General features: G+C 72.8%; 43 protein-coding genes and 1 riboswitch (1 of these 44 running past the window's edge). Of the genes, 18 read left to right on the forward strand and 25 right to left on the reverse strand.

Going from position 1 to position 57,671, the window contains the following annotated elements; all coding sequences use genetic code 11:
* From ABZ495_RS13180 to ABZ495_RS13195, 4 genes are all read left to right on the forward strand, one after another.
* Positions 1-963 carry the 3' portion of a tetratricopeptide repeat protein gene (locus ABZ495_RS13180; RefSeq protein WP_329489650.1) on the forward strand. The gene continues 33 nt to the left of window position 1, outside the view, so 963 of the gene's 996 nt are visible here — the last part of the coding sequence; its start codon lies off the left edge, out of view; the stop codon is at positions 961-963.
* A gap of 698 nt (positions 964-1,661) precedes the next feature.
* The gene (locus tag ABZ495_RS13185) at positions 1,662-2,327 is read left to right on the forward strand and encodes a DUF6230 family protein (RefSeq protein WP_329489651.1); all 666 of its coding nucleotides are present in this window, start codon (positions 1,662-1,664) and stop codon (positions 2,325-2,327) included.
* Between the two features lie 131 nt (positions 2,328-2,458).
* A complete protein-coding gene (locus ABZ495_RS13190; protein WP_329489652.1) occupies positions 2,459-3,085 on the forward strand; it encodes a DUF6114 domain-containing protein in 627 nt (208 codons plus the stop codon).
* Positions 3,082-4,476, forward strand: a complete 1,395-nt coding sequence (locus tag ABZ495_RS13195; RefSeq protein WP_359835725.1) for a hypothetical protein — start codon at positions 3,082-3,084, stop codon at positions 4,474-4,476. Before ABZ495_RS13190 ends, ABZ495_RS13195 begins: the two co-directional genes overlap by 4 nt.
* Before the next feature lie 75 nt (positions 4,477-4,551).
* On the opposite strand, the gene pyk is transcribed toward ABZ495_RS13195, so the two are convergent.
* The 7 genes from pyk to ABZ495_RS13230 all read right to left on the reverse strand — a co-directional run bounded on the left by pyk (position 4,552) and on the right by ABZ495_RS13230 (position 17,736).
* Complete coding sequence (gene pyk / locus ABZ495_RS13200; RefSeq protein WP_329489654.1) at positions 4,552-5,979, reverse strand: pyruvate kinase; 1,428 nt, start codon at positions 5,977-5,979, stop codon at positions 4,552-4,554.
* Between the two features lie 94 nt (positions 5,980-6,073).
* Positions 6,074-7,288 carry an acetate kinase gene (locus ABZ495_RS13205; RefSeq protein WP_359803100.1) on the reverse strand — a complete coding sequence of 405 codons (1,215 nt, stop codon included), beginning with the start codon at positions 7,286-7,288 and terminating at the stop codon, positions 6,074-6,076.
* A complete protein-coding gene (gene pta, locus ABZ495_RS13210; RefSeq protein WP_359803098.1) occupies positions 7,285-9,456 on the reverse strand; it encodes a phosphate acetyltransferase in 2,172 nt (723 codons plus the stop codon). The genes ABZ495_RS13205 and pta overlap by 4 nt, the downstream gene beginning before the upstream one ends.
* A 232-nt stretch (positions 9,457-9,688) precedes the next feature.
* Entirely contained in the window at positions 9,689-12,238 is a 2,550-nt protein-coding gene (glgB, locus tag ABZ495_RS13215) for a 1,4-alpha-glucan branching protein GlgB (protein ID WP_359835726.1), read from the reverse strand.
* 94 nt (positions 12,239-12,332) lie between these two features.
* Positions 12,333-13,820: a phosphotransferase gene (locus ABZ495_RS13220; RefSeq protein WP_359835727.1), complete on the reverse strand. Its 1,488-nt coding sequence runs from the start codon at positions 13,818-13,820 to the stop codon at positions 12,333-12,335.
* Between the two features lie 239 nt (positions 13,821-14,059).
* On the reverse strand, positions 14,060-15,784 hold the full coding sequence (gene treS, locus ABZ495_RS13225) for a maltose alpha-D-glucosyltransferase (protein ID WP_329489659.1): 1,725 nt from the start codon (positions 15,782-15,784) through the stop codon (positions 14,060-14,062).
* Positions 15,781-17,736: an alpha-1,4-glucan--maltose-1-phosphate maltosyltransferase gene (locus tag ABZ495_RS13230; RefSeq protein WP_359803312.1), complete on the reverse strand. Its 1,956-nt coding sequence runs from the start codon at positions 17,734-17,736 to the stop codon at positions 15,781-15,783. Before ABZ495_RS13230 ends, treS begins: the two co-directional genes overlap by 4 nt.
* Before the next feature lie 1,098 nt (positions 17,737-18,834).
* Between ABZ495_RS13230 and glgP the strand changes: the two genes are divergently transcribed.
* A complete protein-coding gene (glgP, locus tag ABZ495_RS13235; protein WP_359803090.1) occupies positions 18,835-21,546 on the forward strand; it encodes an alpha-glucan family phosphorylase in 2,712 nt (903 codons plus the stop codon).
* 58 nt (positions 21,547-21,604) lie between these two features.
* On the opposite strand, the gene ABZ495_RS13240 is transcribed toward glgP, so the two are convergent.
* The 4 genes from ABZ495_RS13240 to glgX form a co-directional block, all read right to left on the reverse strand.
* A complete protein-coding gene (locus ABZ495_RS13240; RefSeq protein ID WP_359803088.1) occupies positions 21,605-22,357 on the reverse strand; it encodes a class I SAM-dependent methyltransferase in 753 nt (250 codons plus the stop codon).
* A 128-nt stretch (positions 22,358-22,485) separates the two neighbouring features.
* Entirely contained in the window at positions 22,486-24,363 is a 1,878-nt protein-coding gene (locus ABZ495_RS13245; RefSeq protein ID WP_359835729.1) for an ABC transporter ATP-binding protein, read from the reverse strand.
* Positions 24,360-26,195, reverse strand: coding sequence for an ABC transporter ATP-binding protein (locus ABZ495_RS13250; RefSeq protein ID WP_359803084.1), 1,836 nt, complete (start codon positions 26,193-26,195; stop codon positions 24,360-24,362). Before ABZ495_RS13250 ends, ABZ495_RS13245 begins: the two co-directional genes overlap by 4 nt.
* 101 nt (positions 26,196-26,296) lie before the next feature.
* Positions 26,297-28,501: a glycogen debranching protein GlgX gene (gene glgX / locus ABZ495_RS13255; RefSeq protein ID WP_359803082.1), complete on the reverse strand. Its 2,205-nt coding sequence runs from the start codon at positions 28,499-28,501 to the stop codon at positions 26,297-26,299.
* A 289-nt stretch (positions 28,502-28,790) separates the two neighbouring features.
* On the opposite strand from glgX, the gene ABZ495_RS13260 reads away from it, so the two are divergent.
* From ABZ495_RS13260 to ABZ495_RS13275, 4 genes are all read left to right on the forward strand, one after another.
* Positions 28,791-30,026 (forward strand): Ig-like domain-containing protein, encoded by a 1,236-nt coding sequence (locus tag ABZ495_RS13260; RefSeq protein ID WP_359803080.1) that lies wholly within the window; start codon positions 28,791-28,793, stop codon positions 30,024-30,026.
* 217 nt (positions 30,027-30,243) lie between these two features.
* The gene (locus ABZ495_RS13265; protein ID WP_329489666.1) at positions 30,244-31,518 is read left to right on the forward strand and encodes an Ig-like domain-containing protein; all 1,275 of its coding nucleotides are present in this window, start codon (positions 30,244-30,246) and stop codon (positions 31,516-31,518) included.
* A gap of 202 nt (positions 31,519-31,720) precedes the next feature.
* Positions 31,721-33,016, forward strand: coding sequence for an Ig-like domain-containing protein (locus ABZ495_RS13270; protein WP_359835731.1), 1,296 nt, complete (start codon positions 31,721-31,723; stop codon positions 33,014-33,016).
* Between the two features lie 198 nt (positions 33,017-33,214).
* On the forward strand, positions 33,215-33,691 hold the full coding sequence (locus ABZ495_RS13275) for an ATP-binding protein (RefSeq protein ID WP_359835733.1): 477 nt from the start codon (positions 33,215-33,217) through the stop codon (positions 33,689-33,691).
* Positions 33,692-34,128: 437 nt separating this feature from the next.
* On the opposite strand, the gene ABZ495_RS13280 is transcribed toward ABZ495_RS13275, so the two are convergent.
* The 6 genes from ABZ495_RS13280 to ABZ495_RS13305 all read right to left on the reverse strand — a co-directional run bounded on the left by ABZ495_RS13280 (position 34,129) and on the right by ABZ495_RS13305 (position 37,562).
* On the reverse strand, positions 34,129-34,572 hold the full coding sequence (locus tag ABZ495_RS13280; protein ID WP_359835734.1) for a hypothetical protein: 444 nt from the start codon (positions 34,570-34,572) through the stop codon (positions 34,129-34,131).
* Positions 34,572-34,982, reverse strand: coding sequence for a helix-turn-helix transcriptional regulator (locus tag ABZ495_RS13285; RefSeq protein WP_359803075.1), 411 nt, complete (start codon positions 34,980-34,982; stop codon positions 34,572-34,574). The genes ABZ495_RS13280 and ABZ495_RS13285 overlap by 1 nt, the downstream gene beginning before the upstream one ends.
* 62 nt (positions 34,983-35,044) lie before the next feature.
* Entirely contained in the window at positions 35,045-35,404 is a 360-nt protein-coding gene (locus ABZ495_RS13290; RefSeq protein WP_359803073.1) for a type II toxin-antitoxin system RelE/ParE family toxin, read from the reverse strand.
* A 61-nt stretch (positions 35,405-35,465) separates the two neighbouring features.
* On the reverse strand, positions 35,466-36,326 hold the full coding sequence (locus ABZ495_RS13295) for a hypothetical protein (protein ID WP_359835736.1): 861 nt from the start codon (positions 36,324-36,326) through the stop codon (positions 35,466-35,468).
* A 232-nt stretch (positions 36,327-36,558) separates the two neighbouring features.
* Positions 36,559-36,759 carry a DUF397 domain-containing protein gene (locus ABZ495_RS13300; protein WP_359835738.1) on the reverse strand — a complete coding sequence of 67 codons (201 nt, stop codon included), beginning with the start codon at positions 36,757-36,759 and terminating at the stop codon, positions 36,559-36,561.
* The gene (locus ABZ495_RS13305) at positions 36,756-37,562 is read right to left on the reverse strand and encodes a helix-turn-helix transcriptional regulator (RefSeq protein ID WP_359835740.1); all 807 of its coding nucleotides are present in this window, start codon (positions 37,560-37,562) and stop codon (positions 36,756-36,758) included. The genes ABZ495_RS13300 and ABZ495_RS13305 overlap by 4 nt, the downstream gene beginning before the upstream one ends.
* Positions 37,563-37,722: 160 nt before the next feature.
* Here ABZ495_RS13305 and ABZ495_RS13310 point away from each other — a divergent pair, with 160 nt between their 5' ends.
* Together ABZ495_RS13310 and ABZ495_RS13315 are read left to right on the forward strand one after the other, a co-directional pair.
* A complete protein-coding gene (locus tag ABZ495_RS13310; protein ID WP_359835742.1) occupies positions 37,723-38,133 on the forward strand; it encodes an ATP-binding protein in 411 nt (136 codons plus the stop codon).
* Positions 38,134-38,328: 195 nt separating this feature from the next.
* Entirely contained in the window at positions 38,329-39,633 is a 1,305-nt protein-coding gene (locus tag ABZ495_RS13315; protein ID WP_359835744.1) for a glycosyltransferase 87 family protein, read from the forward strand.
* A 53-nt stretch (positions 39,634-39,686) separates the two neighbouring features.
* Here ABZ495_RS13315 and ABZ495_RS13320 read toward each other — a convergent pair whose 3' ends face one another.
* Positions 39,687-40,412: a TetR/AcrR family transcriptional regulator C-terminal domain-containing protein gene (locus ABZ495_RS13320; protein ID WP_359835746.1), complete on the reverse strand. Its 726-nt coding sequence runs from the start codon at positions 40,410-40,412 to the stop codon at positions 39,687-39,689.
* A gap of 136 nt (positions 40,413-40,548) precedes the next feature.
* Here ABZ495_RS13320 and ABZ495_RS13325 point away from each other — a divergent pair, with 136 nt between their 5' ends.
* Positions 40,549-42,048 (forward strand): MFS transporter, encoded by a 1,500-nt coding sequence (locus ABZ495_RS13325; protein ID WP_359835748.1) that lies wholly within the window; start codon positions 40,549-40,551, stop codon positions 42,046-42,048.
* 79 nt (positions 42,049-42,127) lie between these two features.
* Here ABZ495_RS13325 and ABZ495_RS13330 read toward each other — a convergent pair whose 3' ends face one another.
* Positions 42,128-43,438 (reverse strand): helix-turn-helix transcriptional regulator, encoded by a 1,311-nt coding sequence (locus ABZ495_RS13330; RefSeq protein ID WP_359835750.1) that lies wholly within the window; start codon positions 43,436-43,438, stop codon positions 42,128-42,130.
* A gap of 778 nt (positions 43,439-44,216) precedes the next feature.
* Here ABZ495_RS13330 and ABZ495_RS13335 point away from each other — a divergent pair.
* Positions 44,217-44,972: a trypsin-like serine protease gene (locus tag ABZ495_RS13335; protein ID WP_359835752.1), complete on the forward strand. Its 756-nt coding sequence runs from the start codon at positions 44,217-44,219 to the stop codon at positions 44,970-44,972.
* A 58-nt stretch (positions 44,973-45,030) separates the two neighbouring features.
* Here ABZ495_RS13335 and ABZ495_RS13340 read toward each other — a convergent pair whose 3' ends face one another.
* Complete coding sequence (locus tag ABZ495_RS13340; protein ID WP_359835754.1) at positions 45,031-45,438, reverse strand: DUF3291 domain-containing protein; 408 nt, start codon at positions 45,436-45,438, stop codon at positions 45,031-45,033.
* 85 nt (positions 45,439-45,523) lie between these two features.
* Here ABZ495_RS13340 and ABZ495_RS13345 point away from each other — a divergent pair, with 85 nt between their 5' ends.
* Positions 45,524-46,144 carry a MerR family transcriptional regulator gene (locus ABZ495_RS13345; RefSeq protein ID WP_359835756.1) on the forward strand — a complete coding sequence of 207 codons (621 nt, stop codon included), beginning with the start codon at positions 45,524-45,526 and terminating at the stop codon, positions 46,142-46,144.
* A 214-nt stretch (positions 46,145-46,358) separates the two neighbouring features.
* On the opposite strand, the gene ABZ495_RS13350 is transcribed toward ABZ495_RS13345, so the two are convergent.
* On the reverse strand, positions 46,359-47,636 hold the full coding sequence (locus ABZ495_RS13350) for an MFS transporter (RefSeq protein WP_359835758.1): 1,278 nt from the start codon (positions 47,634-47,636) through the stop codon (positions 46,359-46,361).
* Positions 47,637-47,862: 226 nt separating this feature from the next.
* On the opposite strand from ABZ495_RS13350, the gene ABZ495_RS13355 reads away from it, so the two are divergent.
* The 3 genes from ABZ495_RS13355 to ABZ495_RS13365 all read left to right on the forward strand — a co-directional run bounded on the left by ABZ495_RS13355 (position 47,863) and on the right by ABZ495_RS13365 (position 51,389).
* Positions 47,863-49,803, forward strand: coding sequence for a prolyl oligopeptidase family serine peptidase (locus tag ABZ495_RS13355; protein ID WP_359835760.1), 1,941 nt, complete (start codon positions 47,863-47,865; stop codon positions 49,801-49,803).
* The gene (locus ABZ495_RS13360) at positions 49,800-49,970 is read left to right on the forward strand and encodes a hypothetical protein (RefSeq protein WP_329489686.1); all 171 of its coding nucleotides are present in this window, start codon (positions 49,800-49,802) and stop codon (positions 49,968-49,970) included. The genes ABZ495_RS13355 and ABZ495_RS13360 overlap by 4 nt, the downstream gene beginning before the upstream one ends.
* 96 nt (positions 49,971-50,066) lie before the next feature.
* Complete coding sequence (locus ABZ495_RS13365; protein ID WP_359835762.1) at positions 50,067-51,389, forward strand: cytochrome P450; 1,323 nt, start codon at positions 50,067-50,069, stop codon at positions 51,387-51,389.
* Positions 51,390-51,636: 247 nt separating this feature from the next.
* Here the strand turns inward: ABZ495_RS13365 and ABZ495_RS13370 are convergent, their stop codons facing one another.
* The 4 genes from ABZ495_RS13370 to gcvT all read right to left on the reverse strand — a co-directional run bounded on the left by ABZ495_RS13370 (position 51,637) and on the right by gcvT (position 56,192).
* Complete coding sequence (locus ABZ495_RS13370) at positions 51,637-53,004, reverse strand: L-serine ammonia-lyase (RefSeq protein WP_329489688.1); 1,368 nt, start codon at positions 53,002-53,004, stop codon at positions 51,637-51,639.
* 145 nt (positions 53,005-53,149) lie between these two features.
* Positions 53,150-54,418, reverse strand: coding sequence for a serine hydroxymethyltransferase (gene glyA, locus ABZ495_RS13375; protein WP_329489689.1), 1,269 nt, complete (start codon positions 54,416-54,418; stop codon positions 53,150-53,152).
* 140 nt (positions 54,419-54,558) lie between these two features.
* Complete coding sequence (gcvH, locus tag ABZ495_RS13380) at positions 54,559-54,936, reverse strand: glycine cleavage system protein GcvH (protein ID WP_329489690.1); 378 nt, start codon at positions 54,934-54,936, stop codon at positions 54,559-54,561.
* Positions 54,937-55,070: 134 nt separating this feature from the next.
* On the reverse strand, positions 55,071-56,192 hold the full coding sequence (gene gcvT / locus ABZ495_RS13385) for a glycine cleavage system aminomethyltransferase GcvT (protein ID WP_329489691.1): 1,122 nt from the start codon (positions 56,190-56,192) through the stop codon (positions 55,071-55,073).
* Between the two features lie 229 nt (positions 56,193-56,421).
* Positions 56,422-56,528: riboswitch (glycine riboswitch) on the reverse strand.
* Between the two features lie 264 nt (positions 56,529-56,792).
* Here gcvT and ABZ495_RS13390 point away from each other — a divergent pair.
* Entirely contained in the window at positions 56,793-57,575 is a 783-nt protein-coding gene (locus ABZ495_RS13390; protein WP_359835764.1) for an enhanced serine sensitivity protein SseB C-terminal domain-containing protein, read from the forward strand.
* Positions 57,576-57,671: the final 96 nt, after the last annotated feature.

The raw sequence follows: 57,671 nt of genomic DNA on the forward strand, positions 1-57,671 counted from the left end.
GCCCTGCGCGGTGCGGTCGACCTCGCCGCAGTGAAGGCAGCCGGCGAGGCCGCCCAGAAGGCCGAGCAGGCCAGGGCCGAGCGGGCCCGCCAGGCGGCGGCCGCCGAGGCGGCCGGGGTCGCCCCGGCCCAGCCCGCGTACCCGCTCGTCATCGATGTCACCGAGGACACCTTCGAGACCGAGGTCGTCCAGCGCTCCACCGAAGTGCCGGTGGTCATCGACTTCTGGGCCGAGTGGTGCGGTCCGTGCAAGCAGCTCAGCCCGATGCTGGAGCGGCTGGCCGAGGAGTACGCCGGCCGGATCGTGCTCGCCAAGATCGACGTCGAGGCCAACCAGCTGCTCACCCAGCAGTTCGGCATCCAGGGCGTCCCGGCCGTGATGGCCGTGGTGGCCGGCCAGCTGGTGCCGCTGTTCCAGGGCGCCGAGAGCGAGGCCAACGTCCGCAAGGTGCTGGACCAGCTGATCCTGGTGGCCGAGCAGCGCTTCGGCGTGGTCGGCGGGGCCGGGGCACCGGCCGAGGCGTCGGGCGAGGCCGAGACGTACCTGCCGGAGGACCCGGCCCTGGCGGCCGCGCACGAGGCGCTGGACCGGGGGGACCTCGGCGGCGCCGTCCAGGCGTACCGGAACGTGCTGGCCGACGAGCCGGGCAACACCGAGGCCCGGCTCGGCCTGGCACAGGCGGAGCTGCTGCGCCGGGTGGAGGGCCTGGACCTGGCGGGCGTCCGCGCGGCGGCCGCGGCCGACCCGAAGGACGTCGCGGCCCAGCTGGACGCGGCCGACCTGGACCTGGTGGGCGGTCACGTCGAGGACGCCTTCGGGCGCCTGGTGGCCACCGTCGGGCGGACCTTCGGCGAGGACCGGGACACCGTCCGGCTCCGGCTGCTGGAGCTGTTCGAGGTGATCGGCACCGACGACCCGAGAGTGACGGCGGCGCGCGGCGCGCTGGCCCGCGTGCTGTTCTGAGGACCGTCCAACGGCCGGTTCTGGCACGGCGGATGACCTGCGGTGTCGCTGACGATTTGGCGACAATCCGGTCATCGGTCCAGAGGTTTACCAAATCTTGACAACACCCGTGGGCGGTCACTTCAGGTGACCGCCCACGGGTGTTTCGCTGGTGTTTCCGGCGGATTTCGTCCTCACCGTTCCTTCAATTCATCACTCTGGGTGTGCGGGCGGCCATTTCCATGATCGCCGCCGTCCGATGTTGGATTACCCGTCAGTAATGAACCCCTTGTGCTTCGCCCGGGATTCAAGCAGCATCGGCGACGCCCGGTCCCAGCGTTCAGCCCCCCGACAGCCGGTCGGTGGGCGGAGCCAGGGATCCCCACCGGGTGAGCCGCCGGCCGAGGCCGGCGGTGGGAGGGCAGGGGGGTATCCGCGGTCCCACGGCGGTTCCTGTCCTTCGAACCGGCCGCGCGGCCCGCGCGGTCGCTGGTTGTCGCTCGGGGGTGATCGCCGATGTCGTCGGTCCTGCCCGCCGCCCCGCAAGGGCGGTCGGTGAAGGGACGGGAGTGCCGCTGTGTGCCGGCCGCTCCCGCGTCCGACGACGCCAACGGCGCTCTCCGCTACCGAGGACGTAGCTCTCTCCCATCCCAGGCCCCCACCGGTGCGCGACGCACCGCCGGGGAGCCGGAGATGTACGTCCTAGAAGGAGGACTCGCATGTCCCAGACCTACGGCAAGACCCGCTGGAAGCGCTTCGCCCTGGTGATGGTGCCCAGCCTCGCGGCCACCGCCGCGGTGGGCGTCGCACTGGCGAACAACGCGCTTGCGGCTTCGTTCAGCGTCTCCGGCCAGAGCTTCAAGGTCACCACGGCCGAGCTGCACGGCTCCAACTTCGCGCAGTTCGGCTCGATCGACGCGGAGACCAACGGCACGCCGCACCCGGTGGCCATCTCGGCGTTCGACTCGGCCACCATCAAGAGCCTCTGCCAGTCCGTGGTGACCGACCCCAACGTCATCCCCGGCCTGCCGTGGAAGCTGCCGAAGATCACCCTGCGCCTGGAGGCCGGCCAGAGTGACGACCCGGCGAAGCAGGTCACTGCCAAGAACCTGCTGATCGACCTGGAGCAGCTGAACGCGGACGCCGAGTTCACCAACATCAACATCGGCCAGGACGCGTCCACCCTGAAGGGCACCGCCACCCAGGGCTGGAAGTCCAAGCTCGGTACCGGCCTGCCCTCCGGCGCCACGGGCTTCGCCCAGGCCGCCGACAAGGCCGACCTGTCCAACGTGCAGCAGACCGCCTGGGCCACCTCGGCCGGCACCTTCAAGCTCCAGGGCCTGAAGCTCAACCTGCACACCGACGGCGGGCACGAGTGCTACTAGGCCGTTGAGCGGCGGCGGGCCCCGGCCCGCCGCCGACCGCGGTACCCGGGGGGTCGGGGGCGGTGCGTGCGCCGTCCCGGGCCCTCCCCCTCCCGTTTTTCGCCTCGTTCACACCATCGAGGAGCTGCATCGTGTCCAGCGCCCTTGCCGAGTTCCGGCCCGCCGAGCACGAGAACCCCGCCCAGTGGGTGCGTCGGGTGTTCCGTAACTTCCGCCGGTCCCGGCCGTTCTACGGCGGCTTGCTGGCCATGATCGCCGGCGTCCCGATCATGTACTTCCCGTACGCCAAGCTGGCGTTGAACGGCATGACCGTCACCATGGCGACCACGGCCGGTGCCGGGTCATTGATCATCGGGGTCCTGCTGATCGTGCTGGGCCTGACCGCCTGGTTCCAGCCGGCCGTCCGGTTCTTCGCCGGCATCGCCACCACGCTGCTGACCCTGATCTCGATCCCGGTCTCCAACCTCTCCGGTTTCGGCATGGCGCTGCTGCCCGGTCTGATCGGCGGCGGGCTGATGCTCTCCTGGGCGCCGAACCCGGCCGCGCCGACGACCGAGGCGGTCGCCGCCGGCGCCGGCGGCGCCAAGACCCTGCCGTCGACGGCGTCCGAGGAGCCCGGCACCGCGGAGTTCGCCGCCGAGGAGCCCGCCACCGCGCCGCTGCCGGCCGTCCCCGCGCAGGCCGCCCCGGCCGACGGCGGTACCGCCGGGGCCGGCGTCCCGTCGCAGCACACCGGTGACCAGAAGGAGGCACGGTGAGCGGGTCCCAGGAGCCGCGGGCGGAGCAGCGCTCCGGGCGGCACGCGGCGCCCCGCACGCCCGTCCGGGTCCGGCTCAGAGGCCGCGCGCTGGCGATGGCCGCGGTGCCGACCGCGCTGCTGATGGCCGCCGCCTACACGCCGAACGCCGCGATCGCCGAGACCTCGGCGGGCAAGCCCTGCGCCACCGCGCCGGACACCGCGCCGCCGGTGGTGGCGGAGACCCCGGTGCCCAAGAGCGAGCTGCCCCCGCCGCTGCCCGGTCCGTCGGTACCGCTCCCGGAGAGCCCGGCGACCACCCCGGCGGGCACGCCGACCGGTGCGCCGACCAGCGCGCCGACCGGTGCTCCGACGAGCACGCCCACCACGGTGCCCGGCACCCCGGCCCCCTCGTCCTCGCCGGCCTCGGCCCCGGTCCGGTCCGCGACCACCGGCGGGTCCGGCGGCGGCGTCGTCCAGGCCGGGCTGATCGACGACATCGTCGGTGGGATCACCAACCTGATCCACCCGAGCGCGTCGGCGAGCCCGTCCGCCTCCGCCACCACGGCCGCTCCGGCGCCGACCCAGGCCCCGGTGACCGCGCCCGCCGCGGGCAACCGCGCGGTGGCCCCGGCCGCCGCCACCCAGGCGCCCGCCGCGCCCGCGCCGTCCGCCGCCACGACGCCCCCGGCCGCCGGGTCGGGGACGCCGAGCCCGGCGGCCACCACGCCGGGCGCCAAGGCGAGCACGCCGGGTGCCAAGGCGAGCGGCAAGCCGTCCGCGGGTGCGAAGGCCACCGGGTCGGCCACGCCGTCGGGCCCGGCCACGCCGTCCGCCTCGGGCACGCCGAGCAAGGACCCGAACTGCCTGGTCCCGATGAAGGGCCTGGCCGCCGGGGAGAAGACGGACAACGCGATCCTCGTCCCGGACCAGAACTGGACCCTGCAGACCAGCCGGCTGACCCTCAACCACGCCGTCCTGATGGGCGTGGTCAAGGTCCAGACGCCGACCGGCACCAAGCGGGTGCTGAAGTTCGTGGTCGACAGCGTGGACATCGAGAACCTCGACATGTCGACCCTTGAGGGCAACGGCAAGACCTTCCACGTCAAGGGCGCCCCCGGCTCGGTCTCCACGATGCGCAAGGGCCCGGTCACCATGTACGTGGAGAAGCTCTCCGGCCACCTGTCCAAGGTGCTCGGCCTGCCGATCCCGATCGACCTGGGCGAGCTCACGTTGACCCCGGACGGGCCGCTGCCGCAGTGGCTGTACGACCTGATCGGCAAGCTCGAACTGCCGCTCTGGCTGGAGATGACCGGTGTCACCGCGGTCCAGTCCGGCCAGTTCGGCGGCACGCTGAAGATCCCCGGCATGCAGCTCTACAACGACGACAAGCCGTACGTCGGCAACCAGTAGCGGCGGCGAGAACGCCCGTGGGGCGGCCCCTCCGACGAGGAGGGACCGCCCCACGGGCGTGTTCGCGGGCGGGTGCTACGCGCTCCGGGTGCCCAGGTGGTGCACCTGGACCATGTTGGTGTTGCCGGGGACGCCGGGGGGCGAGCCGGCGGTGACGATGACGGTGTCGCCCTCGTCCAGCTGGCCGATCTTGAGCATCTCGCGGTCGACCTGGGCCACCATCTCGTCGGTGGAGCCGACCTGCTCGGTGACGTGCGCCTCGACGCCCCAGCTCAGCGAGAGCTGGTTGCGGGTGGCGTTGTCCGGGGTGAACGCGATCACCGGGATCGGCGAGCGGTAGCGGGAGAGCCGGCGCGCGGTGTCACCGGACTTGGTGAACGCGACCAGCGCCTTGCCGTTGAGGAAGTCGCCCAGCTCGCACGCGGCGCGGGCGATCGAACCGCCCTGGGTGCGCGGCTTGCGGCCCGGGTTCAGCGGCTGGAGGCCCTGCGAGAGCAGCTCCTCCTCGGCCTTCTCGGCGATCCTGCTCATGGTGCGGACCGTCTCGACCGGGTACTTGCCGACGCTGGACTCGGCGGAGAGCATGACCGCGTCGGTGCCGTCCAGGATCGCGTTGGCGACGTCGGAGACCTCGGCGCGGGTCGGCCGCGAGGCGTGGATCATCGACTCCATCATCTGGGTCGCGACGATCACCGGCTTGGCGTTGCGGCGGGCCAGCGTGATGAGCCGCTTCTGGACCAGCGGCACCCGCTCCAGCGGGTACTCGACGGCCAGGTCGCCACGGGCGACCATGATGGCGTCGAAGGCGAGGACGATCTCCTCCATGGCCTCGACGGCCTGCGGCTTCTCGATCTTGGCGATGACCGGCACCCGGATGCCGACCGCGTCCATGACCTCGTGGACGTCCTTGATGTCGTCCGCGTTGCGGACGAAGGAGAGGGCGACCATGTCGACGCCCAGCTCCAGGGCGAAGCGCAGGTCGTCCTTGTCCTTCTCGGACAGCGCGGGCACGTTCACGGCCGTGCCGGGCAGGTTGATGCCCTTGTTGTTCGAGAGCACACCGCCCTCGACGACCACGGTCTTCACCTGCGGGCCGTCGACGCTGACGACCTCCAGGGCGATGACGCCGTCGTTGATCAGGATCGGGTCGCCGGGCTTCACGTCGCCCGGCAGGCCCTTGTAGGTGGTCCCGCAGATGTGCTGGTCACCGGGGACGTCCTCGGTGGTGATGATGAACTCGTCACCGTTGTCGACGGTCACCGGACCGTTGGCGAAGGTGGCCAGACGGATCTTGGGGCCCTGGAGGTCGGCAAGGACGCCGATGGCCTTGCCGGTGTCCTCCGAGACCTGGCGGACCTTGTGGTACCGCTCCTCGTGGTCCGCGTGGGTGCCGTGGCTCATGTTCAGTCGGGCGACGTTCATGCCCGCCTCGACGATGGCCTTCAGCTGTTCGTAGGAGTCCGTCGCCGGACCCAGGGTGCAGACAATTTTCGCTCGGCGCATATGGATCAGTCTATCCGTTCGTGTTATAGGTGCATTCGGCACGAAACGTGAGGAATCGTCGACGAAGGATCCCGAGGGGCGAGACGACGACGGCTCAGCCCCCGGACCGCCGGTGCACCAGGGCGAAGGCCTGACGCGCGATCTCCAGTTCCTCGTCGGTGGGGACCACGGCGACCGCGACCCGGCCGTACGCGGGCGAGATGATCCGGGCCTCGCCGGAGCGGACCGAGTTCAGCTCGGGGTCCACCGCGATGCCCAGCTCCTCCAGGCCGGCGGTGGCCGCGGCCCGCACCGGAGCCGCATTCTCGCCGACCCCGGCCGTGAACGCGATCGCGTCCACCCGGCCGAGCACCGCGTAGTAGCCGCCGATGTACTTGCGCAGCCGGTGGACGTAGGCCCGGAACGCCAGCTCGGCGTCGGCGTCCCCGCCCTCGGCCCGCCGCATGATCTCGCGCATGTCGTTGTCGCCGCACAGCCCCAGCAGGCCGCTGCGGCGGTTCAGCAGGTCGTCGATCTCGTCGATCGAGAGACCGCCGACCCGGTGCAGGTGGAACACCACGCCCGCGTCGATATCACCCGAACGAGTGCCCATCACCAGGCCCTCCAGGGGGGTCAGCCCCATCGAGGTGTCCACGCAGCGGCCCCCGGAGACGGCCGAGGCGGAGGCGCCGTTGCCCAGGTGCAGGACGATCACGTTCACCTCGGCCGGGTCCTTGCCGAGCAGCCGGGCGGTGGCCCGGGAGACGTACTGGTGCGAGGTGCCGTGGAAGCCGTAGCGGCGCACCCGGTGCTCGTCCGCGACGGCCTTGTCCACCGCGTACCGGGCCGCGTACTCGGGCATCGAGGCGTGGAAGGCGGTGTCGAAGACGGCGACCTGCGGCAGGTCCGGGCGCAGCGCCCGGGCCACCTCGATGCCGGTGATGTTGGCCGGGTTGTGCAGCGGGGCGACCGGGATCAGCCGGCGGATCTCGGTCAGCACCTCCTCGGTGATCACCGTCGGTTCGGTGAACCGCAGCCCGCCGTGGACCACCCGGTGGCCGATCGCGGCGAGCTCGGGGGAGTCCAGCCCGGTGCCGTCGGCGGCCAGCTCCTCGGCGACGGCCTTCAGGGCGGCGCAGTGGTCGGGGAAGACCTGGAGCGCCTCGCGCCGCTCGCCGGAGCGCGGGGCGTGCACCAGCCGGCCGTTCGCCTCGCCGATCCGCTCGACCAGGCCGGAGGCCAGCCGGGCGCCGTCCAGCATGTCGATCAGCTGGTACTTGACCGACGAGGAGCCGGCGTTCAGGACCAGGACGCGGGTGCCTTCACTCATGCCCGGACTCCTTCGGTGCGGTCCTGCGAGGGGGTGGCCGGGCCCTGCGGCCCGCCGTGCTCCTGCGACTGGATGGCGGTGATCGCGACGGTGTTGACGATGTCCTCGACCAGTGCGCCGCGCGAGAGGTCGTTGACGGGCTTGCGCAGCCCCTGGAGGACCGGGCCGACCGCCACCGCGCCGGCCGAGCGCTGGACCGCCTTGTAGGTGTTGTTGCCGGTGTTGAGGTCCGGGAAGATCAGCACGGTCGCCCGGCCTGCCACCGGCGAGCCGGGCAGCTTGGTGGCCGCGACATGGGCGTCCACCGCCGCGTCGTACTGGATCGGGCCCTCGACCAGGATGTCCGGGCGCAGCGCGCGGACCAGCTCGGTCGCCTTGCGGACCTTGTCGACGTCGGCGCCGGAGCCGGAGGTGCCGGTGGAGTAGGAGAGCATCGCGACCCGGGGCTCCACGCCGAACTGGGCGGCGGTGGCGGCGGACTGGATGGCGATGTCGGCCAGCTGCTGGGCGTCCGGGTCGGGATTGACCGCGCAGTCGCCGTAGACCAGCACCTTGTCGGCGAGGCACATGAAGAAGACCGAGGAGACGATCGCGGCGCCCGGCGCGGTCTTGATCACCTCGAAGGCGGGCCGGATGGTGGCGGCGGTGGAGTGCACCGCGCCGGAGACCATGCCGTCGGCGATGCCCTCCTGGACCATCAGGGTGCCGAAGTAGCTGACGTCCGTGACGACGTCCAGCGCCAGCTCCACGGTCATGCCCTTGTGGGCGCGCAGCCGGGCGTACAGCTCGGCGAACTGGCGGCGCAGCGGGCTGGTCGCCGGGTCGACGATCCGGACCTGGGCGCGGTCGGCCGCCGGGTCCTCCTGCGGGAGGTCGATGCCGAGGGCGGCGGCCTTGCGGCGGACGGTGTCGGGGTCGCCGAGGAGGGTGAGGTCGCAGATGTTGCGGCGGAGCAGCACCTCGGCGGCGCGCAGCACCCGTTCCTCGGCGCCCTCCGGGAGGACCACGTGCCGGCGGGCGCCCCGGGCCCGCTCCAGCAGCGCGTGCTCGAACATCATCGGGGTGACCCGCTCGGACCGGCCGACCTCGATCCGGTTGGTCAACTCGGCCGTGTCCACGTGGAGTTCGAAGAGGCCCAGGGCGATCTCGGCCTTCCGCGGGCTGGCCGAGGTGAGCTTGCCCTCCAGATGGGTCAGGGCGGCGGCGGTGATCCAGCTGCCCTCGGGGACGACGGCGACCGGAGTGCCGGGGGCCAGCCGGGCGGCCAGCGCCATCACGTTCGGGCCGGGGTGCTGGCCGAGCGTCAGCAGCACGCCGGCGATCGGCGGGGCGCCGGCGGCGTGCGCGGCCAGCGAGCCGATCAGCAGGTCGGCGCGGTCTCCGGGGGTGACCACCAGGGCGCCCTCGGTCAGCGCGTCCAGGAAGGTCGGCAGCATGGCGCCGCCGAAGACGAAGCCGCGGACGTCCCGGGCCAGCCCGGCCGCGTCCCCGGTCAGGACCTCGGCGCCGGTGGCCTCGACCAGCTGGGCGACGGTCGGCGCGGCCAGCGCCGGCTCCTCGGGGATGACGTACGCGGGGATCGGCAGCTTCTCTCCGAGGGTGCGCTGGATCCGCTGCTTGGCGCCGGGCGCGACCCGGTTGGCGACCATCGCGAGGGTCTCGCAGCCGAGGTCGGTGTAGGCGCGGTGGGCGTTGCGGACCTCGGCGATCACCGCCGCCGGGTCCTCGGAGTGGCCGCCGACCACCGGTAGCACGGCGGCGCCGAACTCGTTGGCGAGGCGGGCGTTGAAGGCCAGCTCGTCGGGGATGTTGGTGTCCGCGAAGTCGGTGCCCAGCACCAGCACCGCCTGGCAGCGCCGCTCCAGCGCCCGGAACCGGTCGACGAGGGTGGAGACCAGCTCGTCCTGGCCCTGGGCGGCCTGCAGGGCGGCCGCCTCCTCGTAGGTGAGCCCGTACAGCTCGGCGGTGGGCAGGTCGACCCGGTAGCGGGTGCGCAGCAGCTCGACGACGTGGTCGGAGCCCCGCTCGCCGGGCGCGTGCGCGTGCACCAGCGGCCGGAACACCCCGACCCGGTCCACCTGGCGGGTGAGCAGTTCCATGACCCCGAGTTCGACGGCCTGCCGGCCGTCCCCTCGGTCGATCCCGGTCACGTACACGCTGCGCGCCACGTGGGTCTCTCCGTCCCGTCGTCTCAGAGGATGGTCATATCGACCATACCTTCGCACTGGGAACGGACGTCCGCGAGCAGAGGGCCCCGGCCGGGGCAAGGGACGAAGGTCACGTCCGGACGGGCCGGGGTCGGCCCGCGACGGGTTGGAGCCGCGGTAGCCCTCGGCCTCCGGCGGGGAGCCTGGGGCCGATCGGTGCCGGGCACGACGGCCCGGCACCGACCGGGCGTGCTCAGGCCGGACGGAGCCAGACGGTGGCGAGGGGCGGCAGGACGAGTTCGGCGCTGCGGGGCTGGTCGTTCCAGGGGACGGACTCGGTCTTCACCGGGTGGGAGTTGCCGACGCCGGCGCCGCCGTAGGTCTCGGCGTCGGTGTTCAGCACCTCCTCCCAGAGCTGCTCGCGGCCGTCGAGGGCGGGCAGGCCGACCCGGTGGCCGTGCCGCACGACGGGGGAGAAGTTGCAGACCGCGACGAGCGGGGAGCCGTCGGCGGCGTACCGGACGAAGGAGAGCAGGTTGTCCTCGGCCGCGCCGCCGTCCAGCCAGCGGAAGCCGTCCGGCGTGGTGTCCTGCTCCCAGAGCGCCGGGGCGTCGAGGTAGCGGCGGTTGAGGTCGCGGACCAGCCGGCGCATCCCGAGGTGCTCCCCGGCGGCCGGCCAGGACTGCTCGTCGAGCACCCACCACTGCGGGCCCTGTTCGTGGTCCCACTCCGACCCCTGGGCGAACTCCTGCCCCATGAAGAGGAGTTGCTTGCCCGGGTGGGCCCACATGAAGCCCAGGTAGGCGCGCTGGTTGGCGCGCTGCTGCCACCAGTCGCCGGGCATCTTGGAGACCAGCGCCTGCTTGCCGTGCACCACCTCGTCGTGCGAGATCGGCAGCACGTAGTTCTCGGAGTAGGCGTACACCATCGAGAAGGTGATCTCGTTGTGGTGGTACTTGCGGTGCACCGGCTCCTTGGACATGTAGACCAGCGAGTCGTGCATCCAACCCATGTTCCACTTCAGGCCGAAGCCCAGGCCGCCGCTGTCGGTGGGCCGGGTGACGCCCTCCCAGGCGGTCGACTCCTCGGCGATGGTGAGCACGCCGGGGCAGCGCCGGTAGACGGTGGCGTTCATCTCCTGGAGGAAGGCGGCCGCGTCCAGGTTCTCCCGGCCGCCGTACTGGTTGGGCGTCCAGGCGCCGCCCTCGCGGGAGTAGTCGAGGTAGAGCATCGAGGCGACGGCGTCGACCCGCAGGCCGTCGATGTGGAACTCCTCGCACCAGTACACCGCGTTGGCGACCAGGAAGTTGCGCACCTCGGTGCGGCCGTAGTCGAACTCCAGGGTGCCCCAGTCGGGGTGCTCCGCGCGCAGCGGGTCGGCCGGCTCGTACAGCGGCTCGCCGTCGAAGCGGGCGAGGGCGAAGTCGTCCTTGGGAAAGTGCGCGGGCACCCAGTCGACGATCACGCCGATGCCGTGCCGGTGCAGGGTGTCGACCAGGTGGCGGAAGTCGTCGGGGCTGCCGAGCCGGGCGGTGGGGGCGTAGTAGCCGGAGACCTGGTAGCCCCAGGAGCCGCCGAAGGGGTGTTCCATCACCGGCATGAACTCCACGTGGGTGAAGTTCAACTCCTTGAGGTAGCCGGGCAGTTCCTCGGCGATCGCCCGGTAGCTGGTGAGGTCGGGCCGCCAGGACGGCAGGTGCAGCTCGTAGACCGACATCGGCGCCCGGTGGTGCGCGGCGCGGGCCCGGCGCTCCATCCACTCGTCGTCCTGCCAGCGGTAGGAGGAGGAGGTGACGACCGAGGCGGTGCCCGGCGGGCACTGCGCGGCCCGGGCCAGCGGGTCGGCCTTGTCGAGCACCCAGCCCTGCCGGGTGTGGATCTCGTACTTGTACTGGGTGCCCTCGGCCAGGCCCGGGACGAACAGCTCCCAGACGCCGGAGGAGCCGAGCGAGCGCATCGGGTGCGCGGTGCCGTCCCAGTGGTTGAAGTCCCCGATCAGCCGAACGCCCGCCGCGTTCGGCGCCCAGACCGCGAAGGCGGTGCCGGGCACCCCGTCGACGGTGCGCACGTGCGAGCCGAGCGCCCGCCAGAGCTGCTCGTGCCGGCCCTCGGAGATCAGGTGCAGGTCCAGCTCGCCGAGGGTGGGCGCGATGCGGTAGCCGTCGTGCTGGCTGAGCGGCTCGCTGCCGGGGTAGCTGACCAGCAGCCGGTAGTCGGGCACCTCGGTGCCGGCCAGCAGGCCGGTGAAGAGGCCGCTCTGCTGGTGGGTGAGCTCGGCGGGGCCGTGCGCGGTCTCCACCACCACCCGCTCGGCGAACGGGCGCAGCACCCGGATCGCGGTGCCGCCGTGCACCGGGTGGGCGCCGAGCAGGCCGTGCGGGTCGTGGTGCATGCCGCCGACCAGCCGGTCCACCTCGCTCGGCGGCAGCGGTGCCTCGGGCAGCCGCAGCGCCCCGGGCGGGGCGGCCGGTCCGTCGGGGAGGCCCTCCGGGGTGGCGACGGGGGCGACGGGGGCGACGGGGGCGGCAGGGGCGGCAGCGGCGGCGGGGGTTCCGTCGGGGGCGCTCCCCGCGGCGTCTGCGGCCGCGTCGCCGGCGGTGTTGCCGGCCGGGTCCGTGGCCGGGTCCGTAGCCGGGTCCGTGGCCGCGCGGGCGGCGGCGCCGTCCGGGCCGCCGTCGGGCGCCGGGCGGCGCGGTTCGGCCCGCCGGGCCGCCGAGGGCTCGCGCTGGGCGGAGTCCGGGCCCGCCAGGAAGGTGGCAGGCACGGTACGGGGGGTGCGGCCGGGCGGGTCGAGCGGCGTCACGGCGTGGTCCTCCTGCGGGATCGGGGTGGCCGGGGGCGTCGGTGGCGGGCGTTCTCGGGGGCGGGGGCGGGTGCGGAGCCGGTCTGGCGGGCCCTCAGACGGTCAGGGCCAGCCGGTTGATCGCGGCCAGCGGGATCGGCAGCCAGCCGGGCCGGTGGCGGGCCTCGTAGACCACCTCGTACACCGCCTTGTCGATCTCCAGGGCGCGCATCAGCTCGGGCGAGGCGGCCGGGTCGGTGCCGCCGCCGGCGGTGTAGCCGGCGCAGAAGGCGGTGCGGTTGCGCTGGGCCCAGGCGGCGGCGAGGTGGGCCAGCTCCGGGTCGGGCGGTGCGCCGGCCAGCAGGTGGGCGGCCGCGTAGTCGAAGGAGCGGAGCATCGCGGCGACGTCGCGCAGCGCGGTCTGCGGTTCGCGCCGCTCGGCGACGGACTTGGCCGGCTCGCCCTCGAAGTCCAGCAGCACCCAGCCGTGCGGGGTCCGCATGGCCTGTCCGAGGTGGAGGTCGCCGTGGATCCGCTGGACCGGCATGCCGTCCGGGTGGGCGTCGGCGAGCTGCTGGAAGGCGGCGCGCAGGGCGGACCGGTAGCGGAGCAGCCCGGGCACGGCGGCCACCGCGCTGTCCAGCCGGTCGGCCATCGCGGTCGCCAGCTGCCGGGTCTGGGTGCGGTCCAGCCGGGCGACCGGCATCGAGCGCGCCAGGACCCGGTGGACCTCGGCGGTGGCCCGGCCGAGCCGGTGCGCCTCGATCGCGAAGTTGCCGGGGGACGGGTCGCCCTTGAGCCGGCCGACCTGGTCCAGGGCCAGCTCCCAGCCGTCCTCGGCCTCCGGCAGGTAGCGCTGGAGCAGGCCGAGAGTGGCCGGTTCCGCGCGCTCCAGCCGGCTCTCGAACCAGGCCGCGACCCGGGGGATCCGGGTGGAGCCGGCCCGCGAGAGCGCCAGCGACAGCTCCAGGTCGGGGTTGGTGCCGGGGTGGATGCGGCGGAAGAGCTTGAGGATGTACGCGGTGCCGTAGATGACCGAGCTGTTGGACTGCTCCGCGGTGGAGGCGCGACCGGGCAGGTTGGTGGGCAGCCCGGAGCCGGGGGTGCGGCGGAACGACAGCGAGCCGAACCGGTCGCCGGTGGCCAGGTGCTCCAGCAGCCGCCCGGTCAGCTCGGGATCGTGCACCGCGTCGTAGAGCGCCGCGCCGTCGTACGGGCCCTGGCTGAGCCGTCCCAGGACGGCGCTCGGCTCGATGTCGGCCGTCCCCGCGGAGCGGATGCCGAGCAGCAGCTGGTAGATGTCCCCGTGCGGTGCGCCCGCGGTGGTGGCGTGCTCGACCCGCAGCAGCAGGTGCAGCAGGGCCGGGTCGCCGACCTGGAGCGGGGTGCCGACCACGGGGGTGAGGCCGGTGATGGGCCGTCCCTTGCCGGCGTACCAGCGCTGGGTGGGGAGCCACTCGGCGATCAGGGGCAGGGCCGCCTGGACGAGTTCGCTGACCCCCAGAGCGGTTCTCCGGGCCGCGGCGCCGCGGGAGCCCACCGGCGCGGGGCCGGTGGGGGTGTCGCGGTGCAGATCGGCTTGAGAACGGGAGGTTTCGGACATGACTCCCTTTCCCCGGAAGCGGGCGGACTGCCCGACGGGTCTGGCCGGGTCCGTCAGTCTTCCGGATTTCGGCGGCGCGGCGGCGACGGCACGCGAGCGGTGCTCAGGTGTCACGCCTTCGTGTAAGTGGCCGTTGGGCTGTTCTCCGTACGCGGTGGTGCAGAGACCTCCGGGGGCGCGGGGTGTTCAACTCTCGCGCCCCCGGAGGGTTTGGTGGAACGGGTGCTCCTGACGGATCGTTACTTCGATCGCCTGGCGCTGCTGAGGCGCGGGGGCTGCCGGAGCTGGAACCAGTAGAAGCCGTGCCCGGCGAGGGTGAGCAGGTACGGCCACTCACCGATCGAGGGGAAGCGCACCCCGCCGATCAGCTCGACCGGGTACCGCCCTCCGAACTGCCGCAGGTCGAGTTCGGTCGGCTGCGCGAACCGCGAGAAGTTGTTCACGCACATGACCAGGTCGCCCTCGTGCTCCCGCACGAAGGCCAGTACCGCGGGATTGCTGGAGGGCAGCTCGGTGTAGGTGCCGAGGCCGAACGCCGAGTTGAGCTTGCGGATCTCGATCATGCGACGCGTCCAGTGCAGCAGTGAACTCGAACTGCTCTGCTGCGCCTCGACGTTGGTCACCTGGTAGCCGTACACCGGATCCATGATGGGCGGCAGACTGAGCCTGCCCGGGTCGGCGGACGAGAAACCCGCGTTGCGGTCCGGGGTCCACTGCATCGGCGTGCGCACGCCGTCCCGGTCGCCCAGCCAGATGTTGTCGCCCATGCCGATCTCGTCCCCGTAGTAGAGCACCGGGGAGCCCGGCAGGGAGAGCAGCAGGGCGGTGAACAGTTCGATCTGGTTGCGGTCGTTCTCCAGCAGCGGGGCGAGCCGGCGGCGGATGCCCACGTTGGCGCGCATCCGGGGGTCCTTGGCGTACTCCGCGTACATGTAGTCGCGCTCCTCGTCGGTGACCATCTCCAGGGTCAGCTCGTCGTGGTTGCGCAGGAAGATGCCCCACTGGCAGCCGTGCGGGATCCGCGGGGTCTTGGCGAGGATCTCCGACACCGGGTAGCGGGACTCCCGGCGGACCGCCATGAAGATGCGCGGCATCACCGGGAAGTGGAACGCCATGTGGCACTCGTCGCCGCCGGAGGCGAAGTCGCCGAAGTAGTCGACGACATCCTCCGGCCACTGGTTGGCCTCGGCGAGCAGCACGGTGTCGGGGTAGTCGGCGTCGATCTCCTTGCGGACCCGCTGGAGGAACTCGTGCGTCTCCGGCAGGTTCTCGCAGTTGGTGCCCTCGCGGGCGAACAGGTACGGCACGGCGTCCAGCCGGAAGCCGTCGATGCCGAGGTCGAGCCAGAACCGCAGCCCGGCGATCATCTCGTCCTGGACGCGGGGGTTGTCGTAGTTGAGGTCCGGCTGGTGGGAGAAGAACCGATGCCAGAAGTACTGCTTGCGCACCGGGTCGTAGGTCCAGTTGGAGGTCTCGGTGTCGACGAAGATGATCCGGGCGTCCGGGTACTGCTTGTCGTCGTCGGCCCACATGTAGAAGTCGCCGTACGGGCCGTCCGGGTCCTCCCGGGAGGCCTGGAACCAGGGGTGCTGGTCGCTGGTGTGGTTCATCACGAAGTCGATGACCACGCGCATGCCGCGCAGGTGCGCGGCGTCGACGAACTCCATGAAGTCGGCGAGGTCGCCGAACTCCGGCAGGACCGACTTGTAGTCCGCGACGTCGTACCCGCCGTCGCGCAGCGGCGAGGCGAAGAACGGCGGCAGCCAGAGGCAGTCGACCCCGAGCCACTGGAGGTAGTCGAGCTTGGACGTGAGCCCCCTGAGGTCCCCGATCCCGTCGCCGTTGCTGTCCTGGAAGGACCGCACCAGCACCTCGTAGAAGACCGCACGTTTGAACCACTCGGGGTCCAGGTTCTTCTTCGAGGTCTCGGGGAAGGTGTCGGGGACGGGCTCGTTCACTGTCACGCTGGGTTCCTCCGAACCGTGAGGAGGTGAGCCGGCTCGGCTGAGGGATCGAGCCGGACGTAGTTGTGCCGGCCCCAGGTGTAGGCGGCGCCGGTGAGCTCGTCGTGCACCGCGAACGGGCCGTCCCCGTCGAGGGTGACGGTGGCCTCCTGGGCGTGGTGCGGGTCGAGGTTGACGACCGTGATGACGTGGTCGGTCAGGCCCTCGGTCGTGGTGGCGGTCTTGGAGAAGGCGAGTACCTGGTCGTTGTCGGTCGGGTGGAAGCGCAGGCCGCGCAGCTGCTGGAGCGAGGGGTGCCGCCGGCGCAGCCGGTTCAGCACGGTGAGCAGCGGGGCCAGGGAGTCGGTGCGGGTCCAGTCGCGGGGTCGCAGTTCGTACTTCTCGGAGTGCAGGTACTCCTCCGAGCCCGGGTGGGCCGGCTCGTTCTCGTACAGCTCGAAGCCGGCGTAGACGCCGTAGCTGGGGGAGAGGGTGGCGGCCAGTACGGCACGGATCGCGAACGCTGCCCGGCCGCCGGTCTGCAGGTACTCGTGCAGGATGTCCGGGGTGTTGGCGAAGAAGTTGGGCCGCATGTAGGAGGCGGCGTCGCCGGCGAGCTCGGAGAGGTATTCGGTGAGCTCCTGTTTGGTGGTGCGCCAGGTGAAGTACGTGTACGACTGGTGGAAGCCGATCTTCCCGAGGGTGTGCATCATCGCCGGCCGGGTGAAGGCCTCGGCCAGGAAGACCACGTCCGGATCGGTGCGGGCGATGTCGGCGAGCACCTTCTCCCAGAACAGCACCGGCTTGGTGTGCGGGTTGTCGACCCGGAAGATCCGCACGCCGTGGCTCATCCAGAACCGCAGGACCCGGAGGGTTTCCTTGACGATTCCGTCCATGTCCTGATCGAAGTTGATCGGATAAATGTCCTGGTACTTCTTCGGGGGGTTCTCGGCATAGGCGATGGTGCCGTCGGCGCGGTGGCTGAACCACTCCGGGTGCTTGTTGACCCAGGGGTGGTCCGGCGAGCACTGCAGCGCGAAGTCCAGGGCCACCTCCAGGTGCAGCGCCGCCGCCTCGGCGACGAAGTGGTCGAAGTCCTCGATGGTGCCGAGGTCCGGGTGGACGGCGTCGTGGCCGCCCTCCGGCGAGCCGATCGCCCAGGGTGAGCCGACGTCGTGCGGACCGGCCGTCAGGCTGTTGTCCGGCCCCTTGCGGAAGGCTCGCCCGATCGGGTGGACCGGCGGCAGGTAGACCACGTCGAAGCCCATCGCGGCGACGGCGGGCAGCCGCTCGGCGGCGGTGCGCAGGGTGCCCGAGCGCGGCGGCTCGACGCCGGAGGGGTCGACCACCGCGCCCTCCGAGCGGGGGAAGAACTCGTACCAGGAGCCGTACAGCGCGCGCTCGCGGTCCACCTGGAGCGGCAGCGGGCGGGAGGCGCTCACCAGTTCGCGCAGCGGGTAGCGGGCCAGCAGGTCGAGCACCTCGGGCGCGAGCGCCGCGGCCAGCCGGGACAGCGGCGGCAGACCGGCGTCGCGCAGGGCGTCCACCGCGGCCAGGATGTGCGCCCGGCCCTCCTTCTTCGGCACGCCGCCCGCGGCCCGCTCCAGCAGCAGCGCGCCCTCCTCCAGCACCAGCGCGGTGTCGATCCCGGCGGGCAGCTTCACCGCGGCCACCTTGCGCCAGGTGGCCAGCGGGTCGCTCCACGCCTCCACCAGGTAGGACCAGCGGCCGGGCGCGGTCGGAGTGACCTGCGCGCCCCAGCGGTCGGTGCCCTCGGCGAGTTCGCGCATCGGCGTCCACGGGCCGCTGCGGCCGCGCGGGTCGCGCAGGACGACGTTGGCGTTCACCGCGTCGTGGCCCTCGCGGAACACGGTGGCGGTGACCGCGAAGGTCTCGCCGACCACCGCCTTGGCCGGGCGACGGCCGGCGTCGACGAGGGGGCTGACGTCCAGGACGGGGATGCGGCCGATCACGGTGTCGCTCTCTGTCGTCTTGCGGGCGGCTGGCTTGCGGGCTGGGCTCTTGGCGGCGGTCTTGGCGACCGGCTTGGCGGCGGGTCCGGTCGCGGACCCGCCGGCGGCCGTGGTGCGGGCGGGTGCCCGCCGGGGCGCCGGGCCGGCCTTCGCGGCGGCGCCCGTTCCGGAGCCGGCGATCGTCCCGGTGCCGGCGGTGGTGACCTCGGTGCCGGTGGCGGCGGTGCGGCGCGTGGTGGTGCGCCTGCGGGGCGCCGCCGGCCGGCTCTCCTCGGTCCCGGGTTGTCGGGCCGGTTCGGACGGCTGCTCCGGACGGTCGGCCGCGGCGCCCCGGGGTCCCGGCATCGCCGCGTCTGTCCGAGTGTCAGAATCCATCCGTCCGGCGGATTCCGCGACCGCTGCGTCGTGGCTTTCGGCCACCGGTGTGGACTGGTCCCGCGTGTCGCCGTGCATGCCAAACTCCTGCCCGAGATCGGCGGCAGCTCCCGCGGGCCGGGCCGGCCGGGGGGAGTACCGGGAGGACTGCTGGGTGGGGAGGACGTGCGACCGGAAGCCTGCCCGCGCCGCCGTCCCCGGCAACCTGCCCCGCTCCCGCCGAGCCCCTGGCGGGGCGCCCGAGAGCCCGCGCGCGTCCCGGCGCACGCCTCTCGGGGCACGCCCCTGGGCGACCCAACCCACCCGTGAACGAGCAGGCCGAGTCCCAGGACACGCGGCGGCGCGCGGTGAGCGCCGAATGGGCTAAGGAGGTTGGGAATCGATCAACGCGAAAAGGATTCGGACGTGCTGCTTCAAGGAGGGCGCCACCCGTCGCCGCACTCCCCGCAGCATCCACGACCTTGGTTCATAGTCGCACCGGCGACCGGACTTTTGCAGCGGTACGACAGTAGTTTCGGGCTTTGTCCGGGGCGGCTCCGCCGGTGGAAATGGATCTGTTCCGCAATGTTCACGCATTGGTAGCGCGATCCGACGGAACGTGCGCCGCGCGCGCCCCCTCTGCAGCCCAATGCGCCGAATGCGATCTCATCAATAGCCCGAACGGAGGCTCAATAGCCCACTTGACGCACCCTCATGACAGCCGCCGGGGCTACGCTTCACGCCGTGAAGGCAATCCGCAGATTCACCGTCCGCACTGTCCTGCCCGAACAACTCCAGCCGTTGCACGAGCTGGCCCTCAACCTGCGCTGGTCCTGGCATCCCGAGACCAGGGACCTCTTCCGGTCCGTGGACCCGGAGGTCTGGGCGGCCACGGGGGAGGACCCGGTGCGCCTGCTGGGCGAGGTCCCGGCCGCGCGGCTCGCCGCGCTGGCCACCGACCGCCGGTTCCTGCGCAGACTCGGCGACCTCGCCGACGACCTGCGGGAGTACCTGGCCGGACCGCGCTGGTACCAGGCCGCCCAGCACGGCCTCGACCAACCGGTCGCCGATGCCGCGCAGCCCACCGCCATCGCCTACTTCTCGCCCGAGTACGGCATCGCCGCGGCGCTGCCCCAGTACTCCGGCGGCCTCGGCATCCTGGCCGGCGACCACCTCAAGGCGGCCAGCGACCTCGGCGTGCCGATCATCGGCGTCGGGCTGTTCTACCGGCACGGCTACTTCCGGCAGTCCCTCAACCGGGACGGCTGGCAGCAGGAGCGCTACCCGCTCCTCGACCCGGACGAACTCGCCGTCACGCTGCTCCGGGAGAGTGACGGCACCCCCTGCCGGATCGACCTCGCGCTGCCCGGCGGCCGCACCCTCGCCGCGCACGTCTGGCGGGCCCAGGTCGGGCGGGTGCCGCTGCTGCTGCTCGACTCCGACATCGAGGCCAACTCGGCCGCCGAGCGCGACGTCACCGACCGCCTGTACGGCGGCGGCAGCGAGCACCGGCTGCTCCAGGAGATGCTGCTCGGCATCGGCGGCGTCCGTGCGGTGCGCGCCTACTGCCGGCTCACCGGCCACCCCGCGCCCGAGGTCTTCCACACCAACGAGGGCCACGCCGGCTTCCTGGGGATCGAGCGGATCCGCGAGCTGATCACCGACGGTCCGGCCGAGCCCGGTCTGGACTTCGCCGCCGCCCTGGAGGCCGTCCGGGCCGGTACCCTGTTCACCACCCACACGCCCGTCCCGGCCGGCATCGACCGCTTCGACCGGGACCTGGTCGCCCGCCACTTCGGCGGCGACGCGGCACTGCCCGGCGTCCCGGCTGACCAGGTGCTCGCGCTCGGCGCCGAGACCTGGCGCGGCGGGGACCCGAAGCTGTTCAACATGGCGGCGATGGGCCTGCGGCTCGCCCAGCGCGCCAACGGCGTCTCGACCCTGCACGGCGAGGTCAGCCGGTCCATGTTCAACGGACTCTGGCCGGGATTCGACGCCGCGGACGTCCCGATCACCTCGGTGACCAACGGCGTCCACGCGGCGACCTGGATCGACCCGGCGGTCGTCCGGCTCGGCGCCGCCGAGATCGGCGCCGACCGCGCCGAGGACGCCATGACCACCGGGGACGCCAAGCGCTGGACGGGCCTGGAGCGGATCGGCAACAGCGAGATCTGGGAGCTGCGCCGCAGCCTGCGCGCCCAGCTCGTCGACGAGGCCCGCCACCGGCTGCGCGCCTCCTGGCGCCAGCGCGGCGCCGGCGAGGCCGAGCTCGGCTGGGTCTCCTCGGTGCTCGACCCGGACGTGCTCACCATCGGGTTCGCCCGCCGGGTGCCCTCCTACAAGCGGCTCACCCTGATGCTGCGCGACCAGGAGCGGCTGCGCGCCCTGCTGCTGAGCCCGACCAGGCCGGTGCAGATCGTGGTCGCCGGCAAGGCCCACCCGGCCGACGACGGCGGCAAGCGGCTGATCCAGCAGATGGTCGCCTTCGCCGACGACCCGGCCGTCCGGCACCGGATCGTCTTCCTGCCGGACTACGACATGGCGATGGCCCGCCACCTCTACCCGGGGTGCGACGTCTGGCTGAACAACCCGCTCCGCCCGCTGGAGGCCTGCGGCACCTCGGGGATGAAGGCCGCGCTGAACGGCTGCCTCAACCTGTCCGTCCTGGACGGCTGGTGGGACGAGTGGTACGACGGCCAGAACGGCTGGGCGATCCCCACCGCCGACGAGAGCGCCGGCGTCCTCGACCCGGAGAGCGGCGAGGCCGAGCGGCGGGACGACATCGAGGCCGCCGCACTGTACGACCTGATCGAGCACCAGGTGGCCGCCCGGTTCTACGACCGGGGCGCGGACGGGCTGCCGCACCGCTGGATCGCCATGGTCCGGCACACCCTGGTCACCCTCGGGCCCAAGGTGCTGGCGGGGCGGATGGTCCGCGAGTACGTCGAGCGGCTGTACACCCCGGCGGCGCTGGCCCAGCGGGAGCTGGCGGCGGCGGTGCCCGGCGGGCCGGTGACCGGCCCGTACGCGGGGGCCCGTGAGCTGGCCGGCTGGAAGGCCAAGGTCCGGGAGGCCTGGCCGGCCGTCCGGGTCGAGCACGTCGAGGCGGAGTGCCCGGACGAGGCGCAGGAGCTGGGCAGCTCGCTGGCGCTGCGGGTGCAGGTCGCGCTCGGCGCGCTGGAGCCCGGTGACGTGGAGGTGCAGGTGGTCTCCGGCCGGGTGGACGAGTCGGACGGCATCTCGGACGCCTGCCTGCTCGCCCTCAAGCCGGTCGGCGGGCCGGACCTCGACGGGCGCACCCGCTACGAGGGCTCGCTGGAGCTCTGCCGGACTGGCCCGTTCGGGTACACCGTCCGGGTGCTGCCGGCCCATCCGCGGCTGGCCTCGCCGGCCGAGCTGGGCCTGGTGGCGCTGCCGCCGGAATCCACCGGGATGGACGCGGGGCTGCTGCGCTGAACGGGTGGGGAGGGCCGGTCGGTCCGGCTCTCCCCACCCCGCCCGGCCGGGCGGGGGCCTAGCGGACGGCGGCGACCAGGGAGTCGGTGACGGAGCGCCAGGCCACCCCGGCCTCGCGGAACCCGGTCTCGACGAGCCGGGCGGTGTGCCAGTCGGCGGGGTGCACGGCGCCCTGGGCGTGCGAGCCGTAGAGCGCGTTGCGGGCGGTGACCTCCTCGGCGAGCAGCGGGTCGGCCGCGGCCGCCGCCCACCATCCGGCCCAGTCGAGCACGCCGTCGGCCCGCTCGCGTTCCTGGCGCCGCTGCTGGAAGGCCTCGTCGGCCGCGGTGAGCAGCGGGATCGTCGACTCGGGGGTGTGGTCGGCGTTGAGGAAGACGCCCCCGGGGCGGACCAGCTCGGCGAGGTCCCCGTACAGCCGGACGAGGTCGTCGGTGGGCAGCCAGTGCAGGGCGGTGGCGGTCACCACGGCGTCGAACGGGCCGGGCGGGAGCCGGGTGGCCCAGTCCGGGTCCTTGAGGTCGGCGGTCACCAGGGTGAACCGGGGCTCGTCGGCGAAGACGCCGCGGGCGATGGCCATCAGCGCTGGGTCCTGGTCGACGCCGACGCTGACCGCGCCGGGCAGCCGGGCGAGCAGTCGTTCGCTGATGCTGCCGGTGCCGCAGGCCAGGTCGAGGACGCGCGGCTCGGGGCCGGCGACCGCCTCGACGACGTCCAGCATGGCGCGGAACCGCTCCTCGCGGTCGGGCAGGTACCACTCCTGCTGGCGGTCCCAGCTGCGCTGCCAGTCCTGCCAGTGCGTCCGGTCGGTCACGTCCGCTCCCTAGGTCGTCGGCCTGCGGACCGGTGCGGCCCGGTGCGGCCCGGTCGGTCCCGGGGACGACTCTAGGCCCTTTCGGTAATGGATGAAAGGGCCTAGAGGCTATTACCCGCGCGGCGCGGTCAGACCAGGCTGTCCCGCCAGGCCTGATGCAGCTCGGCGAAGCGGCCGGAGCCGTCGATCAGCTCCTGCGGGGTGCCGTCCTCGACGATCCGGCCCTGGTCCATCACCAGGACGCGGTCGGCGATCTCGACGGTGGAGAGCCGGTGGGCGATGATCACGGCCGTCCGCCCGGCCAGCACGGTGCGCATCGCCCGCTGGACGGCCTGCTCGCCGGGCACGTCCAGCGAGCTGGTCGCCTCGTCCAGGATCAGCACCGCCGGGTCGGCCAGCAGGGCCCGGGCGAAGGCGACCAGCTGGCGCTGGCCGGCCGAGATCCGGCCGCCGCGCTTGCGCACGTCGGTGTCGAAGCCCTCCGGCAGCGCGGCGACGAACTCGTACGCGCCGATGTCCCGGGCGGCCTGCTCGACCTCCGCGCGGGAGGCACCCGGACGGCCGATCGCGATGTTCTCGGCGACGGTGCCGGAGAACAGGAACGACTCCTGCGTCACCATGACCACGCCGCGCCGCAGTTCCGGCGTGGCGAGGTCGCGCAGGTCCACCCCGTCGAGGCTGATCCGACCGCCGGTCGGGTCGTAGAAGCGGGCCAGCAGCTTGGCGACCGTCGACTTGCCCGCCCCGGTCGCCCCGACCACGGCCACGGTCTGGCCGGCCGGCAGCACCAGGTCGAACGCGGGCAGCACCTCCTTGCCGGAGCGGTAGCCGAAGGCGGTCTTCTCGAAGTGCACCTCGCGCCCCTTGGCCGCGGCGGTGGACCGCTGGGCCGGGAGCTCCTTCGGCTCGGCGGGCTCCGCGACGGTCGGCTCGTGGGCGAGCAGGCCGGCGATCTTCTCCAGGGCGGCGGCGGCCGACTGGTAGCTGTTCAGGAACATCGCGAGCTGGTCGATCGGGTCGAACAGGCGGCGCAGGTAGAGCACGAAACCGGTGAGCACACCGAGCTCCACCGCGCCGTCGGTGACCAGGAAGGCCCCGAGCAGCACCACACCGGCGCTCCAGACGTTCGCGGTGGCGCGGGAGAGGCCGACGTAGCGGGCGATCTCCAGCAGGCCGTCCGCCGTGGCGGCGGCCGACTGCCGGTTGACCACGGAGAACGCGGCGTCGTTGGCCCGCTCGCGGCGGAAGGCCTGGACGGGGCGGATGCCGTTCATGGTCTCGGTGAAGCGCACGATCAGCGAGGCGGCCGAGGTGCGCGAGCGGCGGTAGACCCGGCGGGAGCGGCTCCGGAACGAGCGGGCGATCAGGAACAGCGGGACGAACGAGGCCAGCGAGACCAGGCCCAGCCGCCAGTCCATCACCAGCAGCAGCACCGAGATGTAGAAGACCGAGAGGAAGACGGTCAGCAGCTCCTGGAGGCCCTCGGAGAGCAGCTCGCGCAGCGCGTCCACGTCGGAGGTGGCGCGGGAGATGATCCGGCCCGAGGTGTACCGCTCGTGGAAGTCCAGGCTGAGCCGCTGGGCGTGCCGGAAGATCCGGCCGCGCAGCTCCAGCAGGATGTCCTGGTTGATCCGGGCGCTGATCTTGATGAACGCCCACTGCAGCACGGTGCTGATCAGCGCGCAGGAGAGGTAGGCGGTGATCACCGCGACCAGCGGGCCGGCGTCGTGGTCGCGAAGTGCCGGGATGCCCCGGTCCATGGCGATCGCCACCAGCAGCGGACCGGACTGCAGTGCCGCCTGCTGGAGCAGGATCACCACCATCGCGACGGTGATCCGGGCCCGGTGCGGGCCGAGCAGCGCGCGCAGCAGCGCCCGGGGCGCGCCCGGCGGGACGGGGATGTCCTCCTCGTCGGCCGGGGGCGCGGGCAGCTCCTCCTCCGGCGCGGCCTTCGCCGCCTCCGTGGACTTCGCCGACTTCTCGGCGGGTTCGAGCGTGGTGGTCATCGGGCGGCGCCCCTCTCCGGTACCAGGGCGGCGTCGCCCGACATCAGTTCGCGGTAGCGCGCCGAGCTGCGCAGCAGCTCCTGGTGGGTGCCGACGGCCTCGATCCGGCCGTCCGAGAGCACCGCGACGCGGTCGGCGAGCAGCACGGTGCTCGGCCGGTGGGCCACCACCAGCGCGGTGGTGGAGCCGAGCACCTGCCGCAGGGCCCGCTCGACGAGCGCCTCGGTGTGCACGTCCAGCGCGGAGAGCGGGTCGTCCAGGACGAGGAAGGCCGGGGCGCCGACCACCGCGCGGGCCAGCGCCAGCCGCTGGCGCTGGCCGCCGGAGAGGCTGAGGCCCTGCTCGCCGACCTCCGTCCCGGCGCCGTCGGGCAGCTTCTCGACGAAGCCGGCCTGGGCGGTGGCCAGCGCGGCGGCGAGCTGCTCGGGGCCGGCGCCGGGCGCGCCCATCAGCACGTTCTCCCGGACGGTGGCGGAGAACAGGGTCGGCTCCTCGAAGGCGACCGAGACCAGCTCGCGCAGCCGCTCGCGGGACAGCTCGCGGATCGGGCGGCCGTCCAGCGTGATGGTGCCGGCGGTGGCGTCGTACAGCCGGGGGAGCAGCGCGGTGAGCGTGGTCTTGCCGCTGCCGGTGGCACCGACCAGGGCCATCGTCTCGCCGCTGCGGATGTGCAGGTCGATGCCCCGGAGCAGGTCGGGGGTGTCGGGCGGGGCGTCCGGGTAGCGGAAGCGGACGCCGGTGAGCCGGATGCCGTCGGGGGCGGCGCCCGGTGTCGTGGCCGTGGCCGTGGTGTCGGCGGCGTCGGCCGGGGCCGGCTCGGTGTCGTCGTCCGGCAGCGGCTCGTCCAGCACCTCGAAGAAGCGGTCGGCGGCGGTGGCGGCCTCGTTGGCGTAGGCGAGCAGCCAGCCCAGCGACTCGACCGGCCAGCGCAGCGCGAGCGCGGTGGAGAGGAAGGCGACCAGGGTGCCGGTGCTCAGCTCGTCGTGCGCCACCAGGTAGCAGCCGACCGCGAGGGCGCAGCCGAGGGCGAGCTCGGGCAGGCCGACGATGACCGCCCAGAGGTTGGCGAGCAGGCCGGCCTTGCGCAGCTCGGTCCGGCGCAGGTCGTGCGTCCGGGCCCGGAAGCGGTCGGCCATCGACCGGTGGCGGCCGAAGGCCTTGAGGATGCGGATGCCGAGGATGGACTCCTCGATGACGGTGGCGAGGTCGCCGTTCTGGTCCTGGGCGAGCCGGGCGGCGCCGGAGTAGCCGGCCTCGAACCTCCGGGTCAGCACCATCAGCGGGACGGCGGGCGCCAGCACGATCAGGGCCAGCCGCCAGTCCTGGGTGAACATCAGGGCGGTGCCCGCGAGGAAGGTCGCGGTGTTGACGATCAGGAAGACCAGCGGGAAGGCCAGGAACAGCCGCATGGTGTACATGTCGGAGGTCGCCCGGGAGAGCAACTGGCCGGAGCCCCAGCGGTCGTGGAAGGAGATCGGCAGCCGCTGCAGCCGGGCGAAGAGGTCGCCGCGCATCGCCGTCTCCACCCCGGCCAGGGGTTTGGCGAGGATGACCCGGCGGGCGTAGAACAGGGCCGCCTCGAAGAGCCCGAGCGCCAGGAGCAGGCCGATCAGCGGCCAGAGCGCGCCGACGTCGTGGTCGGTGATCGGTCCGTCGACGATTCGGCCGAGAACGATCGGGACGAGCAGCACGCTGAGCGCGGCGAACAGCGCGGCGGCGACCGAGGCGGTCAGCCGCCAGCGGATCGCGCGGGCGTAGGGCCACAGGCGCAGCAGCGAGCGGACCGTCGACCGGTGGGCGGACGTGGGGGCGGGGGCTTGGTTCTCGGCCATCGCCGTGAGCGTAGGTCGGGCCCGCGTCATTTCTCATCAGGTTTTTCGCACCTGTCGTCGAGAACCGGCCACCGGTGGCCGGGACGCGTGGGGTGCGGGGGTCAGCGAGGGGCGGGTGCGCGCAGCAGGCGCAGCGAGTGCCCGCCGAGCAGGGCGGTGTCCGGGGAGGGGAGCGGGCCGTTCTCCTCGCTCGCGGTGTCCAGCACCGTCTCGTACCGCGCGTCCGGCGCGGCCCAGGGTTCGCCGGGCAGCGTGAAGGCCACCGGGTCGGGGCCGGTGTTGAGCAGCAGCAGGAAGCTGTCGTCGCGCAACGGGCGTCCGTGCTGGTCGCGTTCGGACATCGCGGTGCCGGAGAGCAGCATCCCGAGGCAGGCCGTGGGGGCGAACCAGTCGGCCTCGGTCATCTCCTTGCCGCGCGGGGTGAACCAGGCCAGGTCCGGCTGGCCGCCGGGGGTGGCGGCCCGGCCGGAGAAGAACGCCCGCTGCCGCAGCACCGGGTGGGCGCGGCGCAGCCGGACGAGGCGGGCGGTGAGGTCGCGCAGCCCGGCCCAGTCGCGGTCCGCCAGCAGGGACCAGTCCAGCCAGCTGATCTCGTTGTCCTGGCAGTAGGCGTTGTTGTTGCCGCGCTGGGTGCGGCCGAACTCGTCCCCGGCGGTGATCATCGGGACGCCGGTGGAGAGCAGCAGGGTGGCCATCAGGTTGCGCAACTGGCGCAGGCGCAGGGCGTGGACGGCCGGATCGGCGGTCTCTCCCTCGGCGCCGTGGTTCCAGGACCGGTTGTCGTCGGTGCCGTCCCGGTTGGCCTCGCCGTTGGCCTCGTTGTGCTTGCGGTCGTAGGAGACCAGGTCGCGCAGGGTGAAGCCGTCGTGCGCGGTGACGAAGTTGACCGAGGCGTAGGGGCGCCGGCCGCCGCGCTGGTAGAGGTCGGAGGAGCCGGAGAGCCGGTAGCCGAGCTCGCGGACGTCCGGGCGGGCGCCGCGCCAGAAGTCCCGCACGGTGTCGCGGTACTTGTCGTTCCATTCGGCCCACAGCGGGGGGAAGCCGCCGACCTGGTAGCCGCCCGCGCCGACGTCCCAGGGCTCGGCGATCAGCTTGACCCGGCTCAGCACCGGGTCCTGGGAGACGGCGGCGAGGAAGGGGTGGTCCATCTCGACGCCGTCGCTGCCGCGGGCGAGCGCGGCGGCGAGGTCGAAGCGGAAGCCGTCCACGCCCATCTCGGTCACCCAGTACCGCAGCGAGTCGGTGATCAGCCGGATCACCTGCGGCCGCCGGGTGTCCAGGGTGTTGCCGCAGCCGGTGTAGTCGGCGTAGCCGCGCGGGCGGTTCAGCGGCAGCCGGTAGTACCCGGCGTTGTCGATGCCCCGCAGCGAGAGGGCGGGGCCCAGCTCGGCGCCCTCGGCGGTGTGGTTGTAGACCACGTCGAGGACGACCTCGATGCCGGCGGCGTGCAGCGCGCGCACCATCCGCTTGAACTCGCCCACCTGGCCGCCGCGGCTGCCGGAGGAGGAGTAGCCGGCGTGCGGGGCGAAGAAGCCGACGGTGTTGTACCCCCAGTAGTTGCCCAGGCCGCGGGCCTGGAGGTGGTCCTCGCTGGCGTACTGGTGCACCGGCAGCAGCTCGACGGCGGTGACGCCGAGCCCGGTGAGGTGGGCGATCGCGGCGGGGTGGGCGAGGCCCGCGTAGGTGCCGCGCAGCTCCGGCGGCACCTCGGGGTGGCGCATGGTGAAGCCGCGCACGTGCAGCTCGTACAGCACGGTCTCGGCCCAGTGGGTCTTCGGGCGGTGGTCGTCGTACCAGTCGTCGTCGTCGTGGACCACGACGGACCTGGGCACGTAGCGGGCCGAGTCGCGGTTGTCCCGGACGGTGTCGGCGACGTCGGCCTCGGGCCAGTTGCGGACGGCGGAGCAGACCGCGTCGTGGGAGGTGTAACAGCCGTCGACGGCCCGGGCGTACGGGTCGAGCAGCAGCTTGGCCGGGTTCCACCGGGCGCCGGTCCACGGGTCCCAGCGGCCGTGGACCCGGAAGCCGTACCGGGTGCCCGGGCGGACGCCGGGCAGGAAGCCGTGCCAGGTCTGGAAGTTCTGCTCGGTGAGGCGGTGTCTGCTCTCCTGGCCGTCCTCGTCGAAGAGGCAGAGGTCGACCGCCTCGGCGCCGGCCGCCCAGAGCGCGAAGTTGGTGCCCTGGCGGCCCTGGGCATCGGTGCGGAAGCGGGCGCCGAGCGGCTGCCAGCTGCCGGGCCACGGTGGCTCGGTGCCGGTACCGCCGCGCGGCCGCACTCCGGCTTCCAGCTCCTGCCCTGACGCCATGGCCCTACCCTCCCTGGGCGGGGTGTCCCGGACCCCGTTCACCTTCTCTTTCCCTGATCCTGCTGATCGGAAGCCGCTGAACGGTGGCTTACCGGCGGATGGCGGCCGGGGGCCGCGCGCCGCGGGGGCGGTTCGGGCACGCCGCCCGGGCCCGAACCGGGGCCACCACCGGGCCGCCGGCCGCCCGGTGGTGGGCCGCCGGAGTGAGGTTCACCCGGCGGTCCGCGTGTCCTGCCGGGATTGCCCTCGTTGTCCGGGGTATCGGACGGAAACGGCGGGAGGCCCCGGAATGCGGCCCCGAGTACTGGTGTGGGCGCGCCGTGCGGCGGCGCTGGGGTGGAGCCTGGCGGTGCTGACGGGGTGCGCCGGCGGGGGCGGTCCGGCGGCCGGCCCGGCCCAGGACGCGGCGGCCCCGGGGCACACGGCCCCGCCGGCCCCCTCCCGGGCGGCGATCACCGCGCTGCCCGCCGACGGCGCCGAGGACGTCCCGCCGGACGGCGCGGTCCGGGTCTCGGTGGCCCAGGGCCGGCTGGTCTCCGTCCGGCTGGCCGATGCGAGGGGCACCGAGGTGGCCGGGACGCTCTCCCCGGACGGTGCGAGCTGGGCGCCGAACGGCCCGCTGCCGCTCGGCACCGCGTACACCCTGGACTCGGTGGCCGAGGACGACCAGGGCCAGAAGGCGAACCAGCACACGGACTTCTCGACGGTGGCCCGGGCGCACACCTTCGTCGCCTTCTTCACCCCGGAGGACGGCTCCACGGTCGGCGTCGGCATGCCCGTCTCGCTGCGCTTCAGCCGCCCGATCACCGACCGGGCGGCCGTCGAGCGGGCGGTGACGGTGACGGCCGACCCGCCGGTGGAGCTGGCCGCGCACTGGTTCGGCACCCAGCGGCTGGACGTCCGGCCGAAGGCCTACTGGGCGGCCGGCACCAAGGTCGCGGTGGCGCTGCGGCTCAAGGACGTGCAGGGGGCGCCGGGCGCGTTCGGCACCCAGACCAAGGACGTCCGGTTCACCGTCGGCCGGGCCCAGGTCTCCACGGTGGACCTGGACGCCCACACCCTGACCGTGCGGGCCGGGGCGGGCGGCAAGGTGGTGCGCACGCTCAAGGTGTCCGGCGGGGACCCGAAGCACACCACCTACCGGGGCGTGCTGGTGGTCTCCGAGAAGTACCGCACGACCAGGATGAACTCGCAGACCGTCGGGATGGGCGACGAGTACGACATCAAGGACGTCCCGCACGCGATGCGGCTGACCACCTCCGGCACCTTCATCCACGGCAACTACTGGGCCGACCCGGCGGTGTTCGGCGCGGCCAACACCAGCCACGGCTGCATCGGCCTGGCCGACGCCAAGGGCGGGACGAGCAAGGACACCCCGGCGGGCTGGCTGTTCGAGCACACCATCCCCGGGGACGTGATCGAGGTGAAGGCGGCCACCGGGGACGCCGTCCCGCCGAGCAACGGGTTCAACGGCTGGAACCTGCCCTGGGCCCAGTGGGTCGCGGGCAGCGCGATCGAGCGCTGAGCCACCGGCCCCTGGCCCCGGCTGCGCGGCGGTGACCCTCCCGCCGGTCTTCACCGCTGTTCCACCTGTGATTCACCGCACTCCCCCCGGGGTTCACTCATTCGGCCCAGCTATCCTGCTTGCCGCGCCGAAGACCGGCGCGGAAGATCGCCGGTCCGGTGCAACCCGTCCGGGCGAACACGCGTCCATCTGGATGGACACCGGGAGGGGAGAAACCGTGAAGCCGGTTTTGGCGGACGACGCCGCGATAGGGACCACCAGCCGTCGGATGCGCCGCGGCGCAGTGGCGCTCGCGATGGGCGGGGTGCTGCTGCTCACCGCGGCATGTGGGGACGACAAGGGCAGTGACGGGGGCAGCGGCGGGGGTGACGCGGCCGCCACGGCGGGTGCCAACGGTGGGGGCGCTCCGGCGCCCGGCCAGAGCTCGGCGGCGCCGAAGACCTCGGCCGCGGTGCTGACCGTCGAGCCGAAGGACGGTGCCCAGGACGTCTCGCCGACCAACGCGCTGGCCGTCTCGGTCGCGAGCGGCAAGCTCACCACCGTCGAGGTCACCGACAAGGAGGGCAAGCCGGTCGCCGGGGCGATCACGCCGGACGGCTCCGGCTGGAAGCCCAGCGCGCCCCTGGCCGTCGGCATGGTCTACAAGGTGAGCGCGCAGGCCCAGGACGCCGAGGGCCTGGTGACGGCGTCGACGACCTCGTTCACCACGCTGACCCCGGCGAAGACGATCTCCACGAACGACAACATCGCCGACAACGCCACCTACGGCGTCGGCATGATCGTCTCGGTGGTCTTCAACAAGGACGTGAAGAACAAGGAGGCCGTGGCGAAGGGGATCACCTTCGAGACCAGCGACGGCGCCGCCACCGAGGTGAAGGGCCACTGGTTCGGCACCAAGCGGCTGGACTTCCGCCCGGCCGAGTACTGGAAGCCGGGGACGAAGGTCACCATCCACTACCGGCTGAAGAACGTCGAGGTCGCCCCCGGCATCTACGGCGACGTGGACAAGGACGAGCCGTTCACCATCGGCCGCTCCCAGGTCTCGACGGCCGACTCGGCCGCCCACACGATGACGACCGTCCGGGACGGCAAGAGCACCACGGTGCCGGTCACCCTCGGCGCCGACGCGACCCCCTCCTGGGGCGGCACCATGGTGATCATGTCCAAGGAGAAGGTCACCCGGATGAACTCGCAGACCGTCGGTCTCGGCGGCGAGTACGACATCCAGGACGTCCCGCACGCGATGCGGCTCACCACCTCCGGCACCTTCGTGCACGGCAACTACTGGGCCAACCCCTTCGGCAAGTCCAACGCGAGCCACGGCTGCGTCTCGATGGCCGACGAGAAGGGCGGCAGCGACACCTCGGTGGCGGGCAAGTTCTTCAACGACTCGCTGGTCGGCGACGTGGTGAAGATCGTGAACACCAAGGAGAAGACCGTCGCGCCCGACAACGGCCTCGGCGGCTGGAACATCGGCTGGGCCAACTGGTAGGTCCGGCGACACACGCTCTACCCCGGCGGCAGCCCCGGTAGTCCCGGTTCGACGACGACCGGCCCGATCCTCACTCGTTGGGGTCGGGCCGGTCGTCGTTCGTGGCGTGATCGTCGCCCGGATGGCGCAACCTTTCCGGTGGATGGCGCGTGTATCTGTCGAGTCCCCTCGTGGTCGAGCGGGATCAACGGGAGGAGTCGACATGAGGTCGATACGGACAGTGGTGGCCGCCGGTCTGATGGGCGGCGCGCTGGTGCTGACCAGCGCGTGCGGCGGGGGCGACGGCGCGGCCGGTGGGAGCGCGGCCAGGGCGGACCTGGGGGGCGCGGCGGGCGTCGCGGCGACCGCCTCCGCGCCGGCGTCCGGAGCGGCACCGGCCTCCGGGGCGGCACCGGCCTCCGGGGCGGCGCCGGCCGACGCCCCCGCGTCGACCCCGGCGGCGCCGAAGGTGTCGGCGGCGGTGCTGGACATCCAGCCGAAGAACGGCGCGGTGGACGTGGCCCCGAGCGGCGCGCTCAAGGTCGCGGTGGCGGGCGGCAAGCTCACCACGGTCAAGGTGAGCGACCGGACCGGCAAGGAGGTCGCCGGGACGATCGCCGCCGACGGCGGCAGCTGGACGCCGACGGCCGGCCTGGCGGTCGGCACCGCCTACCAGGTGAGCGCGATGGCGGCGGACGCCAACGGCGTGGTCGCCTCGGCGGACAGCGGCTTCACCACGCTGACGCCCGAGCGCGAGGCGAAGGCGAGCGACAACGTCGAGGACAACGCCACCTACGGGGTCGGCATGATCGTCTCGGTCGACTTCGACAAGGACGTGAAGAACAAGGAGGCGGTCGCCAAGGGCATCACCTTCGAGTCCGACAACGGCACCGTGGTGAAGGGCCACTGGTTCGGCAACCGCCGGCTGGACTTCCGCCCCGAGGCGTACTGGAAGCCGGGGACGAAGGTCACCGTCCACTACCGGCTGAAGAACGTGGAGCTCGCCCCCGGCGTCTACGGCGGCGTGGACCGGGACGAGCCCTTCACGATCGGGCGATCGCAGGTCTCGACGGTTGACGCGAAGACGCACAGGATGACGGTGGTCAACGACGGCAGGAGCTCCGTCGTCGACATCACCTCCGGCTCCTCGGAGCACCCCACCTGGAACGGCACCATGGTGGTGATGTCCAAGGAGGGCGTGGTGCGGATGCAGTCCAGCAGCATGCCCGGGATGACCGGGGACCCGTACGACCTCCAGGTGCCGCACTCGATGCGGCTGACCACGTCCGGCACGTACGTACACGGCAACTACTGGAGCAGCGCCTTCGGCAAGGACAACGTCAGCCACGGCTGCGTCGGCCTCAAGGACGTCAAGGGCGGCGGCGACGGCACCTCGGCGGGCAGCTTCTACGACGGCTCGCTGATCGGCGACATCGTGACGGTGCAGAATTCCTCGCGCGGCACGGTGGCTCCGGACAACGGCCTCAGCGGCTGGAACCTGGCCTGGAGTGCCTGGTAGGAGGCGGTTTGCGGCAACCCGGGCTTGACGCGCACCCGGCCCGGGTTGCACCCGGCATATGCCGAGCGGGTAGTGATCGTTTGCTCATTGTCCGTACGCGGCCGCTTGCGTTCCGCAATGATGGACCGCATGGCGGGTTGGGGCGAAACAGATCAGTCATCACTTCCTGGGTCGAGCTTGGTCGCTGAGGCATCGTGGATGTGCTTCCAGGACGCGCTGGCGGCCCTGGAGCGGCTCAGCTCCGAGGAGCTGGAGCGGATGTACTTCGGCAGGCTGTGCGACCAGTCGGCACCGGGCGAGATGCGGTTGCCGTCGAGGCCGGAGTCCGGGCCGCTGGCCCGCCGGCTGGTGCTCTCGGTGCTGGAGTCCTGGGAGCTGCACCAGCAGTTGGAGGTCGGCGAGCTGCTCACCAGCGAGCTGGTGGCCAACGCGGTGCGGCACGCGGCCGGGCGGACCATCGGCGTCCAGGTGTCGCGCAAGCCCGGCTGGCTGCGGGTCGAGGTGCGGGACTCCTCGCGGGCGCTGCCCTGTCTGATCATGGCCGAGCCGCTGCCGATCAACGAGTTCGGGCGCGGGCTCAAGGTCGTCGACGACCTCGCCGACCGCTGGGGCGCCGATCTGCTGCCGCGCGGCAAGGGCGTCTGGTTCGAGCTCAAGGTGCGCGAGCGCCACTGAGGCGTCGCGGCGGCATCCGCCGTGGTCGCGCCGCAGCCGTGGCCGTGCCGCAGCCGTGGCCGTGCCCGGAAAACGCGCAGGGCCCCCGATCCACCGTGTTCCGGTGCGTGGGGGCCCCTGCAAGTCATCGCGCGGCCAAGGGGGTGCGTGCCGACACGATGGGCGACGGCCGTGCCAGGTCGGGCGGGCCGTAGTCTCGGTGTCCTCGGCGGGTCGTCGTCGTTCGCCGCCGGACATCTCGACTATCGCACGGATCTCAGCATGTGGGCAAACCGGCTGGCTTTGATTTCAAGGTTTGTAACCTAGTTCACCTTTGGATTTTGCATAGGTTAACGCTGTCGCCTGAGATTATTCATGAGCGAGCCGTGTAGACCCTGTGACGAGGCTCTGTGACGGGGCCCTGTGACGAGGCCCTGTCGGGGCTGGCGGTCCGAGCGCTAGCGGACGCCCTGCCCCGGGCCGCGCAGCGAGAGCAGCGGGGTGTCGACGCCGAGCTTGGTGGCGCTGCCCTGGAGGGCCTCCCGCAGGTACGGGTAGAGCACCGTCACGCCGATCCGGTCGACGAACAGCTGCTGCAGTTCGGCGGGAAGCTCGAACGGCGCCCCCAGCGAGAAGGCCGCCGCCGCGTCCACCACGAAGTCGGCCTGGGCGCTCCCCAGTGCCAGCCGGCAGCGCACCTCCAGGGTGGTCCCGTCGTCGCCCTCGCGGAGCCAGACCGCGAGCGTGGTCCGGTTCTCCGCCTCGCTGCGCGGCTCCTGCTGGTCGAAGAGGCGCCGGCCGGACACCTCCAGGAAGGTGACGTCGTCCAGCTCGGTGGCGGCGGAGAGCTCGTCGAGGGTGGCGAAGCGCCGGACCCCCGGGCGGGCGGGCGAACCGGCCATCAGACGGTCACCGACCGCTGCGCGTCGTCGCCCCAGGCGGTCGGCCGGGACCGTGCTCCGCGCTCGCGGACGGCCACCCGGACCTGCACCTCGACCGGCGCGGGCTTCCAGGCGGGCGTCAGGTCCGCGGCGGTGTGGTCGACCAGGCTGTACAGCCGGGCGTCGACCGCGCGGGCGTACCGCTGGAGCGTGGAGTAGCGGGCGTCGCCGCCCACCCGCTCGAACTCGGAGATCGTCGACTGCGACGTCCCCATCAGGTCCGCCACCTCGCGCTGGGTCAGACCGCGCTTCTTGCGGGCCACCACCAGGGTCTCCACGAGTTCGGCGTAGGCCTGCGCGTCGGCCAGGCTCGCGGCGACGCGGGGATCGTCCGGGTCGAGGTCGAGTAGATCGTGCAGCGTGGGTGCCATGGCCGCCTCCCCTCAGAGTGCTTCAACATTATCGCCCGAAGCCGATATCGAGAACCGGGAACTCAGCCCGCCGACGGCCGGTTCCGCCACTCCCTGAGCCGCCGCTCCGCGGCGCCGCGCTCGTTCGGCGGGGTCTTCTGGGACTTCTTCTGGAAGAACGACAGGGCGAGCAGGACCAGGCCCTCGCCCTCCTCCGCGAAGAGCAGCCGGAAGGTGCGGTGATCGCCGGTGAGCCGCACCTCCAGGAGGTCGTTGCCGAGGTCCTTGACGTCCCCCGGCAGGGTCTGCCGCTCCTTGACCCGGTTCATCAGGACGAACAGCCGGGCCCGCTCGTGGGTGGCCAGCCGGGCCTTCTGCAGGTCCTTGACCAGGGGCGTCGAACCGTCCGCGCCCTCGTAGAAGGACCACTCCCGTGTGTTCAACGCCCACCCCCTCGGCCCGTGCGCCGGTCGGCAGTCTAGGGGGGAGGGGGTGAAGGGGGGATCAATGCGGCTGCCGTACGGACGGGTTGGGGCGGACCGAGGCGCGCACCCGGGCGGCGTGCCGGTGCACGGCCTGGGGCGAGAGCCGGGTGCGCGGTGGCGGGGCGTCGGAGGCGCCCGCCCGGCAGGCCCGGCAGAGGCCGCCGAGGAGGGCCTGCGGCCGGCTCGGGGTGCGGCAGTCGGTGCACTCCAGGACGCGGGTGACCGGCGCCGTCGGCTCCCCGGTGCGTTCGGGCGGCATCTTGTCGGCCAGGCTGCGGTGGACGAAGGCGGCCGGGCTGTGGACGGCCGGCGGGAGCCCGGCGGTCAGCGCGGTGGTGAGGTACGCCGTACCGGCCCCGCGCGCGAGCCACTGGGCGGCGAGCGGTTCGAGGGAGTCGCAGTCGCGCGCCGAGAGCGCGAGCCGGGGGTCGGCGAGCCCGAGGGCGGCGAGGGCCCGGTAGGCGGGTGACCTGTCCACGCGGGGGTGGGGTCGCTCGTCCGGGTGAACCTGCGCGGGGCCGGTGTCGGCACTGCCGTCCGTGTCGCCGACGGTCAGGAAGCGGGACCACCAGGCGTCGTCCCGGGGCGTCCGGGAGAAGTAGGTGCGGAACACCCACTGCGTGCGGTCGCCGTCGACCCGCTCGCGGACGCGGCGCAGGTGACCGGCGACGGAGAGCCGGTTGAGCGCGCTGCGGACGGCCTGCTGGCCGTAGTGCGGCTGCTCGCGGGCGAGGGTCTTGGTGTCCATCGCGGCGCCCTCGGGCAGCCGGTCGACCAGCCGCGCCAGGTAGGCCTCACGGGCGGGCAGCTGCGCGAAGTCGTCGGCGCGAGGGGGATTTTGGCCCGGCGCGGAACGCTTTCCGTAGCCGGGGGACGCCATCGGGGGCAGGGCAGGGCTAAAGTCGTGGGTAGCCACAGGATCGACTGCTTTCGATCGTGTCGGTCAGACCCCCGTTCGGTGTTGGTGCACCGGCGGGGGTTGATTCGTTGGTGCGCACGCTACACGGCGTGCGCAGCCCGTGGCGACCGGTGACGATTAGTCATACGGGCTGGCTACGGCGGTGGTTGGGAGGGCGGGTGGGGGGTGTTCACCCACCCGTTCCGCTAGGAAGTCACTCGACCCCCGACACCTGAGCTTCGGCTGCGAAGACGAGGAACGCGGCCCAGGCGGCGGGCGAGAAGGAGAGCTGCGGCCCGGCCTTGTCCTTGGAGTCCCGGACGTGGACGGTGAGGCTGGAGGAGGCGACCTCGACGCAGTTGCCGCCCTCGGTCCCGCTGTAACTGGACTTGGTCCAAGTCAGGTTGGCGCTCATAGTTCCTCCGACAGAGTTCTGATGAACCGAGCCGACTCCTCGGGGCTGAGGGCCTGCCGGAGGATCATTGCATAGCGCTGCCAGAGGAGATTCACCTTCTCTCGCTCTGCAAACAGAAGCCCCATGGACTGGCCTTCCTCGTAGGCCAAGCGCTCGTGATCGGCGGTCTCAAGAAGGACGAACGGGCCGTTGACCCCCGGGTGTACTCCATGGGCGGGCACCACCTGGATGGAGACGTGCCGAGGTGTGCCGGCGGCGAGGAGGTGTTCCAGTTGCTTGCGATGGACGTCCTCGGTGCCGACTCGGCGCCTGAGAGCGAACTCCTCGATGAGGAAGTTGAAGGATTTCGTCTGCTTCTGCAAGGTCGACTGGCGAGCGATCCTGGCTGCGACTCTCTCGGTCACGGTGTCGTCATCAAGTGGCGGCCAGTGGGCGTTGATCAAGGCCTGTGCGGTTGCTTCGGTCTGGAGCAACCCGGGGACGAGTTGATTCTCATAGGAGCTCAGAACGGTCGCCTCAGCCTCGTACCTCATGAAGTCCTGCGAGAATGACGGGAACTTCTCGGGTTTCAGGTAGTCGACAGCACCGAGCAACATTCCTCGGGCGTTGCATAGCTCGTCCGCGACTGTCAGCAGCTTGACCGAGGGCTTCCGTCGGCCCGCTTCCATGGATCGGACGCTCTCCGGGTCGTAGCTGGCCGCCTGGCTCAACTGCTCCCTCGTCACGCCGGAATGCTCGCGCCAGCGCTTGATCTGATCGCCACAGTACTTCCAAGCCATCGGCGGCTGTGCGGGCGCGCTCATCCCCGTACCCCTCCTCATGCGGTCGACCTGCGGGTCATTCCCTCGCTGAACCGCCGGCGTCACTACTGAGGCTATGCCTGAAGGCCGAATCCTGGGACGTGAAATGGCCGATCTCCGCTCCTGTGGGTGACGCCAAAGGCTCTCCGCATCAAGGACACTGATGATCACTCAGCCCGTCGACATCGAGTGGATGTTCCCTCGCCACCCCCGCAGTGTCGGCCATGCCCGCGTGCAACTCCTCCGGCAGGCCTACGCCTGGCGGGTGCCCGACGAGACGACCGAGACCGCCCTGCTCCTCCTCAGCGAACTGGTCACCAACGCCTGCCGCCACGCCCGTGGCCCGCGTGACCGCCTCATCGGCGTCCGGTTCGCCGTCACGGAATGCGGTGCGCTCCGGGTCGAGGTCGCCGACGCCAACCCGGACCTGCCCGAGCCCCGTCAGGCCGGCCCCGAGGACGAGGGCGGTCGCGGGCTCGAACTCGTGGAGGCCCTCGCCGCCTCCTGGGGCGCCCGGCCCCGGGGTCCGGGGCACGTGGGCAAGATCGTCTGGTTCGAGCTCAAGCCGGAGTAGTGGGAAGTCGACCGGTCCGACTTCCTGCTCCGGCCCCTTCCGGGACTCCCGTCACTACCCTCACTTCGGCCACTTCAGCGCTGCGACCTGCCCTGGTTCGTGCCCTGATAGCCCTTCGCTCGGCGTACTTGTGTCTGTATATATGATTTTCGGTGCACGGCTTCGGGGGCGCCGTGGCCAACCGAACGGAGTGCGATGTCCGACATCACCACCGAGGAGTCGCGCCGTGACGGCGTCGATCCGATCGTCCTGGCGCTGGCCGCGGCAGCCGCGGTGCTGGCCGCGCTGACCGTCAGGATCCTCCTGCTGGACAGTGAGTCGTCGGACTACTACTACTTCCTCGGTCCGTGGTACCGGTACATCGCCGAGAACGGCGGCTTCAACGCTCTCAGCCATGCGGACTTCTCGGACTACAACGTCCCGTACCTCTACCTCATGGCCGCGCTCACCTACCTCCCGGTGACGGCGCTCGCCGGGATCAAGTGGGTCTCGATCCTCTTCGACCTCGCCCTGGCGTCCTACGTGTTCCGCATCGTGGAGCTGCGGTGGCCGCAGCGGCCGTGGCGCGCCCTCGGTGCCGCGGTGGTCGTGCTCTTCCTGCCCACGGTCGTCACCAACAGCGGCTGGTGGGGCCAGGCCGACGCGATCTTCACGACCTTCCTGGTGGGCGGCGTCTACCACCTGCTCCGGGACCGGCCCACCTGGGCGTGCGCGTTCTTCGGGATCGCGCTCGCGTTCAAGCTCCAGGCCGTCTTCCTGTTCCCCGCCCTGCTGGTGCTCGTCCTGGCGAACCGGATCCCCTGGCGGAGCCTGTTCGCCGCCGTGGCCGCGTACGTGGCCCTCGACATCCCCGCCTTCCTGCTCGGCGCGGACCCGTGGCAGCTGCTGACCGTCTACACCCGGCAGCCGGACACGTACAAGGACCTCACGCTCTACGCGCCGTCGGTGTACCAGTTCGTCTCCGTCCCGCAGGACGCCCAGGACACCGCGCGGGGCATCGGCGTCGTGGTCGCCGGCGTGGTGGTCCTGGCGCTGGTGGGGCTCGCGGTGCGGGCCCTGCGGCAGGCCGGCGCCGCCGCGGCCGGCCAGGCGGGGCGGCGGGTGCTCACGGACACCCGGATCCTGCTGCTGGCCACCGCCTCCGCGATCGCGGTGCCCTTCCTGCTGCCGTCGATGCACGAGCGCTACTTCTACATAGCCGACGTGCTCAGCGTGATCGTGGCCTTCCAACTGCCCCGGCAGCTCTGGTACCTGCCGGTGCTGGTGCAGCTGTCCTCGTTCGGCAGCTACCTCAAGTTCATCAACCGCGACGTGGACCCGTACCTGTCGATGCCGGCCCACGGCGTCCTGATGCTGTTCGCCCTGATCGCCGTCCTCCGGGTCACGGTCGCCGACCTCCGCCACCGGCCCACCGTCCCGCTGCCGCACCAGGCCGACGGGGACGAGGCCCCGGCGCAGATTCCCCGGGCCACCCCGGCCACCTGCCCCCCGGGCCCGTAGTCGGTCGAGCCGCAACCCCCTCAGTCGCGGATGTGACCCAGCCGCACCGGCGGTTACCTCGGGTCGGGGAGGCGTAGGGCCAGGCCGTCGAGGATGACGTTCAGGCCGTAGGTGAACTTCTCGTTGCGCAGGGCCACCGGGTCGACGCCGATCGCCGCCGCGTACGCGGCGGAGAGGTGCTCGGTGTCGGCCGCCGCCTCCTGGGCGGCGGGGATCAGCCCCTCGATGAACTCGGCCTCGGTCTGGCCGGAGCGGGCCACCGTGGTCAGCCAGGCCGTCTCCGTCGTGCTCATCCCGATCACGTAGGTGATCACGGTCTCGATCGCGCGCTCCGGCTCGGGGAACCCGGCGGTGACGAACAGGGCGGCGACGCGCTCGGAGTAGGCCTTCAGGTTGGGGCCGAGGTAGGCGAGCCCCGCCTGGCCGAGGACCGAGGCGAGCCACGGGTGCCGCAGCGCGGTCGCGCGGAAGGACTCGGCGGCCTCGGCGACGGCCTCCCGCCAGTCGGGGCTGTCGGCGGGCGGGACGGTGCTCTCGCCGAAGACCTCGTCCACCGCGAGCTCCATCAGCTCGTCCTTGGTGGCCACGTGCCGGTAGAGGGACGTCGCGCCCGCGTTCAGACGGGCGCCGAGTTTGCGCATGCTGAGCGCGTCGATGCCGTCGGCGTCCAGCACGGCGATCGCCTCCCGGACGATGGCGGCCCGGTTGAGCGCCGGCTGCTCCGCCTCCCGCTGCTGCCGTGCCCAGACGGACGGGGCCGGGTTCGCCTTGGTGGCCATGAGGTTCTCCTCTTCACATCTTCCTGCGTACGCCGTGCGCATCCAGCGTACAGGTGCAGTGGTTGCGCACACTGTTCCGTTCTGCGTACAGTGTGCGCAGCGAAGGAACAGTGTGCGCAACTCGGAGGGACAACCCATGGAAACCCGCAACCCACGTCGTTGGTGGATCCTCGTCGTGCTCTGCCTCAGCACGCTGGTCCTGGTGATCGACGGCATGGCGCTCACGGTGGCGGTGCCGTCGATGACGGAGTCCATCGGGGCGAGCGCCCAGGACACCCAGTGGATCCTCGACTCCTACATCCTGGTCTTCGCCGGGCTGCTGCTCACCTCGGGCAGCCTCGGGGACCGGTTCGGCCGCCGCAAGGTGATGATCATCGGCCTGCTGCTGTTCGGCGCCGCCTCACTGGCCGCGACCTACTGCACCAGCCCTGGCGAGGTCATCGCGGCCCGCGTCGCGATGGGTGTCGGCGGTGCGCTGATCATGCCGTCCACCCTCTCCATCCTGATCACCGTCTTCGACGAGGACGAGCGCAGCAAGGCGATGGCGGCCTGGGGCTCGGTGTCGATGCTCGGCCTGGTCGGCAGCCCGGTGCTCGGCGGCGTCCTGATCGACCACTTCTCCTGGCACTCGATCTTCTTCATCAACGTCCCGGTCGTCGTCCTCGCCGTCGTCGCCGCCCTGACCCTCATGCCGGAGTCGAAGGGCCCCTGGCAGAAGGCCGACCCGCTGGGCGCGGTGCTCTCCGCCGTCGGCATGACCGCCATGATCTGGTGGATCATCGAGATCCCGCAGCACGGCGCCTTCGACGGCCGCTCCGCCGTCACCCTGATCGTCGCCGTCGTCGCCCTCGGCGGGTTCGTGATCTGGGAGAACGTCACCTCCGAGCCGATGGTCCCGCTCGCCCTGTTCAAGCACCGCAACTTCAGCGGCGGCTCGCTCTCGCTGACCCTCGTCCAGATCGGCAACGGCGGTCTGCTGCTCGTCCTCACCCAGTACCTGCAGTTCGTGCTCGGGTACTCCCCGGTCAAGGCGGGCCTCGCCTTCGTGCCGCTGGCCGTGGCCGCGCTGATCGGCAACGGCGCCGGTGCCGGGCTCGCCGCGAAGATCGGCAACCGCCTGCTCGTCCTGGTCGGCATGCTGCTCATGGCCGCCGCCTTCGGCCTCCTGAGCACGGTCTCCGCCGACGCCGGGTTCACCCTCCCGGCCGTCGCCCTCGGCCTGCTCGGCCTCGGCGCCGGGCTGGCGATGCCGGCCGCCATCGGCGCCCTGATGGGCACCATCCCCGCCGAGAAGGCGGGCGTCGGCTCCGCCCTGAACGACACCATCCAGCAGGCCGGCAGCGCGCTCGGCATCGCCATCCTCGGCTCCCTGCTCTCCAGCCGGTTCGCCCGGGAGATGCCCGCCGACAGCTCCGCGCAGGCCAAGCGCTCGATCGGCGACGCCCTGGCCGCCGCCGGCGGGGACGCCGGACTGGTCCACTCCGCCCGGGAGGCCTTCACCTCCTCGATGTCGACCACCTTCACGATCAGCGCGGTCGGCGTCCTCGCCGCGGCCCTGCTCGCCACCCTGGTCATGCGGGACAGGAAGGCCGCGCCGGCCGACGCCCAGGCGGAGGAGGCCACGCTGGCCGCCTGACGCCGCGCCCACACGTCGGGTAGGCCGGCCACCCGCTCCGGGTGGCCGGCCTACCCGACGTGTGGGCGCGGCCCGGGGGTCAGTCCTCGGTCGAGGTGGGGGTCCAGCCCACGCGGTCGTCCTGGTAGAAGTAGCCCGGTGCGCCCTTCAGGCCCATGGTGCGGAAGGGCTTGTCGTTGGCGTCCTTGACGGTCTGGGTGCCGTGGCTGCTGCCGCTGCTCCACTCCAGCTCCAGGTACCAGCTGACGTCCTGCCCGGCGGTCCCGGCCTCGACGTTCAGCACCTGGGGGTCGGTGGCCGAGACCCGGTAGGGGAAGTCCGAGACGGTCTTGGCCTTCACCTCGCCCTCCTGGGCGGGGACTGCCACCGGCCGGGGGGCCGCCGCGTCGAGGTCGACCGAGAAGGCCGCCGGGGTGATGCTGCCGCCGCAGCCGGAGCCCATCATGTACGCGTTCCACTTCGGGGCCGGGCGGGTGCTGACCACGTGCACGTAGAGGGCGTGCAGGACGACCGGGACGGCGGAGTCGCCCTGCGCCGTCACCTGCAGCCGCAGGTGCCCGGCGGGGACGGCCTCCTGGGCGGCCGCCCAGCTGTCCGTCCGCTTGGGGCTCGGGGGCGCGGGCACCGAGCGCGGCGCCTTGGCGGTCAGGAACCACTGGCCGCAGGGGCTGCCCCAGTTGTCGGTCAGGACGGTGACCTGGAACGGGGCCGGGGCGGCCGCGCTCGTCGCGGCGGGGGTCGCGGCGGTGGTCGCGTCGGACGCCGGAGCGGACGGCTGCCCGGCGACCGGGGCCGGGGCCGCCGGGGTGGAGGGGGCGCCGGCGGCGGTCGGGGACGGGGGAGCCGCCGACGGGGTGCCGCCGTGCCCGCTCGGGACGAGGAGCGGGATCGCGGCGGCGACGAGGGCCACGGCCGCCGCGCTCAGCAGGATCCGCGGGTACGGAAGCCTGCGGCGCCGGGTCTGGCCGTCGGCGGGGTCGCCCTGGGGGCTGCGCGCGGAGTGCAGGGCGTCGACGGGCGGCAGCGTCGCCTCCTGGGCGGTCGCCGGAAGCGGGGCGTCGGGGGCTTCAGGGGCCACGGTGACCACAGGGGCCGGCTGCGGCTCGGCGGGCTCCGGCCGGACCGGTTCGCGGGCGGGCTCACGGCGCCGGGCCGCGTCCGCCAGGATCCAGCGGCGGTGCAGTTCGACGAGCTCGTCCGCGCCCGCCCCGCAGACCCGGGCGAACCGCTCCACCGGCGCGTACTCGTTGGGGACGGCGGCGCCGTTGCAGTAGCGGTGCAGCGTGGACGTGCTGACGTGCAGCCGGGTGGCGAGCGTGCCGTAGCTGCGGCCCGAACGGTCCTTCAGCTCCCTCAGCATCGAAGCGAACTCGTCGGTCTCCACGCTCATCCGGCGCCCCCCTCGTTCCGGTCCGGCGTTCCAGGCGGCACCGAATCCGCAGATCACGGTACCTGTCGCCGTTCCAGCGTCCCGAACTCCCCGGGGGGTCTGGCGGCCGGGACGCCTTCCGGGCCACTGTGCGGTGCGGCGGCGGTCCGTCCTTCGGCCGAGGGGGTCCGCCCGTACCGACCGAGTCCTCAGCGGAGAAGAGCAGCCACGTGTCCGTCCAGCTCCACCGAATCCTGATCACCTGCGCGCTGCTCCTGCTCGGGGCGGGCGCCCTCCGGGTGCTGCTCCGGCGGCCGGGCCCGCGCCGGGCCGGTGCGGACGGGGGCCGCCCGGTGGCCGATCGGCCGGCGCCGGGCGGTGGCGCCCGGCGCTGCTCCGGTCGGGTGGCGCGGACCGGGGGCAACTGCCGCGGCCCGGTCCGTCCGGTGCCCCGCCGCTGCCGGCTCACCGGGCCGGGGGCCGTGCGGCACTGACGGGCCGCCCGTCGGCCGGGGTGTCAACGCGGTGGCTCCCCGCGCCACTTTCGGGTCCGGGCGCCGTGCCGGCCGCCCCCGTCAGGGCTTCTGCCCGCCCACCCGCCGCCGGTGCCCGGTCCGCGGGCCCGGGATCCGCGGTGGGAGCCGATCGTGGGTACCGGAACCGCGAGCGCCGGTGCCCTTTCGACCCTCTGCCCCTTCGCCCCTTCGCCGTGACCACCTTCGCCCCTTCGCCGTGACCACCTTCGTCCCGACGACCTCCGCCCTGAGCGATCCGCCCGAGAGAGATGCGAGCCCGCCCGATGCGCAAGCCGTACCGACGCCCGTTGACCGTCCTGCTGGCCTCCGCCGCCCTGGTGGCCGTCGCCGCCACCCCGGCCGCCGCCGTCCACGGGGGCACCGACACCACCACCGCCGCCAACCCGTTCGTCGTGGCCCTGGAGACGGCCGGCGGCGAGCAGTGGTGCACGGGTGCCCTGATCGCCCCCACCAAGGTGCTCACCGCCGGCCACTGCGTGGCCGAGGCCGACGACCCGACCACGCTGCGGGTGATCGCCGGCCGGACCGACCTGACCGGCCACGGCGGGCAGGTGCGGCGGGTGCGGAGCGCCGCGGTCGACCCCCGGTACACTTCCGCCCTGGACCACGACTCGGCCGTCCTCACCCTGGACCGGCCGCTGAACGCGCGGACCGTCCGGGTCGCGACGAACCGGGACGAGGCGCTGTACCGGTACGGCCGCACGGCGACCGTCTACGGCTTCGGCCGGACGGGCGACGGCGGCCCGGGGACCCACCTGAAGAAGGCCGCGCTCACGCTCTCGCCGCTGTCCGGCTGCGAGCCCTACACCGGCCCCGGCGACTCCCCGCGGCTGAAGGTCTGCGGCAGCCCCCGGCCCGGGACGGCCGACAGCATCTGCAAGGGCGACTCCGGCGGGCCGCTCGTGGTCGACGGCGTGGTGATCGGCATCGTCTCGACGGGCAACAAGTACTGCGACACCCAGTACCCCGTCTCGGTCTTCACCCGCGCCACCGACGTACCGGCGCAGCTCCTCCGCTAGCTCCGGCCGCTCCGGTCGCGCCCCCTTCGGCTGCACCCCCCTTAGGCTGCCCCGCGGGTCAGCCGGCCGGTCGGGTGGCCTGCTGCTCGGCCAGCCGGCGGTGGGCTTCGGGCCAGCCGACGGGGAGCTGCTCGACCGGGGCCTGCCAGTAGGTGAACACGGACTCCCGCATGGTCGAGCGCAGGCCGGTCATGATCGAGCGGTGCGGCTCGGCGCGGGCGAAGTCCTGGAGCGCCTGCTGGCTCTCCCAGGCCGACAGCGTGTAGAAGGTCCGCTTGGTCGGGCGGGCGATCAGCGAGGCGCCGAGGGCGCCGGGCGCGGACTGGATCTGGCGCCAGACGGCGTACGACTTCAGGAGGAAGCGCGGGACGTCGCCGAGCGAGCGGACCTCGAACCGGGAGGCCATCACGACGGCCTGCGTGCCGGGAGTGGCCGGGTGCGGGGTGATCCAGGGAATCGTGGGCATGGCTGACGCGCCTCCGTTATTGGGTAGTGGCACTATCTATGTTAGACAGTAGTGGTATCCAATAGCTAGGGGAAAGCGGAGTACCGTGCGCATCTCGGAGTTGAGCCGTCGCAGCGAGGTCCCGATCGCGACGATCAAGTACTACCTGCGGGAGGGCCTGCTGCCGCCCGGCCGCTCCACCTCCGCGACCCAGGCCGAGTACGACGAGACCCATCTGCGCAGGCTGCGGCTGGTCCGGGCGCTGATCGGGGTGCGGGGGCTCAGTGTGAGCGCCACCAAGGAGGTGCTGGGCGCGATCGCCGCGCACGGCGGCGAGCAGCACCAGGTGCTCGGCCTGGCGGTCGGCGCCCGGCCGGCCGACGAGGACGCGGCCCGGCCGGCCACCGCCCCGGGCGCGGCGGAGGTCGACGCGCTGATCGCGGAGCTGGGCTGGGAGGTCTCGCCGTACGCGCCGGCCCGGGCAGTGCTGGGGGAGACCCTGGAGACCCTCCGCTCGCTCGGCGAACCCGTCGACCGGCACACCCTGCTCCCCTACGCGGAACTCGCCGCGCGCACCGCCGTCCTCGACCTCGACCAGCTGCGGACCAGCGACGACCCCCTCGAACAGGCCGAACGCGCCCTGCTCCTGACCGTCCTGCTGGAGCCCGCCCTGCTCGCCCTGCGCCGGCTGGCCCAGGAGAACGAGTCCGCCCGCCGAAACGCCTGAGCCGATCAGGTCGCGGGCGAGGCAGGGGGACGGCGTTCGGGCGTAGGCGGAGGCGAGCTTGTCGCTGGTCATCACCAGCGGCCGCCAGATCCGCCGCATCGAGCTGCGCGAGGCCACCGCGGCGGGCTCGGACGCGGAGCACCGCGAGGAGGACTTCCGGTGAACTCCGCCACCGCGTGACCCGCGTCCACCGCGGTCCTCTCGGAAGGCCGGGTCAGTCCGGGGCCCCGGTGGCCCGGAGGCGGCGCAGGGCCAGGATCAGATTGCCGCTGCCGAAGGTCGCGAGCGCGGCGACGCCCCACAGGGTCGCCGCGACACCGGCCCGGTCCAGCACGGCGCCCGCGGCCAGGAAGCCCAGCGGCCCGGCCAGGGCGCTGATCGTGACCACGGCCTGCAACACCTTGGGCCCGAAGCCGTCCGGCAGCCGGGCGGAGAGCAGTCCCATCAGCGGCGCGTTCGCCAGGGGCGCGGCGGCCGCTGACAGGCCGACGGCGACGACGAGCAGGCCGGCCGACACGGGCACCAGGAGCGTCCACAGGGGCAGTGCGACGCAGACCAGGGCCGTACAGGCGAGTCGTACGGGGGCGACCCGTGCCGCCAGCACATAGGCGGCCACCGCGCCCACCAGGCCGCCGGCGCCATGGGCGGCGACCAGCAGGCCGCCGACCCTGGCGTCCCCCTCGAACCGGGCGAACGCCAGCACCGGCATGGTGATCATCAGGGTTCGCAGCATCAGCCCGAACACCACGGTGGACAGCATCGCCCGGCTCAGGAACCAGTCGCCGCACAGGTGCCGCACCCCCGCCCACAGGCCTTGGGGCCCGGCCGCGGACCCTCCGGCCCCGCCACCCCCTGCCGGGACGCGGCGCAGCAGCAGCAACCCGGAGAAGGCGAACGAGGCCGCGTCCAGCCACACCACCGATGTGGTCCCCACCAGCGGGATCAGCGCGCCCGCGAGCGCCGGTCCGGCGAACGCCGAGCCGTTCTGCACACCTGCCAGCGCGCTGTTCGCGCGGGCCAGAGAGCGGGCGTGCGGGCTCAGCAGTTCCATCGCCAGCACCCGCTGCGCCGCGTGGTACGGAACGGCCAGCGCCCCGAGCGCCGTGACGATCGCCACGATGACGGCCAGATTGAGCGCGCCCAGGGTCTGCAGCAGCGGGATCAGCGCCACCACCGGAGCGCGGGCGAGATCGGAGACGACCATGGTCCGGCGGGCGCCCAGGCGCTGGATGACCTCTCCGCCCGCGAAGCCGAGCAGCGCCATGGGCAGCACCTGGGCCGCGAAGACCAGGCCCGCCCTGGTGGCCGAGCCGGTGCTCTCCAGCACCAGCCAGGGCAGCGCGAGCATGGTCATCTGGGTGCCCAGCGCCGTCACCGCGCCCGCGACATAGACCGTCGTCAGCGCACGGCTCGGCCTGCCACCCGCTGTGCCGTTCGGCGCTCCGCCGGGTGGGACGGGGGCTGCGTCGGGCCGGGTCTCCGCGATCGTCATCGGGTCGCCCCTCTCTCCTCGGTGGGTCCGGGCCATGTGGTCGCCCAGCACCCTGTCGCCCGCCCACCGTCCGGTGCCAGGGAAGGACCGGCAGCAGCCCACTGTCGGTGCCGCTGCGCCTTCTTCCCTGCCACGCAGCCCGCCCGACCGGCAGTGTGATGGCCGTCGGAGCCCACCACAGCCAAGGCCACCGGCGGCGGAAGCGGACACGAAGGGAGGGACGGCGATGAGCGGCGGTATCGGAACGGCGGTGCACGTCCCGTCCTTCGCCGCCCGCGACGGACGGCGAGCGGTCGAGACCCGGTATGTGGACGGTCTCCCGCAGATCGTGGCCTGGGACCTGACGACGGATCAGCGCCGCCAGGCGACCACCGCACCGCTGGGTGTGGAGACCGCCGCCATCGAGCCGGACGGCCACGGCCTGTGGTGGTTCGACGCCGCTCCCGGCGGTCAAGGCCGCTGGCTGCGCGGGCCGTTCGAGGGTGGGCACCCGCGCCCGGCGCTCGACGGCGTACCCGCCGGGCGGATGCACGGCCTGGCCTTCGACCCCCGCGGCGGCCTCGCCGCCGTCGGCGTCGGGGTCGCGGACCGCTCGCGGCACTACCTCGGCCGACCGGGCGAGCGCGCCCGCCTGGTGGCCGAGGAGCCCGGCTATGCGGCCGTGGTGGGCCTGGCCCCCGGCGGCGGACTGCTGGCCACCGCGGGGTGCCCGGACGGACCGGCCGCGGTCCGGCTGTGGTCACCGGCCTCCGGCGTTCTCGTGGACGCCATCCCCGGCGCGGCGGGGGACGGCGACGGCGGCGCGGTGTGGGCGCTGGGCTTCCGCCCGGACCTCACCACCGCACGACCGGAACTGCTGCTCGTCCTCGAACGCGCGGGCCGCTACACCCTGGCCTTCTGGCGGCAGGGCGAGGGGATCCGTACGCACGGTCCCGGCTCCGCCCTCGACTTCGACACGGAGATCACCGCCTGCTGGTACGGGCCCGGCCGCACGGCGCTGGTCCAGCAGGACCGGGCGGGACGCAGCCGCCTGCTCCGCGCCGACCTCGACCGCGGTACGACGACGGTGCTTCCCACGCCCGAGGGCACGATCATCGACTTCTCCTGCGCACCCGACCGCACGGTCCACTGCCTGTGGAGCCGCGACGGCGAACCGCCCCGGCCACTGATCTGCCACCCGGAAAGCCCGGAGAGCCCGGAAAGCGCGGAGCACCCGGAACCCCCGGAACGTTCCGGCCGCTCCGGCCACGCCGGCCGCTCCACGACGGCGTCACGCGGCACGGCGCCCGGCGGACCGACCGGATCCAGGCGCCGCGAGCTCTGGACACGCCGGCCGTACGGGCAGATCCACAGCTTCGTGGCCACCCCGCCCGGCCGCAGGGCGGACCGCCGCCCCTGGCCGACGGTCTTCCTCGTCCACGGCGGACCCCACACCCACGACCGGGACGCCTACGACGCCCGGACCGAGGCCCTGGTCCGGGCCGGGTTCGCCGTGGTGCGCACCAACTACCGCGGCTCGACGGGCTACGGCCCCCGCTGGCGGGACGACTTCGGCCACCGGGTCGGCCTCGCCCAGCTCGAAGACCTCGCCGCGGTGCGCGGCCACCTCATCGACGCGGGAGTCTCGGAGCCGGGCCGTACCGGCCTGTGCGGCTACTCCTGGGGCGGCTATCTGACGCTGCTGGCGATGGGCGTCCAGCCCCGGCTGTGGGACGTCGGGCTGGCCGTCGCCCCGGTGGCCGACTACACGGCGGCGTACCGGGCGACGACGCCGGCGCTGCGGGAGGTCGACGACCGCCTCTTCGGCGGCACCCCCGAGCAGGTGCCGCACCGCTATCGCGCGGCCTGCCCGATGACCTATGTGGGCCGCGTACGCGGCCCGCTCTTCCTCGCCGCCTCGGCGGACGACGAGAAGTGCCCTCCGGAACAGATCGAGCGCTATCTCGCCGCGCTGCGGCGCCGCGACGTCCCGCATCGCGTCCGGTGGCTCGGCGGCGGACACGACGTGGGCCGTGACCCAGCCGGACACGCCGCCGCCTGGGCCGCCATGGTGCGCTACGCCGACGACACGCTGCGCGCCTCCCCCAGAACCGCCGACCGCCGCGACATCGGGCGGACCGGCTCGCACCACCCCGTCCACCACACCGAAGAAAGGCCAACCCCATGAAGCGTCACGGACTGCGCGTCGACCCCATCAGCGCCACCGAGCGGGAGCGCGGGATCATCATTCCGCCGGACCACCAGCTCACCCTGGACAAGGCGGTCCCGGTCCGGCCGAACGGCCAGGCGCGGACCTGCACCACCACCCGCACGGAGAAGAACGCGGAGAAGTAGTCGCCTCTGCAGTGAGCCCAAGCAGCGCCGCGGCGGGGTGCCGTGCCCGGCACCCCGCCGCGGCGCCGGCCGTGCCGGTGAGGACAGGAGAACATCATGACCACAGCTACGGCAGCGACGGCAGCACCCCGGACGAACGGTCCCCGGCCGGAGAAGCACCGGCCGGACAAGCACCAGCCGGACAAGCCCGAGACGACAGCACCGCGCCAGAACCCGCCGACGTTCCTCAGCGACCCGTACCCGACCCTGGCCAGGATGCGGCAATCGGCCCCGGTCTCCGTGCTGCACAGCGACGGCGGCCTGCGACTGTGGATCATCCCGCGCTACGACGACGTCCGGGCCGCGCTCTTCGACCCCCGCTTCGCGCAGGACGTGCGGCGCGCCCAGGCCCTGGCCGACAGCCGGGTCGAGGGCGTCACCCTGGGTACCGAGATCACCCATATGCTCAGCAGCGATCCGCCCGACCACACCCGCCTCCGCCGCGTGGTCCAGGCGGCGTTCAGCCGCAAGCGCGTCGAGGCGATGCGGCCGATGGTCGAGCGCATCACCCTCGAACTCCTCGACGGGCTGGACGCGGCAGCCGCGCGCCACACGACCCGCACCACCACCGCCACGGTGGACCTGGTACGTGACTTCGCCTTCCCGCTGCCGATCCTCGTCGTCTGCGAACTGCTCGGCTTCCCGCCCGAGGACCGCGACCTCTACCGGAAGTGGTCGACCGCCATCGTCACCCAGGAGGGCGACCACGCCGCCTTCCAACAAGCCGTCCAGGAGATGGGCTCGTACGTCCTGGCCATCGCCGACCGGCGTATCCGCCGCAATGACCGTCCCGCCGATCTGCTCACCGAGCTGCTGGAAGCCCGCGAACGCGGAGAGCTGACGGACGACGAGATCGTGGGCATGGTCGCCCTGCTGCTGATCGGCGGCCATGAGACCACCGTGAACCTGCTGGGCACCTCCTGCCTCGCGCTGCTGCGCGATCCCGGCCAGGCCGCCTGGCTGCGCGCCGATCTCACCCGGATGCCCAGGGCCGTCGAGGAGTTCCTGCGCTACGACTCCCCCATCTGCATGGCCACCACCCGCTTCACCACCGAGCCGGTGGACGTCGGCGGGGTGGAGATCCCGCAGGACGAGTTCGTGCTGCTGTCCCTCGGCGCGGCCAACCGCGACCCGGCGCGCTTCCAGGACCCCGACCGCCTCATCCTCGACCGCCGGGACGCCGGCCATCTCGCCTTCGGCGGTGGCATCCACCGCTGCCTCGGGGCCCTGCTCGGCAAGCTGGAGACCGAGATCGCGCTCACCGCGCTCCTCGCCCGCTTCCCCGGAACGACCCTGGCCTGCCAGGAGCGCGACCTGCGCTGGCGCAACACGATGATGCTGCGCGGCTTGGAGGCGCTGCCCCTCACCCTGCGCCGCTGACCCCCCCCGACCCGGTGCGCGGAAGGAGGCCTACCGGGGGAAGCGGGAGGCCGCAGAACGCCAGGCGCCGGCTCCGTCCGCCGCGAGACCGGAAATCCCTGGTCGGCATGGTGCGGACCAGGGATTCGCCAGGGAGTCCTCAGGGAGGTCAGAGCTGTCCGAGGGGCCTTTCAGGCACTTCGGGCCGTGTGCGCAGAGAGAGGCCTGGCAGCTCTGACGGAGAAACCATGCAGGTCAGCACACTTGCCTAGCACTCGATGACGTTGACGGCGAGGCCGCCGCGCGAGGTCTCCTTGTACTTGATCTTCATGTCGGCGCCGGTCTCCTTCATGGTCTTGATCGCCTTGTCGAGGGAGACGTGGTGGCGGCCGTCGCCGCGCAGGGCCATCCGGGCGGCGGTGACGGCCTTGACCGAGGCCATGCCGTTGCGCTCGATGCAGGGGATCTGGACCAGGCCGCCGACCGGGTCGCAGGTGAGGCCCAGGTTGTGCTCGATGCCGATCTCGGCGGCGTTCTCGACCTGCTCGGGGGAACCGCCGAGGACCTCGGCGAGGCCGCCGGCCGCCATCGAGCAGGCGGAGCCGACCTCGCCCTGGCAGCCGACCTCGGCGCCGGAGATCGAGGCGTTCTCCTTGAAGAGCATGCCGATCGCACCGGCGGCGAGCAGGAAGCGGACGATGCCGTCCTCGTCCGCGCCCGGGATGAAGTTCAGGTAGTAGTGCAGCACGGCGGGGATGATCCCGGCCGCGCCGTTGGTGGGCGCGGTGACGACCCGGCGGCCGGAGGCGTTCTCCTCGTTGACGGCCATCGCGTAGAGGGTCACCCACTCCATGGCGTTGGCCGGCCCGATGCCCTCGGCGCGCAGGGCGCGGGCGCCCGAGGCGGCGCGGCGGCGCACCTTGAGGCCGCCGGGGAGGATGCCCTCGCGGGACATCCCGGCCCGCACGCACTCCTGCATGACGCGCCAGATCTCCAGCAGCCCGGCCCGGATCTCCTCCTCGCTGCGCCAGGCCTTCTCGTTCTCCAGCATCAGGCCGGAGATGGACAGGCCGGTCTCGCGGCTGAGGCGGAGCAGCTCGTCGCCGGTGCGGAAGGGGTACTTCAGCACGGTGTCGTCCGGCTTCACGCGGTCCGCGCCCAGCGCGTCCTCGTCGACGACGAAGCCGCCGCCGACCGAGTAGTAGGTCTTCTCCAGCAGCAGGCCGCCGTCGGCGTCGAAGGCCCAGAGGGTCATCCCGTTGGCGTGGTACGGCAGCGAGCGGCGCCGGTGCAGGATCAGCTGGGTGCCCGGGTCGAAGTCGATCGGGTGGGCGCCGAGCAGGTCGAGCCGCTTCTCGGCGGTGATCCGCTCGACGTCCCGGTCGGCCTGGTCGACGTCGACCGTGCGGGGGGAGTTGCCCTCCAGGCCCAGCAGGACGGCCTTCGGGGTGCCGTGGCCGTGGCCGGTGGCGCCCAGCGAGCCGAAGAGCTCGGCGCGGACGCTCGCCACCCCGGTCAGCAGGTCCTCGGACTTCAGGCGGCGGGCGAACATCCGGGCGGCGCGCATCGGGCCGACGGTGTGGGAACTCGACGGGCCGATGCCGATGGAGAAGAGGTCGAAGACGCTGATGGCCACGGAGGACGTCCTTGTCTGGTCTCGTGGAAGGACTTGCAGGCGGGGTGCTGACACGGAACGGGGCACCGCGCGCACTGTCCAGTGTGCGCGGTGCCCCGGAATCCCAGGTGACCAGGCGAGGTGAGCCCGGTCACCCGTGTCCGAACTACAGGTTCGGGTAGAGCGGGTACTTCTCGGCGAGGGCGGTGACCCGGGCCTTCAGTGCGGTGGCGACGGTCTCGTCGAAGGCGGGCTTCAGCGCCTCGGCGATGATGTCGGCGACCTCGCGGAAGTCCTCGGCCTGGAAGCCGCGGGTGGCCAGGGCCGGGGTGCCGATCCGCAGGCCGGAGGTGACCATCGGCGGGCGCGGGTCGTTCGGGATGGCGTTGCGGTTGACCGTGATGCCGACCTCGTGCAGCCGGTCCTCGGCCTGCTGGCCGTCGAGCTGGCTGTTGCGCAGGTCGACCAGGACCAGGTGGACGTCGGTGCCGCCGGACAGCACCGAGGCGCCGGCCTCGGCGACGTCGGCCTGCAGCAGGCGCTCGGCCAGGATCCGGGCGCCGTCCAGGGTGCGCTGCTGGCGCTCCTTGAACTCCTCGGAGGCGGCGACCTTGAAGGCGACGGCCTTGCCGGCGATCACGTGCTCCAGCGGGCCGCCCTGCTGGCCGGGGAAGACCGCGGAGTTGATCTTCTTGGCCCACTCGGCCTTGGAGAGGATGACGCCGCCGCGCGGGCCGCCCAGGGTCTTGTGCGTGGTGGTGGTGACCACGTCCGCGTACGGCACCGGGTTGGGGTGCAGGCCCGCGGCGACCAGACCGGCGAAGTGCGCCATGTCGACCATCAGCAGGGCGCCGACCTCGTCGGCGATCCGGCGGAACGCGGCGAAGTCCAGCTGACGGGGGTAGGCGGACCAGCCGGCGATGATCAGCTTCGGCTGGTGCTCCTTGGCGAGGCGCTCGACCTCGGCCATGTCGACCTGGCCGGTCTTGTCGTCCACGTGGTACGCGGCGACGTTGTAGAGCTTGCCGGAGAAGTTGATCTTCATGCCGTGGGTCAGGTGACCGCCGTGGGCCAGGCTCAGACCCAGGATGGTGTCGCCCGGCTGGATCAGCGCGAACATCGCGGCGGCGTTGGCCTGCGCGCCGGAGTGCGGCTGGACGTTGGCGTGCTCGGCGCCGAACAGGGCCTTGATCCGGTCGATCGCGATCTGCTCGACCACGTCGACGTGCTCGCAGCCACCGTAGTAGCGGCGGCCCGGGTAGCCCTCGGCGTACTTGTTGGTCAGCACCGAGCCCTGGGCCTCCATGACCGCCACCGGGGCGAAGTTCTCGGAGGCGATCATTTCCAGGGTGGTCTGCTGGCGGTGCAGCTCGGCGTCGACCGCGGCGGCGATCTCCGGGTCGAGCGAGTGCAGGGACTGGTTGAGAACCGTCATGGTGTGGTCTTCCCAGGGAGGAGAGAAGGAGGTGCCGCGCCTGGCACGCCCCACGGAAGGGTGGCGGCGGGCGACCGGAGGGCGGAGGAGGCCCGGTGGCCGGGGCGGCCGCCGCACTGCGGCCACCCCGAACGGCCGGCTCAGGCCGGGTTGGTCAGGGCGTTGTACTCGTCGGCGCTGAGCAGCTCGTCGGTCGACTCGACGCGCACCTTGAACAGCCAGCCACCCTCGAACGGGGCGCTGTTGACCAGGGAGTTGTCGTCCAGGACGTCCTGGTTGACCTCGGTGATCTCGCCGGTGACCGGCGAGTACAGGTCGCTGACCGACTTGGTGGACTCCAGCTCGCCACAGGTCTCACCGGCGGTCACGGTCTCGCCGACCTCGGGCAGCTGCACGTAGACGATGTCACCGAGCGCGTCGGCGGCGTGGGCGGTGATGCCGACCGTGGAGACACCGTCCTCGACGGCGGTCAGCCACTCGTGCTCCTTGGTGTACTGCAGGTGCTGGGGGTTGCTCATGGCGTCATTCTCCAGGATGGGAAGCGGGTACGACGAAGCGGGCCGCCGGACGGACGGCTTCGACGTGGATCTTCGGGGTGGTCAGGCCCGGGCGGGCGCGCTCGTGAGGCCTCGGCGGGCGCGCCCGAGGGGCGTCAGCGGGCGCGCTTGTAGAACGGCAGCGCCACGACCTGCACCGGCTCGTGCTTGCCGCGCACGTCCACCGCGACGGTGGTGCCCGGGGCGGCGTGCGCCGCGTCCACGTAGGCGATCGCGATCGGCTTGCCCAGCGTGGGGGAGGGCGCGCCCGAGGTGATCCGGCCGATCGGCTCGCCGTCGGCGGTCACCACGGTGTACTCGGCGCGCGGCACGCGCTTGCCCTCGGAGACCAGGCCGACCAGCACCCGCGGCGGGTTGGCCTCGGCCGCGGCGGCGGCCTGCTCCAGGGCCTTGCGGCCGACGAACGCGCCCTCGTTGGTGGTCTTGTCGAAGCGGACCACCCGGCCGAGGCCGGCGTCGAAGGGGGTCAGGTCGGTGGAGAGCTCGTGCCCGTAGAGCGGCATGCCGGCCTCCAGGCGCAGCGTGTCGCGGCAGGAGAGGCCGCAGGGGACGAGGCCGCGGCCGGTGCCGGCCTCGGTCAGCGCCGTCCAGATGTGCGCGGCGTCGCCCGGGTTGCAGAAGATCTCGAAGCCGTCCTCGCCGGTGTAACCGGTGCGGGCGAGCAGCACGTCGCGGCCGGCCACCTGGGCCGGGAGGATCGCGTAGTACTTCAGGCCGGGCAGGTCGGCCTCGGTGGTGTCGGCCAGGATCGCGGTGGACTCCGGGCCCTGGACGGCGATCAGCGAGTAGGTGTCGCGGTCGTCGGTGACGACGGCGTCGTAGCCCTTGGCGCGGGCGATCAGCTCGTCCAGCACCAGCTGGGCGTTGGAGGCGTTGGCGACGACCAGGAAGGCGTCCTCGCGCAGGCGGTAGACGATCAGGTCGTCCAGGATGCCGCCGTCCTCGGCGCAGATCATGGTGTAGCGGGCCCGCAGCTCGCCGAGCGCGGAGACGAAGCCGACCAGCGCGTGGTCCAGCATCGCGCCGGCCTGCGGGCCGGTCACGGTGATCTCGCCCATGTGGGAGAGGTCGAACAGACCGGCCTTGGTGCGGACGGCGAGGTGCTCCTCGCGCTCGCTGCCGTAACGCAGCGGCATGTCCCAGCCGGCGAAGTCGGTCATGGTCGCGCCGAGGGCGCGGTGCAGCGCGTCGAGCGCGGTGAGGCGGAGGGACGACATGGCCTGGAACTCCTCGGTCTGGGCACTCAGGTGTGCGCACGCCGGACCGGACCCGCTCGGGGACCGAGCCTGCGCGCGGGCATGCGGCGGCTGGGTCTCCCCATCTGTCGTCGAACCTGAGAGCTTCACCGCACGCGGGCCCGCAGCGCTTCACAGCTAACAGGACAGCATGGCGGCTTGCACCGTGGGTGGGCGCGCGACAGGGCCGTGCGCCGCTTTCCAGATGTGCCTAACCCGTGCGGTAGGGGGGCCTGAGAGATTCCGGGGAGGACTTGCTCCTTCGGCGCCGGCTGTACCGCCTCTCGGGGGTACTCCGGACTCTCCCGCGCGGGTTCGAGCGGCCGGTATGGAGTTGAGGTTCTCGGCGGGGAACACCCGCAGACGCGGACATCATGGCACGTCCCGGCGGAAGACGGGAGAGGGGCCCCGGGCCCGGCCCCGCCCGGCGGGCCCGGCCCGCACCCGCCACCGGTAGCCCACCGGTACCGCCCCGGCCCCGTACCGACCGGTACCGGCGCGCACCGCGGCCCCGGCCGCGGGCCCGCTAGGCTGCTCGGCGTCGGCGGACAGAGGGCGGTACAGCGGCGGATGGGGTACCCGGTGGAGCAGCAGCAGGGGTGGGGCGGCCCGGAGGCGGCGCCGCCCGGCGGTGGATGGCCCGCGAACGAGCTGGAGCAGGTGCTCACGGCCGCGCTCGGCGATCCCGGCGCGACCCCCCGGGTGTTCGAGGTGCTCGCCCGCAGCCAGGTGTGGATCCCGCTGCCGGCCGGCGGCGACCCGCAGGGCCAGGCCCTGGACCTGCCGACCATCGAGCTGGCCGGCGACCCCTACGTCCCGGTCTTCTCCTCGCAGGAGGTGCTCCTCCATCAGGCGCCCGGGATGGCCTTCGCGATCGCGCCGGTCTGGGAGTTCGCCCGCGGGCTGCCGCTGGGCGTGGGCATCGCGGTGAACCCGGAGGCGCCGGTGGGCATCCCGGTGCCGCCGCAGGGCGTCGCCGAGCTGCGGCGCGGGCCGCGCGAGGACCGCTGGGACGCCCCGGAGGCACCGACCGGCGGCCGGGTGGCGCTGCGCGAACCGGTGCCGGGCGAGGACCCGGAGGCCTTCCTGGCCGCCTGCCGGTACGAGCTCTCGGGCCTGCCCGGCGTCCTGACCGCCAGGCGGGCGCTGGCCAGCGTGGAGGGCGAGCCGACGGTGATGTTCGTCGGCGTCCAGCTCGATCCGGCGGCCCCGGCCGAACCGGCCGCCGTGAACGAGGCCCTGGGCCGTGCGCTGGGAACCGCGCCGCTGCCCGGCGGCGTCCACCTCGTACTGCTCGACCTCGCGGAGGACCCCGTGGTCGAGTGGCTGCTCAACCGGGTCCAGCCGTTCTACGCACGGATGTGACGCGTTCCTCCTCGCCCGGCACCGGGCCGGAGGCCACCGCCGGGCACGTCGGCGTGGCGGTGGCGGGTGGCGCCCCATAGGGTGCCTGCAGATGAC

The sequence above is a fragment of the Kitasatospora sp. NPDC005748 genome, assembly GCF_040630735.1.
Classification (GTDB): Bacteria; Actinomycetota; Actinomycetes; order Streptomycetales; family Streptomycetaceae; genus Kitasatospora.

Coding starts and splice junctions, on each gene's coding strand:
- ABZ495_RS13245 (WP_359835729.1), bottom strand. CDS start 24,363: ATGACCACCACGCTCGAACCCGCCGAGAAGTCGGCGAAGTCCACGGAG.
- ABZ495_RS13335 (WP_359835752.1), top strand. CDS start 44,217: ATGCGCAAGCCGTACCGACGCCCGTTGACCGTCCTGCTGGCCTCCGCC.
- ABZ495_RS13280 (WP_359835734.1), bottom strand. CDS start 34,572: ATGGCCGGTTCGCCCGCCCGCCCGGGGGTCCGGCGCTTCGCCACCCTC.
- ABZ495_RS13295 (WP_359835736.1), bottom strand. CDS start 36,326: ATGGCGTCCCCCGGCTACGGAAAGCGTTCCGCGCCGGGCCAAAATCCC.
- ABZ495_RS13340 (WP_359835754.1), bottom strand. CDS start 45,438: ATGCCCACGATTCCCTGGATCACCCCGCACCCGGCCACTCCCGGCACG.
- ABZ495_RS13305 (WP_359835740.1), bottom strand. CDS start 37,562: ATGAGCGCGCCCGCACAGCCGCCGATGGCTTGGAAGTACTGTGGCGAT.
- gcvT (WP_329489691.1), bottom strand. CDS start 56,192: ATGTCGTCCCTCCGCCTCACCGCGCTCGACGCGCTGCACCGCGCCCTC.
- ABZ495_RS13330 (WP_359835750.1), bottom strand. CDS start 43,438: ATGAGCGTGGAGACCGACGAGTTCGCTTCGATGCTGAGGGAGCTGAAG.
- ABZ495_RS13365 (WP_359835762.1), top strand. CDS start 50,067: ATGACCACAGCTACGGCAGCGACGGCAGCACCCCGGACGAACGGTCCC.
- ABZ495_RS13220 (WP_359835727.1), bottom strand. CDS start 13,820: ATGTCCGAAACCTCCCGTTCTCAAGCCGATCTGCACCGCGACACCCCC.
- ABZ495_RS13205 (WP_359803100.1), bottom strand. CDS start 7,288: ATGAGTGAAGGCACCCGCGTCCTGGTCCTGAACGCCGGCTCCTCGTCG.
- ABZ495_RS13285 (WP_359803075.1), bottom strand. CDS start 34,982: ATGGCACCCACGCTGCACGATCTACTCGACCTCGACCCGGACGATCCC.
- ABZ495_RS13250 (WP_359803084.1), bottom strand. CDS start 26,195: ATGGCCGAGAACCAAGCCCCCGCCCCCACGTCCGCCCACCGGTCGACG.
- ABZ495_RS13260 (WP_359803080.1), top strand. CDS start 28,791: ATGCGGCCCCGAGTACTGGTGTGGGCGCGCCGTGCGGCGGCGCTGGGG.
- gcvH (WP_329489690.1), bottom strand. CDS start 54,936: ATGAGCAACCCCCAGCACCTGCAGTACACCAAGGAGCACGAGTGGCTG.
- ABZ495_RS13185 (WP_329489651.1), top strand. CDS start 1,662: ATGTCCCAGACCTACGGCAAGACCCGCTGGAAGCGCTTCGCCCTGGTG.
- ABZ495_RS13320 (WP_359835746.1), bottom strand. CDS start 40,412: ATGGCCACCAAGGCGAACCCGGCCCCGTCCGTCTGGGCACGGCAGCAG.
- ABZ495_RS13275 (WP_359835733.1), top strand. CDS start 33,215: ATGTGCTTCCAGGACGCGCTGGCGGCCCTGGAGCGGCTCAGCTCCGAG.
- ABZ495_RS13310 (WP_359835742.1), top strand. CDS start 37,723: ATGATCACTCAGCCCGTCGACATCGAGTGGATGTTCCCTCGCCACCCC.
- ABZ495_RS13325 (WP_359835748.1), top strand. CDS start 40,549: ATGGAAACCCGCAACCCACGTCGTTGGTGGATCCTCGTCGTGCTCTGC.
- ABZ495_RS13360 (WP_329489686.1), top strand. CDS start 49,800: ATGAAGCGTCACGGACTGCGCGTCGACCCCATCAGCGCCACCGAGCGG.
- ABZ495_RS13350 (WP_359835758.1), bottom strand. CDS start 47,636: ATGACGATCGCGGAGACCCGGCCCGACGCAGCCCCCGTCCCACCCGGC.
- pyk (WP_329489654.1), bottom strand. CDS start 5,979: ATGCGCCGAGCGAAAATTGTCTGCACCCTGGGTCCGGCGACGGACTCC.
- ABZ495_RS13300 (WP_359835738.1), bottom strand. CDS start 36,759: ATGAGCGCCAACCTGACTTGGACCAAGTCCAGTTACAGCGGGACCGAG.
- ABZ495_RS13355 (WP_359835760.1), top strand. CDS start 47,863: ATGAGCGGCGGTATCGGAACGGCGGTGCACGTCCCGTCCTTCGCCGCC.
- ABZ495_RS13315 (WP_359835744.1), top strand. CDS start 38,329: ATGTCCGACATCACCACCGAGGAGTCGCGCCGTGACGGCGTCGATCCG.
- ABZ495_RS13270 (WP_359835731.1), top strand. CDS start 31,721: ATGAGGTCGATACGGACAGTGGTGGCCGCCGGTCTGATGGGCGGCGCG.
- glyA (WP_329489689.1), bottom strand. CDS start 54,418: ATGACGGTTCTCAACCAGTCCCTGCACTCGCTCGACCCGGAGATCGCC.
- glgX (WP_359803082.1), bottom strand. CDS start 28,501: ATGGCGTCAGGGCAGGAGCTGGAAGCCGGAGTGCGGCCGCGCGGCGGT.